Source organism: Thioalkalivibrio sp. ALE22 (assembly GCF_000381445.1).
Classification (GTDB): domain Bacteria; phylum Pseudomonadota; class Gammaproteobacteria; order Ectothiorhodospirales; family Ectothiorhodospiraceae; genus Thioalkalivibrio.
Map to the genome: position 1 here is coordinate 57,166 of NZ_KB906504.1, position 57,671 is coordinate 114,836.

Annotated in this window: 45 protein-coding genes and 1 pseudogene (1 of these 46 running past the window's edge); 10 read left to right on the forward strand and 36 right to left on the reverse strand. The window is 65.4% G+C overall.

What is annotated here, in order from left to right; translation table 11 throughout:
• The first annotated feature begins 207 nt into the window (after positions 1–207).
• Positions 208–2,421 carry a 1,4-alpha-glucan branching protein GlgB gene (gene glgB, locus F793_RS0107645; RefSeq protein WP_081618677.1) on the forward strand — a complete coding sequence of 738 codons (2,214 nt, stop codon included), beginning with the start codon at positions 208–210 and terminating at the stop codon, positions 2,419–2,421.
• Between the two features lie 112 nt (positions 2,422–2,533).
• Here the strand turns inward: glgB and F793_RS0107650 are convergent, their stop codons facing one another.
• From F793_RS0107650 to F793_RS0107665, 4 genes are all read right to left on the reverse strand, one after another.
• The gene (locus F793_RS0107650; RefSeq protein WP_017942141.1) at positions 2,534–3,661 is read right to left on the reverse strand and encodes a PQQ-dependent sugar dehydrogenase; all 1,128 of its coding nucleotides are present in this window, start codon (positions 3,659–3,661) and stop codon (positions 2,534–2,536) included.
• Positions 3,662–3,755: 94 nt separating this feature from the next.
• The gene (gene lysS, locus F793_RS0107655; RefSeq protein ID WP_018882203.1) at positions 3,756–5,246 is read right to left on the reverse strand and encodes a lysine--tRNA ligase; all 1,491 of its coding nucleotides are present in this window, start codon (positions 5,244–5,246) and stop codon (positions 3,756–3,758) included.
• A 24-nt stretch (positions 5,247–5,270) separates the two neighbouring features.
• A protein-coding gene (gene prfB, locus F793_RS0107660; RefSeq protein ID WP_155985258.1) for a peptide chain release factor 2 occupies positions 5,271–6,369 on the reverse strand; the annotation gives its coding sequence in 2 pieces (ribosomal slippage) (positions 5,271–6,296 and positions 6,298–6,369; 1,098 coding nt in all).
• 87 nt (positions 6,370–6,456) lie between these two features.
• Entirely contained in the window at positions 6,457–7,377 is a 921-nt protein-coding gene (locus F793_RS0107665) for a hypothetical protein (protein WP_018882204.1), read from the reverse strand.
• A 344-nt stretch (positions 7,378–7,721) separates the two neighbouring features.
• On the opposite strand from F793_RS0107665, the gene F793_RS0107670 reads away from it, so the two are divergent.
• A complete protein-coding gene (locus tag F793_RS0107670; protein WP_018882205.1) occupies positions 7,722–9,272 on the forward strand; it encodes a DUF255 domain-containing protein in 1,551 nt (516 codons plus the stop codon).
• Positions 9,273–9,284: 12 nt separating this feature from the next.
• Here the strand turns inward: F793_RS0107670 and F793_RS0107675 are convergent, their stop codons facing one another.
• Both F793_RS0107675 and F793_RS0107680 read right to left on the reverse strand, forming a co-directional pair.
• Positions 9,285–10,514, reverse strand: a complete 1,230-nt coding sequence (locus F793_RS0107675; protein WP_018882206.1) for a methyl-accepting chemotaxis protein — start codon at positions 10,512–10,514, stop codon at positions 9,285–9,287.
• Between the two features lie 460 nt (positions 10,515–10,974).
• On the reverse strand, positions 10,975–12,294 hold the full coding sequence (locus F793_RS0107680) for a DEAD/DEAH box helicase (RefSeq protein ID WP_018877537.1): 1,320 nt from the start codon (positions 12,292–12,294) through the stop codon (positions 10,975–10,977).
• A 312-nt stretch (positions 12,295–12,606) separates the two neighbouring features.
• On the opposite strand from F793_RS0107680, the gene F793_RS0107685 reads away from it, so the two are divergent.
• From F793_RS0107685 to F793_RS0107695, 3 genes are all read left to right on the forward strand, one after another.
• Entirely contained in the window at positions 12,607–14,190 is a 1,584-nt protein-coding gene (locus tag F793_RS0107685; protein WP_018882207.1) for a PAS domain-containing methyl-accepting chemotaxis protein, read from the forward strand.
• A 15-nt stretch (positions 14,191–14,205) separates the two neighbouring features.
• Positions 14,206–16,731 (forward strand): bifunctional diguanylate cyclase/phosphodiesterase, encoded by a 2,526-nt coding sequence (locus tag F793_RS0107690; protein WP_018882208.1) that lies wholly within the window; start codon positions 14,206–14,208, stop codon positions 16,729–16,731.
• A 130-nt stretch (positions 16,732–16,861) separates the two neighbouring features.
• Complete coding sequence (locus tag F793_RS0107695) at positions 16,862–19,270, forward strand: EAL domain-containing protein (RefSeq protein WP_026280853.1); 2,409 nt, start codon at positions 16,862–16,864, stop codon at positions 19,268–19,270.
• 233 nt (positions 19,271–19,503) lie between these two features.
• On the opposite strand, the gene F793_RS0107700 is transcribed toward F793_RS0107695, so the two are convergent.
• Positions 19,504–19,875, reverse strand: a complete 372-nt coding sequence (locus F793_RS0107700; protein WP_018875673.1) for a hypothetical protein — start codon at positions 19,873–19,875, stop codon at positions 19,504–19,506.
• Between the two features lie 196 nt (positions 19,876–20,071).
• On the opposite strand from F793_RS0107700, the gene F793_RS0107705 reads away from it, so the two are divergent.
• Complete coding sequence (locus F793_RS0107705; protein ID WP_018882210.1) at positions 20,072–20,719, forward strand: ERCC4 domain-containing protein; 648 nt, start codon at positions 20,072–20,074, stop codon at positions 20,717–20,719.
• A gap of 244 nt (positions 20,720–20,963) precedes the next feature.
• On the opposite strand, the gene F793_RS0107710 is transcribed toward F793_RS0107705, so the two are convergent.
• The 7 genes from F793_RS0107710 to F793_RS0107740 form a co-directional block, all read right to left on the reverse strand.
• A complete protein-coding gene (locus F793_RS0107710) occupies positions 20,964–21,353 on the reverse strand; it encodes a type II toxin-antitoxin system VapC family toxin (RefSeq protein WP_018877541.1) in 390 nt (129 codons plus the stop codon).
• Entirely contained in the window at positions 21,337–21,603 is a 267-nt protein-coding gene (locus F793_RS0107715; protein WP_018877542.1) for a type II toxin-antitoxin system Phd/YefM family antitoxin, read from the reverse strand. The genes F793_RS0107710 and F793_RS0107715 overlap by 17 nt, the downstream gene beginning before the upstream one ends.
• A 94-nt stretch (positions 21,604–21,697) precedes the next feature.
• Positions 21,698–23,806 (reverse strand): exodeoxyribonuclease V subunit alpha, encoded by a 2,109-nt coding sequence (recD, locus tag F793_RS0107720; protein ID WP_018882211.1) that lies wholly within the window; start codon positions 23,804–23,806, stop codon positions 21,698–21,700.
• Entirely contained in the window at positions 23,803–27,507 is a 3,705-nt protein-coding gene (gene recB / locus F793_RS0107725; protein WP_018882212.1) for an exodeoxyribonuclease V subunit beta, read from the reverse strand. The genes recD and recB overlap by 4 nt, the downstream gene beginning before the upstream one ends.
• Complete coding sequence (gene recC, locus F793_RS0107730; protein ID WP_018882213.1) at positions 27,504–30,992, reverse strand: exodeoxyribonuclease V subunit gamma; 3,489 nt, start codon at positions 30,990–30,992, stop codon at positions 27,504–27,506. Before recC ends, recB begins: the two co-directional genes overlap by 4 nt.
• A gap of 182 nt (positions 30,993–31,174) precedes the next feature.
• Positions 31,175–34,516 (reverse strand): bifunctional diguanylate cyclase/phosphodiesterase, encoded by a 3,342-nt coding sequence (locus tag F793_RS0107735; protein ID WP_018882214.1) that lies wholly within the window; start codon positions 34,514–34,516, stop codon positions 31,175–31,177.
• Between the two features lie 270 nt (positions 34,517–34,786).
• Entirely contained in the window at positions 34,787–35,284 is a 498-nt protein-coding gene (locus F793_RS0107740; RefSeq protein WP_026279263.1) for a DUF302 domain-containing protein, read from the reverse strand.
• 211 nt (positions 35,285–35,495) lie between these two features.
• On the opposite strand from F793_RS0107740, the gene F793_RS0107745 reads away from it, so the two are divergent.
• Entirely contained in the window at positions 35,496–35,720 is a 225-nt protein-coding gene (locus F793_RS0107745; protein WP_018867105.1) for a hypothetical protein, read from the forward strand.
• Positions 35,721–35,770: 50 nt separating this feature from the next.
• Positions 35,771–35,977 (forward strand): hypothetical protein, encoded by a 207-nt coding sequence (locus tag F793_RS0107750; protein ID WP_018867106.1) that lies wholly within the window; start codon positions 35,771–35,773, stop codon positions 35,975–35,977.
• Positions 35,978–36,825: 848 nt separating this feature from the next.
• Here the strand turns inward: F793_RS0107750 and F793_RS0107755 are convergent.
• A complete protein-coding gene (locus F793_RS0107755) occupies positions 36,826–37,251 on the reverse strand; it encodes a restriction endonuclease (RefSeq protein ID WP_026280855.1) in 426 nt (141 codons plus the stop codon).
• 307 nt (positions 37,252–37,558) lie between these two features.
• On the opposite strand from F793_RS0107755, the gene F793_RS0107760 reads away from it, so the two are divergent.
• Together F793_RS0107760 and nadS are read left to right on the forward strand one after the other, a co-directional pair.
• Positions 37,559–37,897 (forward strand): type II toxin-antitoxin system RelE/ParE family toxin, encoded by a 339-nt coding sequence (locus tag F793_RS0107760; protein ID WP_018875682.1) that lies wholly within the window; start codon positions 37,559–37,561, stop codon positions 37,895–37,897.
• The gene (gene nadS, locus F793_RS0107765; RefSeq protein WP_018867109.1) at positions 37,894–38,178 is read left to right on the forward strand and encodes a NadS family protein; all 285 of its coding nucleotides are present in this window, start codon (positions 37,894–37,896) and stop codon (positions 38,176–38,178) included. The genes F793_RS0107760 and nadS overlap by 4 nt, the downstream gene beginning before the upstream one ends.
• A gap of 175 nt (positions 38,179–38,353) precedes the next feature.
• Here nadS and F793_RS0107770 read toward each other — a convergent pair whose 3' ends face one another.
• From F793_RS0107770 to F793_RS0107875, 21 genes and pseudogenes are all read right to left on the reverse strand, one after another.
• Positions 38,354–38,761, reverse strand: a complete 408-nt coding sequence (locus tag F793_RS0107770; RefSeq protein ID WP_018882216.1) for a type II toxin-antitoxin system VapC family toxin — start codon at positions 38,759–38,761, stop codon at positions 38,354–38,356.
• A gap of 3 nt (positions 38,762–38,764) precedes the next feature.
• On the reverse strand, positions 38,765–39,001 hold the full coding sequence (locus F793_RS0107775) for an AbrB/MazE/SpoVT family DNA-binding domain-containing protein (protein WP_018867111.1): 237 nt from the start codon (positions 38,999–39,001) through the stop codon (positions 38,765–38,767).
• A 237-nt stretch (positions 39,002–39,238) separates the two neighbouring features.
• Positions 39,239–39,790, reverse strand: coding sequence for a sugar transferase (locus tag F793_RS0107780; protein ID WP_018882217.1), 552 nt, complete (start codon positions 39,788–39,790; stop codon positions 39,239–39,241).
• A gap of 128 nt (positions 39,791–39,918) precedes the next feature.
• Entirely contained in the window at positions 39,919–41,232 is a 1,314-nt protein-coding gene (locus tag F793_RS0107785) for a type II toxin-antitoxin system HipA family toxin (RefSeq protein ID WP_018882218.1), read from the reverse strand.
• A complete protein-coding gene (locus tag F793_RS0107790; protein WP_018877553.1) occupies positions 41,232–41,480 on the reverse strand; it encodes a helix-turn-helix domain-containing protein in 249 nt (82 codons plus the stop codon). The genes F793_RS0107785 and F793_RS0107790 overlap by 1 nt, the downstream gene beginning before the upstream one ends.
• 249 nt (positions 41,481–41,729) lie before the next feature.
• Complete coding sequence (locus F793_RS0107795; RefSeq protein ID WP_019592794.1) at positions 41,730–42,674, reverse strand: SDR family oxidoreductase; 945 nt, start codon at positions 42,672–42,674, stop codon at positions 41,730–41,732.
• A gap of 132 nt (positions 42,675–42,806) precedes the next feature.
• On the reverse strand, positions 42,807–43,949 hold the full coding sequence (locus F793_RS0107800) for a glycosyltransferase family 4 protein (RefSeq protein WP_018882220.1): 1,143 nt from the start codon (positions 43,947–43,949) through the stop codon (positions 42,807–42,809).
• A gap of 603 nt (positions 43,950–44,552) precedes the next feature.
• Positions 44,553–45,005 (reverse strand): hypothetical protein, encoded by a 453-nt coding sequence (locus tag F793_RS0107805; protein ID WP_018882221.1) that lies wholly within the window; start codon positions 45,003–45,005, stop codon positions 44,553–44,555.
• Positions 45,002–45,616 carry a type II toxin-antitoxin system MqsA family antitoxin gene (locus F793_RS0107810; protein WP_026280856.1) on the reverse strand — a complete coding sequence of 205 codons (615 nt, stop codon included), beginning with the start codon at positions 45,614–45,616 and terminating at the stop codon, positions 45,002–45,004. The genes F793_RS0107805 and F793_RS0107810 overlap by 4 nt, the downstream gene beginning before the upstream one ends.
• A gap of 1 nt (position 45,617) precedes the next feature.
• Positions 45,618–46,178, reverse strand: a complete 561-nt coding sequence (locus F793_RS14150; protein WP_231366524.1) for a hypothetical protein — start codon at positions 46,176–46,178, stop codon at positions 45,618–45,620.
• Positions 46,135–46,827 carry a transposase gene (locus tag F793_RS0107820; protein ID WP_026280857.1) on the reverse strand — a complete coding sequence of 231 codons (693 nt, stop codon included), beginning with the start codon at positions 46,825–46,827 and terminating at the stop codon, positions 46,135–46,137. Before F793_RS0107820 ends, F793_RS14150 begins: the two co-directional genes overlap by 44 nt.
• Positions 46,828–46,870: 43 nt before the next feature.
• Positions 46,871–47,149: a transposase gene (locus F793_RS0107825; RefSeq protein WP_051080772.1), complete on the reverse strand. Its 279-nt coding sequence runs from the start codon at positions 47,147–47,149 to the stop codon at positions 46,871–46,873.
• A gap of 368 nt (positions 47,150–47,517) precedes the next feature.
• Positions 47,518–48,684: an ATP-binding protein gene (locus F793_RS0107830; protein ID WP_026280858.1), complete on the reverse strand. Its 1,167-nt coding sequence runs from the start codon at positions 48,682–48,684 to the stop codon at positions 47,518–47,520.
• A 274-nt stretch (positions 48,685–48,958) separates the two neighbouring features.
• On the reverse strand, positions 48,959–49,237 hold the full coding sequence (locus F793_RS0107835; RefSeq protein ID WP_018882227.1) for a transposase: 279 nt from the start codon (positions 49,235–49,237) through the stop codon (positions 48,959–48,961).
• Positions 49,238–49,385: 148 nt separating this feature from the next.
• Entirely contained in the window at positions 49,386–50,567 is a 1,182-nt protein-coding gene (locus F793_RS0107840) for a glycosyltransferase family 4 protein (protein WP_026280859.1), read from the reverse strand.
• 65 nt (positions 50,568–50,632) lie between these two features.
• Positions 50,633–51,583: an EpsG family protein gene (locus F793_RS0107845; RefSeq protein WP_018882229.1), complete on the reverse strand. Its 951-nt coding sequence runs from the start codon at positions 51,581–51,583 to the stop codon at positions 50,633–50,635.
• Positions 51,584–51,735: 152 nt separating this feature from the next.
• Positions 51,736–52,868: pseudogene (locus F793_RS13995) on the reverse strand (IS3 family transposase).
• Positions 52,869–53,017: 149 nt separating this feature from the next.
• A complete protein-coding gene (locus F793_RS13695) occupies positions 53,018–54,112 on the reverse strand; it encodes a glycosyltransferase (RefSeq protein ID WP_081618681.1) in 1,095 nt (364 codons plus the stop codon).
• Between the two features lie 91 nt (positions 54,113–54,203).
• Positions 54,204–55,172, reverse strand: a complete 969-nt coding sequence (locus F793_RS13700; RefSeq protein ID WP_081618682.1) for a glycosyltransferase — start codon at positions 55,170–55,172, stop codon at positions 54,204–54,206.
• 548 nt (positions 55,173–55,720) lie between these two features.
• Positions 55,721–56,722, reverse strand: coding sequence for a polysaccharide pyruvyl transferase family protein (locus tag F793_RS13705; RefSeq protein ID WP_196800506.1), 1,002 nt, complete (start codon positions 56,720–56,722; stop codon positions 55,721–55,723).
• 286 nt (positions 56,723–57,008) lie between these two features.
• Positions 57,009–57,671, reverse strand: partial view of an ABC transporter ATP-binding protein gene (locus tag F793_RS0107875; protein ID WP_018882234.1) — the end only. It continues 1,086 nt past the right edge of the window; 663 of the gene's 1,749 nt are visible here — the last part of the coding sequence; its start codon lies off the right edge, out of view — the gene reads right to left on this strand; it ends in the stop codon at positions 57,009–57,011.

Here is a 57,671-nt window from a genome sequence, read left to right on the forward strand (position 1 = left end):
GGCACCCCAGGTTCCCCGATCCTGCGTTGCGCCGCTTGCGGGTAGAACCACTACCCGCTGCACGACGCGCCTTGCCTCGAAAAACCTGGGGTGCCAACGCGAGTGCGTACATTAATCAGTGTTTCCCTAGTATGTTGTACTCACGTGTTCTGCCGACCCGGCCTGAACCGCACTATTCCACGACCCAAACGCGAGCTTGATCCGAGTATGGCAACAGCCCCCGACAAATGCACCCGTTCCGTCGCCGATCCGTTAGCGCGCCTGGCCGAGGCCCGGCTCCATGATCCGCACAGCGTCCTGGGGCGCCATGCGCTGGATCAACAAACCACCTGTTATCGGGCCTGGCTACCGCATGCAACGGAGGCCTCCATCACACTTTGCGACGGGCGCCACATACCCATGGACGCCGCCTCGGGATTCCCCGGGCTGTTCCTGTGGCGTGGGCCGGTGGACGCCCTCCCCGCGCACCCGCAGCTGGACTGGATGCCCGAGGGTGGCACATCCACGTTGCAGGCAATTGACCCCTGGAGCTTTGCCCCGGACATCCCCGAATTCGATCGCCACCTGTTCGCCGAGGGCCGCCACTGGCATGCCCATCGCATGCTGGGCGCCCATCCGATGGCCCGCGACGGCATCCACGGCGTGCGCTTCGCCGTGTGGGCGCCCAACGCCGAACGCGTGTCGGTGGTGGGCGACTTCAACCGCTGGGACGGGCGCTGCCATCCAATGACCGTCCACGCGGGCAGCGGCATCTGGGAGCTGTTCATACCGGGGATGACCGCGGAAACGCTGTACAAGTTCGAGATCCGCAATCGCGAGCACGGCAGCCTGCACCTGAAGACCGACCCGTACGCCCGCGCCTACCAGGTTCGCCCCGAGACCGCCGCCCGCATCCAGGAGGCCAGCACCTATGCCTGGAATGACGAGCACTGGATGCGCAACCGCGATCCGGAGGCCTGGAAGCATCGGCCAATGAGCATCTACGAGGTGCATCTGGGCTCCTGGCAGCGCAGTCCCGAGGGCCACTGGCCCAGCTACCGCGAGCTGGCCGAGCGCCTGGTGCCCTACGCCCGCGACATGGGCTTTACCCATCTCGAATTGCTGCCGGTCACCGAGCACCCGTTCGACGGATCCTGGGGCTACCAGAGCACCGGCTTCTTCGCCCCCACCTCGCGCTTTGGTCAGCCGGACGACTTTCGCCATTTCGTCGACCAGGCCCACCAGGCCGGTCTTGGCGTGATCCTCGACTGGGTCCCCGGCCACTTCCCGCGCGACGAGTTCGCGCTGGCCCGGTTCGATGGCACCGCGCTGTACGAACACGCCGACCCGCGCATCGGCGAGCACCGCGGCTGGGGCACCCTGATCTTCAACTACTCGCGCCCCGAGGTCCGCAACTTCCTGCTCTCCAGCGCCCTGTGCTGGGTCGAGGACTTCCACCTCGACGGCCTGCGCGTGGATGCCGTCGCCTCCATGCTCTATCGCGACTACGACCGCGAAGGCGAGGACTGGCTGCCCAACATCCACGGCGGCAACGAAAACCTGGAGGCCATCGACTTCCTGCGCCACCTGAACGAGACGGTCCAGACCAGTCATCCGGGCGTCGCCATGATCGCCGAGGAATCCACCGCCTGGCCGGGGGTCAGCCGCCCGCCGTCCATGGGCGGGCTGGGCTTCACCATGAAGTGGAACATGGGGTGGATGCACGACACCCTGACCTACTTCGGGATGGACCCGATCTACCGCATGCACCACCACGGCCAGCTCACGTTCGGCCAGCTCTACGCCTATAGCGAGAACTTCGTCCTCCCGTTCTCGCACGACGAGGTGGTACACGGGAAGCGCAGCCTGCGCGGACGCATGCCGGGCAACGAGTGGGAACAGCACGCCAACCTGCGCCTGCTCTACAGCTGGCAGTGGCTCTACCCCGGCAAGAAACTCCTGTTCATGGGCCAGGAATTCGGCCAGGGCCCGGAATGGTCGGAGGATCGCGAACTCGACTGGTACGTGCTGCAGTACCCGCTGCACCAGGGCCTGCAGAACCTGGTGCGGGATCTGAACCGCGCCTACCGCGCCGACCCCGCCCTGCACGCCCGGGAATTCGAACCGGACGGCTTCGACTGGCTGGACTGCGACGATGCCGCGCACTCCACCCTGAGCTTCGTGCGCCGCGACCACCAGGGCCGCCAGGTCGTGGTGGTGCTGAACCTGACGCCGGTGGAGCGCCCGGCCTACCCCGTACCCGCGCCCCACGCCGGGCGCTGGCGGGTCACCCTGAACAGTGACGCCGAGGTCTACGGTGGGGGCTCGCGCGGCCCGGCGGAGGCCTATGCCGAGCCGGTGGGACGCCACGGGCACCCCGCGACACTCTACCTGCATCTGCCGCCACTGGCGGCCCTGTTACTGGAGCCAGCCGGCGACTGACGTCGGGGCGCCTCGGGCCGAAGCCGCTAAGACCGGCTCCTGTTTGCAGGCCCGTGCGGGCCCGGAACTCGCGGCCCCAATGCCGGCCATGGGCTCGGGATCGGGATCGGGCTCATTCCAGGCGATAAAGCCCGCCATCCGAATGGTCCGTCAGCACATAGATGTGCCCCTCCGGTCCCTCGCGGACATCACGAATGCGCCCGATCTTGCCGTGCAGCAGCTCTTCCATGTGCACGACTTCGTCGTCCTCGATCACGATGCGCAGGATCCGTTCGGCACGCAGGCCACCCGCCAGCAGATTGCCCTGCCAGGACTCGAAGCGATCCGCGGTCACCATCGCCAGCCCGGACGGCGCCAGCGTCGGCAGGAACTCGTAGACCGGGTCGATCATATCCGCGTCGTGACGCGCCTCGCCAAAGGGTTCCTCGGACCGATAGTCGCGCCCCCGCGACACCACCGGCCAGCCATAGTTGCCCCCGGCTTCCATACGGTTCAGTTCATCCCCACCCCGGGGCCCGTGGTCCGTCAGCCAGATCGTGCCGTCCGCCGGATCCACCACCAGACCCTGCGAATTGCGCAGGCCATAGGCAAAGATGTGTGGCTGGGCATCATCGCGGTCGACAAACGGGTTGTCCGCCGGGGCCTCGCCATCCTCGGTCAGGCGCAGCAGGGACCCGGTATGTGCAGAAAGGTCCTGGGACGGGTCTTCCTGCCGACGATCGCCGATCGTCATCAACAGGGTGCCATCGGCCTGCCAGGCCAGCCGCGAACCGAAGTGGCCCGGATTGCTGCCGCCCCGGTCCTGACGGAACAGCTCCTCCACCTCGTGCAGGGCCCCGTCCTCCAGACGCCCGCGCCCCAGCGCGGTGTAGGACTGGTCGGAATCCCCGGTGACATAGGTGAAATACACCCGGTGGTTCGCCGCGAAGTCCGGGTGCAGCACAACATCCAGCAAGCCGCCCTGGCCGCGCGCCACGACCTCCGGCACACCCTCGACCGAGCTCACCTCGCCATCGCGCACCTGTTTCAGCGCACCCGTCCGTTCGGTCACCAGATAGCCGCCGTCCGGCAGGAAGGCTACCGACCAGGGATGCTCCAGACCACCGGCTACCCGCACGAGATCGAATTGTTCGTACTCGCTCGAGATGCCTTCCTCGACCACTTCGCCGGCCAGGGCCGAGCCCACCAGCGCCAGCCCCGCGACCAGCGCACCGGTGCGGATGGCGTAGCCTCGTGTCATTGCCTCTCGCATGCCGTACCTCCCGTTATCTGCCATTGCAGAAATGGGACACGACGACCGGGGGATTGTTCACGCGACGGCGTGGTGTGCCGAATCAGGCCTCCGGGCGCAGGTGCGGGAACAGCAGCACGTCGCGGATCGAGGCGCTGTCGGTCAGCAGCATCACCAGGCGGTCGATGCCGATGCCCTCGCCGGCCGTGGGCGGCAGGCCATATTCCAGGGCGCGGATGTAGTCGGCGTCGTAGTGCATCGCCTCGTCGTCGCCGGCGTCCTTCTCCGCGACCTGGGCCTGGAAGCGTTCGGCCTGGTCCTCGGGGTCGTTGAGCTCGGAGAAGCCGTTGGCGATCTCGCGCCCGCCGACGAACAGCTCGAAGCGATCGGTCACGAACGGGTCGTCGTCGTTGCGCCGCGCCAGCGGCGAGACCTCGGTCGGATAGGCGGTGATGAAGGTCGGGTGGCGCAGCTTGTTCTCGGCGGTGTACTCGAAGATCTCGGTCCACAGCTTGCCGAGGCCGAAGCTCTGCTTGATCGGGATCTCCAGACGCTCGCAGTGGGCGCGCACCTTGTCGATGTCCGCCAGGTCGTCACTGCTGATCTCCGGGTTGTGCTCGAGGATCGCCTCGCGAACCGTCATGCGGGTGAACGGCTGGCCGAAATCGTAGGTCTCGCCCTGGTACTCGATGGTGGTCGTGCCCAGCACGTCCTCGCACAGCCCGCGCAGCAACGTCTCGGTGCGGTCCATCAGCGCATGGTAGTCCACGAACGCCTCGTAGAACTCCAGCATGGTGAACTCGGGGTTGTGCCGGGTGGACAGCCCCTCGTTGCGGAAATTGCGGTTGATCTCGAAGACCTTCTCGAAGCCGCCGACGACCAGACGCTTCAGGTACAGCTCCGGCGCGATGCGCAGGTACAGCGGCATGTCCAGCGCATTGTGGTGCGTGGCGAACGGCCGCGCGGTCGCGCCGCCCGGGATCACCTGCATCATCGGGGTCTCCACCTCGATGAAGTCCTCGCGCTCGAAGTATTCGCGGATGTAGCGCACGATCCGGGTGCGGGTGCGGAACAGCTCGCGGCTGTCCGGGCTGGTGATCAGGTCCACGTAGCGCTGGCGATAGCGCTGTTCCTGATCGGTCAGGCCATGGAACTTCTCCGGCAGCGGGCGCAGGCTCTTGGTCAGCAGACGCAGCTCGTCCAGCTGGACCGTCAGCTCGCCGGTCTTCGTCTTGAACAGCGTACCCTGCCCGCCGACGATATCGCCCAGGTCCCAGTGCTTGAAGGCCGCGTAGACGCCCTCCGGCAGGCTGTCGCGCTGGGCGAACAGCTGGATGTCCCCGGACTGGTCGCGCAGGCGGACAAAGCTCGCCTTGCCCATCACGCGCTTGCCGATCATGCGCCCGGCGACAGTCACGCGGATCCCCTGCCCCTCCAGCGCCTCGCCTTCGGTGTCGTCATGCGCGGCGTGCAGATCGGCCGCCAGGGCATCGCGGCGGAAGTCGTTGGGGAAGGCCGGGCCGGCCTCGCGCAGCTCGTTCAGCTTGGCGCGCCGCTGGGCGATCAGCTTGTTCTCGTCGGTAATCTCGGTCATCGGGAATCCCGGTAAAAGAAAGCGTTACAGCCCGCTCTTCAGGCTGGCTTCAATGAACTGGTCCAGGTCGCCGTCGAGCACGGCCTGGGTGTTGCCGACCTCCACGCCGGTGCGCAGATCCTTGATCCGCGACTGGTCGAGCACGTAGGAGCGGATCTGGCTGCCCCAGCCGATGTCGGACTTGGTGTCCTCCACCGCCTGCTTCTCGGCGTTGCGCTCCTGCAACTCGCGTTCGTACAGCTTGGCGCGCAACTGATTCATCGCCATCTCGCGGTTCTTGTGCTGCGAACGCCCCGCCTGACAGGCGGTGACCACCCCGGTCGGGACGTGCGTGATGCGGACCGCGGAATCGGTCGTGTTCACGTGCTGCCCGCCGGCGCCGGAGGACCGATAGGTATCCACCCGCAGATCGGCCGGGTTGATCTCGATCTCGAAGTTCTCGTCGATCTCCGGCGAGGCGAACACGGAGGCGAACGAGGTATGCCGGCGGTTGCCGGAATCGAACGGCGACTTGCGCACCAGACGGTGCACACCGGTCTCGGTGCGCAGCCAGCCGAAGGCGTACTCGCCCTGGATGTGCACGGTGGCACTCTTGATCCCGGCCGTCTCGCCTTCGGAGAGCTCGGTGACCTCGGCCTTGAAGCCCTTGTGCTCGGCCCAGCGCAGGTACATACGCAGCAGCATATTCGCCCAGTCCTGGGCCTCGGTGCCGCCGGAGCCGGCCTGGATGTCGAGGTAGGCGTTGGCCTCGTCCATGTCGCCCGAGAACATGCGGCGGAATTCGAGCCCCTCGACGCGCGCGGTCAGGGCGTCGACATCGGTCTCGACCGACGCCGCCGTCTCCTCGTCGTCATCCGCCTCGGCCATCTCCAGCAGGTCCCGGCTCTCGTCCAGCTGAGTGCCGATCTCGCGGATGTTGATGACCACACCCTCGAGCTGGGCCCGCTCCTTGTTCAGGGCCTGGGCCTGCTCCGGGTCGTTCCAGATATCGGGGTTTTGCTCCAGCTCCCGCTGGACTTCTTCCAGCCGGTCTTCCTTGGCCGGGTAGTCAAAGATACCCCCTAAGGGCGTCCAGGCGGCCCTTCAGGTCATCGATCCGGGAGTACAGCGCGTTCAGTTCCATGGCAGTTTCCGTCGGGTGTCGTGGCGCACACGGCACGTTCCATCAGGTGGCGAGAAAAGCCGCGCAGTATAACACCGGCACGCGGCTTCAGGGCCGCCTTGGGCGGCGCCAGAAGGCCAGCGCCTGGCGGCGGTCGAGCCGCAGTACGGGGTGGGTGGACTGCGGGTCCACGAACTCCAGCGCACGCAGTTCCCCGCGGAACACGCCGCGCACCCCGGGCGCGACCACGTCATCGGCGACCGATTCCAGAAGCTCCAGGCGTCGTTCGGGGGACGGCGGCCCCCCCAGCGCGTCGACCACGACCACCGTGTCGCCGGATTCCGTCGGCGTGCAGGCCGGATCCGGGCACCAGTCGATACCGGCGCCCCGTGCCAGCCAGCGGCCGATCGCCCCGCCGCCACAGACCCGGCCCACGTCGCTGGCTCCGCCGGCAAAGCCCGGCGTCCATAGCCACAGCCCATGCACCGCACCCCGTCCCTCACGCTCGCGTTCCAGGTTGACGGGGTGCTGGAACCACGCCATCTGCAAGCCGGTCGCCAGGACCTGGAGACGCCGCGCGACATCGCCCTGCAGCGAGTGGGCCACCATGGATCGACCGAGCCCGACAGACGGCGGCGGGCCGGAGGCCTCGCCCTCGGCGTCCATCTGCAGCTCCCACAGGCCGTCTTCGCCCAGGCCCAGGGTGGCGCCGGCCGCCTCCAGTTCCGGCTGCGCGGTCGCCCACAACGCCTCGCGCCCGGCGTCCGCCACGGGCTCCACCGCCGAGGCCACCAGGTCCTTCATCCCGGGCGTCAGCTGGACCGGCTGGGCCAGCCAGGTCCGTGCGCCCTCGCCCTGCGGGCGATAACCCAGCCGTTCGGCGAGCGCCGCCTCCCAGCCCGGCACCGCCCCGGAAACGCCGGTCGCCCGCGCGCGCCCCAGCCAGCGAGCCAGACGCCGCACCGGGCGTGATGGCTCACCCGCGGTGGCCCCCGGTGCCGCCCACAGGCCGGGGAGCAGGTACGTCACCCGCCGGTCGGTCCGGTCTCCCGTCATGAAGCCCCCCCGCAACACGCCGGGTCGAAGAAAAAGGTGGGCAGGAATGCAAGCCTGTACATGGATCGGTGTTTCCTGGGGGACTGTCGGATCTGGATAGTCGCCGCGAGCGTGGCGCAGATCGCGCGTCGGCTAACCAGAGCCGGCGTGAAAAATGGCACCATTCTACGACGCGCACAGCAGATCCGTCCCCAATCGGACCGACCCCGGGTCCTCGAGCAGTGATCAAGCGGGCATCCTGCCACACCGCCCCGTGCCGAACGCGCAATCCTTCAACTGGTCTATACCAATAGACACAAGCCCGGAAAGTGCCCGCGATGACCGGACCCTTCTACAACCCAGGCCCTTCCGTCGCCAGCGCCCTTCGTGGCGCCGCGCGCGGACTCCTTGCGGGCGCCGCCCTGCTGGCGCTCGCGCTGCCAGTGGCCGCCGAGGACTATCCGGCCGACTCCAGCATCGACTGGCAAAGCTGGGACAGCGGGCTGTTCGACGAGTCCGAGGCGCGCGAACGCCCGATCTTCTTCTATTTCCACGGCCAGTGGTGCACCTGGTGCCGCGACTTCCAGGACGAATCCCTGGAGAACCCGTCGGTGGTGGATGTCATCGACGAGCACTACATCCCCGTCCTCGTCGACCTGGACGAACGCGCCGACCTGTTCCGCCGTTATGGCGGGCGCGGCCTGCCCTTCGTGGTCATCGTGAATCACGAAGACGAGATGCTGACCCGCTTCACCGGCCACGTGAATGCCCGTGACCTCGAGAGCATCCTCCAGGCGCAGCGCGACATGTTCTCGGTCACCGGCCGCGAGATCACACCGGACGACGCGGCGATCGACGGCCTCGAGGCCTTCATGGAGATGCTCGACGAGGTCTATGACGAGCGCGCCGACCGCCTGAGCGGCAGCGCCACATTCGGAACGCTCAGCAAGCGCCCGCAACCCTGGACCTACCGCTACCTGCTGGCCAGTGACGACTGGGAGGAACGCATGCCCGGCCTGCTGGACCAGATCGCGGAGGATCTCTACGACGAGGTCGAGGGCGGCTTCTTCTTCTTCCACGATCCCGACCAGCGCGACCCGGTCCTGGCCCTGGAGACCTCCAAGCGCCTGGATCAGAACGCCGCGTTCCTGTGGCTGTTCTCCGAGGCCTACGAGCACATCGGCGACGAACACTACGCGGAGATCGCGCGCGGCATTCGCGACTATCTGCGCGACCACCTGTGGGACGCCCGTCAGCTGCGCTTCGGCAACAGCCAGTACGCCGACCGCGACTACTATCAGCTGGACCCGGAGACCCGCACGCAGACCGATCCACCCCGGGTCGACCGCAACACCTATGCCGACACCTCGGGCCAGGCCATCGCGGCGCTCGCCAACCTGGCGCGGGTACTGGAAGACCGCGACACCCTTGAGTGGGCCCGCGAGGCGCTGGAGGCGCTCGACCGCTATCTGCTCACCCGCAGCGGCTACCTGCACGGCATCACCGCCGGCGGACGGCCGGCGATGGAGGGCTACCTGCCCTCACAGATCTGGCCGGAGATCGCCCGCCAGGAACTGGCGCGCGCCGTGGAGGCACTGGATGGCGAACGTCCGGACCTGCCCGACCCGGTCGCCGCGCTGGATCGACTGGAGCCCTTCTTCGACGCGGAGCTGGGCACGCATGCCGAGCGGATCGGGACGGACCTGGAGCCCTGGTCGGAGACGCGCACCCAGGCCGCGCTCGCCTGGTGGCTGTATCGCCTGCCCGACGACGCGATCGAGGCGTCCCATATTGACCGCGACACCGTGCGTGACCGCCTGCGCATCGAGCCCGGCGCGGATCCCGACGACGTCGCCCTGGGCTTCGACGCCCTGCGCCGGGGCTTCTGACGCCAGGCCGGATCAGCCCTGCTGACGAAAGCCCGCAACCTCGTTCTGTAGCTGCTGCGCCAGCCCTTCCAGGGCCTCTACCGCCTGCTGCATCTCGTTGGCCCCGTCGGCGTTGCGCACCGCGATGTCATTGATGTGGTGGATGTTGCGGTTGATTTCCTCCGCCACCTGGCTTTGCTCCTCGGTCGCGCTGGCCACCTGGCGGGTCATGTCGTCGATGGTGGTCACCGAGTCGTGGATGTACTCCAGGGTCTCGCCCGCCTCGCCGGCCTTCTCCACCGAGGTCTCGGCGTGCTGCTGGCTCACCTCCATCGCCTGTACCGCGCGGGTCGCTCCGCCCTGCAGGCGCTGGATGATCTCGCGGATCTCCCCGGTCGAGTCGTTGGTTCGCTGAGCCAGATGACGCACCTCGTCGGCCACCACCGCGAAGCCGCGTCCCGCCTCGCCGGCGCGGGCGGCCTCGATCGCCGCATTGAGCGCCAGCAGGTTGGTCTTCTCGGCGATCTCCTCGATCACCTGCAGGATGGTGCCGATGTTGTCGCTGTCACCCTTCAGCTCACTGATCACGTGGCTCGCCTGGCGGATCTCGCCGGCCAGGGTGTTGATCGCGCCCTGCGTGGCCTGCACCACGGTGCGTCCGCCTTCCGCCGCCCGGGTCGCCTGACCGGCACTCTCGGCCGTGCTCTGGGTGTTGTTGGCCACCTCCTGCACGGTGGCGGACATCTGATTCATCGCGGTGACCACCTGCTCCACGTCGCCGCGCTGCTCGTGGGTCGCCCGGGTCAGTTCGTTGCTGCGACCCTCCAGTTGCCGCGCGGAGGCGGCGATACCGTCGGCCGCATCCGCGACCTGCCGGATCAGCCCGGAGAGCCGGCCCATCACCGTGTTGAAGGCTGCACCGGTGCGGCCGATCTCGTCGTCCGTAGTCACCTCCACGCGGTGCCCGAGATCCGCGCGCCCCTCGCCGATCGCCTCCAGCCCCTCGGCCAGGCGCTCCAGGGGCCGCGTCAGCACATTGGCATAGAACCAGCCAATCCCCAGCGCCACCACAAACGCGACCACCCACAGCGCCCACAGCAACCACCACAGCTGCGTCACCAGGGCCTCATCCACCCCCGCGGCAAGATCGCCCTTCATGGTGTGGAACGTCACCCCGCCCATGATCGACAGCGGCACCGTACTCACCACGATCACCAGAATAATCAGCTTCAGCCGCAGCCCACCCAGATTCCCAATCTTCATCGACACCCTCCTTTGGCTTCGTTAACGACCACCCGCGCCCGGCCTTGAGCCCGCCAGAGTATCGCCCGGCCCATCCCCCGCCGCCCTGATCCAGCTCAACTCCAACGCCTCGCCGCAACGCGAAAACCGTATTCACCACAAAGCACACGAAGGCACGAAGAAGGGCAAGGGCAAAAGCATTTCACAGGAAGACGCGAAATTTGGAAGTGTTTATGGGCCCTCGGCAATCACAACACGCTGTGATTAGCCTTGTACTGGGGCCAATCACCTGGCGCACAACACCAGTCCCTTCCTGTCTTCCAGCCTTCCTGTTATCGCTTTTCGCCCTTGACCTGGCCCTTCTTCGTGCCTTCGTGTGCTTCGTGGTGAATAAAGCCCTCCCCGCCAGGCCCGGAACGAAAAAACCCGCGGCCCCGGACATCGGGACCGCGGGTTCGCGGTACTGCGCTGGCGCGTCGGACTAGCGGCTGCGCGCCGCCCGGTTGCCGTTGGAGGACGGGCGGCCGTTGCCGCCGCGACCGCCGCCGGGCTTGCCACCGCGGGCGTTGCGCGGGGCGCCATTGCGTGCCCCGCCGCCCGGCTTGCCGCCACGACCGCCGCGGCGGTTGCCGTTGCCGTCATTGGCGGCCGGCTTCGGCGCGGCAAAACCTTCGGTCTCGATACGGTCGATCGGACGCTGAATCAGGCGCTCAATGCCCTTCAGCAGCTTGATCTCCTCGCCATCCACCAGCGACAGCGCAGCACCGGCGGAGCCGGCACGCCCGGTACGGCCGATGCGATGCACGTAATCCTCCGGCACATTCGGCAACTCGAAGTTGACCACCTGCGGCAGCTGATCGATGTCCAGGCCGCGCGCGGCGATATCGGTCGCCACCAGCACCGGCACCTGCCCGGACTTGAACTGCTTGAGCGCCTTGGTACGCGCCGCCTGGCTCTTGTTGCCGTGAATGGCCTCCGAGCGCACGCCATCCTTGGACAGCTTCTCGGCCAGGCGATTGGCGCCGTGCTTGGTGCGGGTAAACACCAGCACCTGTTCCCAGTTGTTGGTGCGGATCAGGTGGCTCAGCAGTTCGCGCTTCTGGCTGGTCTCCACCAGATGCACGCTCTGCTGCACGCTCTCGGCGGCCGTGTTGCGCGGGGCGATGTCGATCTCCGCCGGGCGAGTGAGCAGGCCGTTGGCCAGCGTGCGGATCTCGTCGGAGAAGGTCGCCGAGAACATCAGGTTCTGCCGGCTCTTGGGCATCAGCGCGATCAGCTTCTTGATGTCGCGGATAAAGCCCATGTCCAGCATGCGATCGGCCTCGTCGAGGACCAGGATCTCCACACCGGAGAGGTCAATGGTCTTCTGGTTGGCGTGATCGAGCAGACGCCCCGGGGTCGCTACCACGATGTCCATGCGGTCGCGCAGGGCCTTGATCTGCGGGTTCATGTTCACGCCACCGAAGATCGTCATCGAGCGCAGCTTCAGGTTGCGCCCGTAGGTCTTCACGGAATCGTGCACCTGGGCGGCCAGCTCGCGGGTCGGGGTCAGCACCAGGCAGCGCGGACGGCCATTGCCGGGCTTGGGCGCATCACTGGTGGAAAGGCGCTGCAGGATCGGCAGGGTAAAGCCGGCGGTCTTGCCGGTGCCGGTCTGGGCCGCGGCCAGCAGGTCGCCGCCCTTCAGGACTTCCGGGATGGCCCGGGCCTGGATCGGGGTCGGGTGCTGGTAGCCGGCGGAATCCAGCGCGCGCAAAAGGGTATCGGCCAACCCGAGGTCGGCAAAGGTCGTATCAGTCATGGAATGCTCCAACGCTACCCGCCACTCGTTCAACAAGAGCACCCATCGGGGGAAACGAAATCAGGGGGATCACTGCGAACCGGAATGGCTCTGGATCAGATGAACGGACGCTGACGGGCGGGGCGTTCGATGGGCGCACTATACGCCTTTCGTCAATGAAAAGACACTCCACCCATTACCGCCTGGATATATATTTGTTTTGTGAGGGAATATGGACTAGCTTCCATTCAACAAGAATAACCCGGCGCCCAGGCAGCACCGGTCCGGCCGACGCGACACCAATAACAACGATTCGGCCATCAGGGGAACAACATGAAACGCAACCTGCCCGTGACCGGGAACGAGGTGGATTACCCGGAGAGTGCCAACATCCTTTCCACCACCAACCTCAAGGGGGCCATCACCTACGTCAACCCGGATTTCATCGACATCAGCGGGTTCGAACCGGACGAATTGCTCGGCAAGAACCACAACGTGGTCCGCCATCCCGATATGCCGCCGGCGGCGTTCGAGGACCTGTGGAACACCATCCAGGGCGGCCGCTCCTGGATGGGCCTGGTCAAGAACCGCTGCAAGAATGGCGATCACTACTGGGTCAACGCCTATGTGACGCCCGTAACGGAAGACGGGCAAACCGTCGAGTATCAGTCCGTTCGCACCAAGCCGCGGCGCGAACAGGTAGCCAAGGCTGAATCCGTCTACGCGGAACTCCTCCAGGGTCGCAGGCCCCTGGCCCTGCGCCTGCCCCCCATCGGCATCAAGGTCAGGACCGTAGCGGCCCTCGCCGGCGGCGTCCTGGCGGGGCTGATCGCCAGCAGCGTATTGACCGGCCTGTCCTGGTCGAGCGCCCTGATCTTCGCGCTGACCGCGCTAGTGGTGGGCGGCGCCCTCGTATGGATCAGCCTGTCGCCCCTGTGCCGCGCGGTCGCCCACGCCCGTCGCATCGCCAACAACCCGGTCAGCCAGTACATCTATACCGGGCGCACCGACGAGGCCGGCGAGATCGCCTTCGCCCTGCAAATGCTCGAAGCGGAGGCGGGATCCGTCGTCGGGCGCATGGGCGATGCCGCCAACCGCCTGAGTGGCACGGCCGACGCGCTCGTGTCCGCAGTAGGCGACAGCCGCCAGGCCTGCAACCACCAGCAGAACGAGACCGAACAGGTCGCGGGCGCCACCCAGCAGATGGTGAACAGCGTGCAGGAGGTCGCACAAAGCGCACAGCACGCCGCCGACGCGGCGGACCGGACCGACCAGGAGGCCCGCTCGGGAAGTCAGGTAGTACGCGACAGTTCACGGGCAATCGAGGAGCTGGGACAGCGCATTCGCCAGGGCTCGGGCGTCATGACGGAACTGGACCAGCACAGCCAGGACATCAGCAGCGTACTGGATGTGATCCGCGGGATTGCCGAACAAACCAACCTGCTCGCCCTCAATGCGGCGATCGAGGCGGCCCGCGCCGGCGAACAGGGCCGCGGCTTCGCGGTCGTGGCCGACGAAGTGCGCACCCTGGCCAGCCGAACCCAGGACTCCACCGCCGAGATCCAGCAGATGATCGAGCGGCTTCAGGATCGCGCGCGCGCCGCGGTGGCCACGATGGAACAAAGCCGCGATCAGGCGGAAACCAGCGTGGAGCAGGCCCAGCAGGCCGCCGCGGCACTCGAGAACATCACCTCCGGCGTCAGCCAGATCCACGACATGAGCACCCGTATCGCGGCCGCCGTGGAACAACAAGGCGCGGCCGGGGAAGAGATCCGGCGCGGGGTCGACTCCATCCGTGGCGCGGCCGACACTACCGCCAACCGGGCCGACCAGAGCGATGCCGCCGCCCGCGAGGTCGCGCAACTCGCAACCGGCCTGCAGGGCCTCGCCCGGCAGTTCTGGGCGCGCCACCGCTGAACGCGACCGATCACCATGAACACCCGTGCGGAAAAGCTCATGCGCCAGCACACGGTCCTGGCCTCCGGCCTGCTGCTGGCCCTGCTGCTGGTGCCCGTGGTGATCTGGCTGCTCGGCATCGATCTCCCGCGGATTGTGCCGGGCCAGCATCTGACGGCGTTCCACACGGGGGCGGAGCTGTTCGCGGTCGTCGTCGCCGTGCTGGTGTTCGCGGTCGGGTATCACGTGATCGACCGGCGGCGGGTGGCGGCCTCGCTGCTGCTCGCCTGTGCCTTCCTGGCGGTCGCGCTGTTCGACTTCCTGCACCTGATGACCTACCCGGCGATGCCGGACTTCATCACCCCCAACTCGACGCAGCAGACGCTGTTCTTCTGGCTCGCCGCGCGGCTGGTCGGGGCCGCGGCCCTGCTGGCCTATGTGGCCCTGCCGATGGTCGCGCGCAGCGATGGCCCGCCGCGCGGGGTCTATCTGGCCGGAAGCCTGCTGCTGGTCGCGGTCCTCGCATGGGTCGGCCTGTGGCATGCCGATATCCTGCCGCCCCTGTTCGACCCGGTCAGCGGCCTCACGCCGTTCAAGCTGGGCCTGGAGGCCATCGTGATCGCCCTGCATCTGGCGACGCTGGCCATCCTGGCCCTGCGCCGCGATCTGCTGCAGCGCCCGGGCATGCCCCTGGTCGCCGCGGCGCTGGTCATCAGCATGGGCAGCGGCATGTTCTTCATGTTCTACGAGGATCTGACCGATACGCCGTTCGTGCTGGGGCATTTGTACAAGCTCGCGGCCTACCTGCTGATCTACCAGGGGCTGTTTCTGGAAAGCGTGCGCTCGCCCCTGGAGCGTCTGCACCAGGCCCACCGCGACATCGAGATGCGCGAGCGGCGCTACCAGCAACTGGTGGAGACGGCCCCCGACGGCGTCCTGGTTACCGATACGGAGGGCCGCATCGTGATGGCCAACCGAAACATCGAGCGCCTGTTCGGCTACCCCCGCCAGCAACTGATCGGCCAGCCGGTGGAGCGCCTGGTCCCCGATCGCCTGCGCGAGCGCCACCGGACCCATCGCCAGACCCAGGCCCGCACCATCAACCGCCGCACCATGGGGCAGGTACCCCATCTGCGCGGCCAGCGTATCGACGGCACCGAGTTCCCGGTGGACATCAGCCTCAACGCCTTCGACGACACCGAAGGCCGGCGGATTACCGCCTTCATCCGCGACATCACCGACCGCCAGCGGCGCGAGGCGCGCATCCAGCATCAGGCCACCCATGACAGTCTGACCGAACTCCCCAACCGCTGGCTGCTGCACGACCGCCTGACGCAGGGCATCGCCCAGGCCGAGCACAACGACCACCCGATCGCGGTGATGCTGCTGGATCTCGACAACTTCAAGATGATCAATGACACCTTCGGCCATGACGAGGGCGACCAGCTGCTGAAGGCCGTGGCCGCCCGACTCCAGGGCGCCCTGGACCAGGAAGCCACCATCGGCCGCTTCGGTGGCGACGAGTTCATGATCCTCCTGACCCACGTGGCGGACGAACAGGCGATCGCTCGGGTCGCCCAGCGCATCCTGGGTATCTTCGACACGCCCTTCCAGACCGAGCACGCCCGCAACCTCGTCTCCAGCGGCAGTCTCGGGATCGCCATGTTCCCGCGCGATGCCCAGGACGATCGCAGCCTGGTGCGTTATGCCGACATGGCCATGTACGAGGCCAAGCACTCCGGCCGCAACACCTGGGCCTTCTTCTCGCAGCACCTGGATGCGCAGGTGCACGAGGAACAGCGCCTGCAGCAGCACCTGCAGCAGGCGCTGGAGAATGCCGAGCTCGAGCTGCACTACCAGCCACTGCTGGAGGTCGCGTCGAACCGCGTGATCGGCGTCGAGGCCCTGGCGCGCTGGACCGATGCCGAGCTCGGGCCGGTGGCACCGGCCCGCTTTGTCGCCAGCGCGGAGGGCAACGGCCTGATCCTGCCCCTGGGCGACTGGGTGATCCGCGAGGCCTGTGAACAACTCGCCCAATGGTCACGATCCGGCGTCGGGCTCCGCGTCGCCATCAATATCTCCGCGATGCAGTTCCGCCAGCACGACCTGGTGGAACGCCTGCGTGCGGCCCTCGAGGCAACCGGCGCCCCGCCCGAGCGGCTCGAGATCGAGGTAACCGAGACCGTGGCCATGGCGGATGTGGCCCTGACCCACGATCAGCTCCGCGGCCTGAAGGCCCTGGGCATCCGGGTGGCCCTGGACGATTTCGGCACCGGCTATTCCTCGCTCGCCTACCTGAAGTCCCTACCCATCGACAAGCTCAAGATCGACCGCTCCTTCATCGCCGACATCGGCGAGGACCCGGAATCGGAGATGATCCTGCGCTCCATCGTGCACCTCGGCCACAGCCTCGGCCTGACGCTCGTCGCCGAAGGCGTGGAAACGGACGCACAGCGAACCTTCCTGCGGGAAATCGGCTGTGACCTGTACCAGGGCTGGCTGCATTCGCATGCGATGGCCGCAGGGGCTCTCAAGGAACGCCTGCAACACGAAACGGTGTGACGCACGCCCCGCCACCACTCCCTGCAATTGGCCAGGGGATTACATTCCATGCGGATTGCGTCTAGGTTCTGAAGGGATGCGCTCACAGAAGGCGGCACAAGACCGCCCGGGCGAAGACCAGGGGGACAGGATGGACAGTCGGGAAGCCAGCGATTCCACAGCCCCTGTGGGGTCCAGCCATGCGCACGATTATCGCTCGGCCGTGGCCATCGCCGCGGGATTCGCGGTCGTCCTGCTATTGATGATGGTGATGGTCATGATCGGGCTCGAGCGCATTGGCCAGGTGCACGACCGCCTGAACGTGATCGTCCACGAGCACAACGTCAAGACCGAGCTCCTCAACACCATGCGCACGGCCGCGCGCGAGCGCTCGGTCACCCTGCTACGCCTGTCGATCACCGACGACCCCTTCGATCTCGACGCGGGGATCATGGAGTTCCGCGCACACGCCTCGGACTTCATGGTCAACCGCAACCAGCTCGAGGCCATGCCCCTCACCGAACGCGAGCAGGCCCTGCTGACCAAAGGCCGTGAGTTGACCCTGCGTGCGGTCGAGGTCCAGGAGCGCGTACTCGACAAGATCCTGGATGACGAGCTGGAGGCGGCAACGGGCTGGTTGCTGGAACAGGCCATCCCGATGCAGAACGAGGTCCTGGCGAACCTCGGCGCCCTCCTGGAACTGCAGCAGGAGGCCTCCGAAGCCGCCGCGCGGGACACGGCGGAGCAATACCGAAACGCGGTGCAGTTCATGTCCCTTCTGGGGACCGCTGCCCTGCTGATCGGGATCGGCGTAGCGGTGGCCGTCCTGCGCCGCAGCCGTTATATCGAGGCCGAGCTGTTCCGCGAGAAGGAACGCGCCCAGGTCACCTTGCACGCCATCGGCGACGCGGTCATTACCGTCGACACCGACGGGCGCATCGACTACCTCAACCCGGTGGCCGAACACCTGACCGGCTGGAGCGATGCCGAGGCCCGCGACGAACAACTGGACCGGGTGTTCCGCACCATCCGCGAGGACGACGGCCAGCTACTCCCCCACCCCCTGGTGGACATGGTCCCCGACGGCACGACCTGCAGCCTGAACCAGGACACGATCCTGGTCTCCCGCGACGGCCACGAGTACGCCATCGAGGAGGTCTCCGCGCCCATCCGGGATCGCTCGGGGGCCGTTATCGGGGCGGCCCTGGTGTTCCGGGACGTCTCCCGGGCGCGCGAAATGGCGCGCGACCTGTCCTGGGCCGCCACCCACGACTGCCTGACATCGCTGGCCAATCGGCTGGAGTTCGAACGCCGCCTGCGTCAGCTCGTCACCAGTGCCCATCACGACGGGCGCGAACACGCCCTGCTGTACATGGACCTGGACCAGTTCAAGCTGGTCAACGATACCTGCGGGCACGGTGCCGGCGACGACCTGCTGTGCCAGCTGACCTCGCACATGCAGGCTCAACTGCGCGAAAGCGACACCCTCGCCCGCCTCGGCGGCGACGAGTTCGGCGTCCTGCTGGAAAGCTGCCCACTGGAACGCGCGGAAGATATCGCGGAGAAGCTGCGGCGGGCGATGGAACAGTTCCGCTTCGACTGGGACGGCCGCATGTTCCGGATCGGCATCAGCATCGGGGTCGTCCCGGTCCGCGGCGAGCACGGAGACGCGGCCCAGTTCATGAGCGAAGCCGACGCCGCCTGTTACCTGGCCAAGGAACGCGGGCGCAACCGTATCCATGTCTCGCGCCCCGACGACGCGGCCCTTTGCCGGCACCAGGGCGAGATGAACTGCCTGCAGCGCATCAGTCACGCCCTGGAAAACGACCAGTTCTGGCTGTACGGCCAGCATATCGAGCCGATCGCCAGTGGTGGTCCCCGGCACATCGAGGTGCTGCTGCGGATGATCAACGACGAGGGCGCGATCACGCCGCCGAGCACCTTCATCCCGGCCGCGGAACGCTACGGCCTGATGGCCGCCATCGACCGCTGGGTCATCGACCGGGTATTGCAGGTCGCCCGCCATACGCCACCCACGGACGGTCAGTTTGCGATCAACCTGTCGGGGCAGTCGCTGTGCGAGCGCGGCATGCTGGACTACATCGTCGAACGCATCCAGACCAGCGGCGTGGCACCAGACCGCCTGTGCTTCGAGATCACCGAAACCGCCGCGATCGCCAATCTCAACCAGGCCAGCCGCTTTGTGAACACCCTGCGCGCCATGGGCTGCTGCTTCTCGCTGGACGACTTCGGCACCGGGATGGCGTCCTTCGGCTACCTCAAGACCCTACGCGTGGATTACCTGAAGATCGACGGCAGCTTCGTGCGCGACATGAACGACGACCCGATCAGCCATGCCATGGTCGAGAGCATCCACCACATCGGCCAGGTCATGGGCATCAAGACGGTCGCCGAATGTGTCTCCCACGAAGACCTGCTGCCACCCCTGCGCGCGATCGGCATCGACTACGCCCAGGGCTTCGGGCTGCACCTGCCGGAACCCCTGGAACCCTGCCCGGTTCCGAGCCAAGCCTCCACCACCGACACTCGCTACGCCTGATCGGGTCGCCCCGGAGGCGCGTCTAACGGGTCCGCCAGCCCGCTCATGCGCGGGCGCACCCTCCCAGGGGCCCCGGGTTCGGTTCCGACCGCCCCTCGCAGCGGCTGAGTCGCCGACACGCGCGCCCACGTCCCAGCACTTTGTGAAACCAGAAAGAAGAAAGGCCGCCCGAAGGCGGCCTTTCAACCACGGGTCGATCACCTCGCCGCCCATCCCGACGGCGCGGGTGGCCATCAGTAGCCGGTGCTGCCGTGTACGTCCGGCGGCGCCTCGCGGGTCAGCATTGCCCAGGTCAGGTGGGCCATCACCTCCGGCGCCACCACCGTATGGCGGTTGCCGGTGTTCTGCATGCCCTCGCGCAGCTCCTGGCGCACCTGCGGCTGGCCGCTCAGGTCAAAGATCACGTCCACCTGGTCGCCACGCGCCACGATATCCGCGACCGACTCCAGCGGGATACCCTTCTCCTCGGCCAGCCGGCGGCCCTCCGTCTCGGCTTTCTCCGAGACCGCGCAAAGCGTCATCCCCGGCAGGCCGGACTCGAGCAACATCTCCAGGAAACGGCCGCCCACCCGGCCAAGCCCCACGACTGCAATGTGAATCGACATAAACACTCCATCCTTTTGGTTTTATTGTTGTCTCCATACACGCACCGCAGGCGCCACCCGCGAAACGTGTCCCCTGACTGTAGGCGATCCGCACCGCGCCTGCACGGCATCCCTCGCCCCGCCCCGCATCCGGCCATTTGGCGCGTATGGCCCCACGCCCTACAGTGCCCGCAACCCGTCAACGAATGGAGCCCCCATGGACAACGTGCACCTGCCAATCCGCGTCGACCGCCGCGAACAGGGCAAGATCATTCAGCGCATCGAACGCCTGGAAGGGGTGGAACTGGAATTCACCGACCTCGATGTCGGCGACTACCTGCTGCCCAACGGCGTCGTGGTCGAGCGCAAGTCCGCCACCGACATGGTGCTGAGCGTGGTCGACAAGACCCTGTGGGAGAACGCCGCCAAGCTGAAGGCCAACCACAGCCAGGTGGTCTATATCGTCGAGGGGGACCTGTACGAACCGCGCTTCCACCAGCAGGCGCTGGATATCCACCGTGCCCTCGCGCACCTGACCATCGCCCTCGGCATCAGCGTGCTGCCCAGCCCGGATGCCGACAACAGCGGCATGCTCATCTACCTGCTGGGCCTGAACGCCCGGATGGAGCCGGACCCGGCCGACCGCCCCACCAAGCCGGACACCCGGCGCAAGGCCGCCGAGTTCATCGTCAGCGGCCTCCCCGGCGTGGAGGCCGACACCGCACGCGACCTGCTGCGCGACCTCGGCAGCGTACGCGACATCATCAACGCCGACGCCGCCACCCTCGCCCAGACCGACGGCCTCGACGCCGAACGCGCCGAACGCATCGAATCCGTCGTCACCTACGGCAGCCGCACCACCTGAACGCCCCCAAGCCGCCAACCACACCACCCCCTGTGGGAGCCTGCTTGCAGGCGAAGCCCCTGCCCACGCCCGCCGCCGGCAAGGCCGCCACAGGAAGACACGAAGGCCGGAAGTAAGTGGATGAGTTCGCCCTCGTGCAGGTAACCCTACAGGCTCCGGACCGCCGAACTCACCTCGCCCGCCCACCGCTCCTTGTGCGCCCGCAAAAGCGGCTCGGGCGCGGGCACGCGCGTTCGTCGGTGTCTCACTGGACCAATTGAATGGGACCCGGGTAACGACCCACCTGGGCGTCGCTGGTCAGAAGCGTGTACCCCTCCGTTTCTGCCTGGGCGACCAGAATGCGGTCGAATGGATCCTTGTGAATATCGGGCAAATGGCTGACCGCCAGTGTGTGCTGACCCGTGATCGCCAGCTCCTCGTACCCGTGCTCCAGTAGCTCGCGACGAAGGACATGGGGCTCGACCACGAAATCGCTGCGCCCCAGCCCATTCTTGATCACGATTTCCCACAAGCTCGCCGCACTAAACGCGATTGCGTTATCCGGATTCTGGATGACCTCGCGAGCACTAGCGGGCAACTTTGGGGAACCGGCCGCCGCCCAGAGCAGCAGATGCGTATCAAGAAGCAGGTGCATTCGACTTGTCGCCCTGAAACAGGGCTGCGATCTCCGCCTCGCCCATCCGATCCAGATCGTCCGGAATTTCGAGCTGCCCCTTGAGGAAACCGACCCGGTCCGCAGCGGATTCTGACGAGGCCTCGATACGTGACATACGCGCAATGGGCTTGCCCGCCCGGGCGATCACTACCGGCTCGCCCCGGCTGACCTTCTCCAGCAGCCTGGAGAAGTGTGTCTTTGCCTCATGGATGTTGACCGTCTCGGTCATAATGCCTCCGTCAAGGTTAGTCCGAATGATCAGACTAACTAATCAGGGGCGCACTCGCCATTCCTTGACGGGCACGTCGAACACGAGGAAGTCTCTATGACGCATCATCCAGCCACCGGCGCAAGCCGCCGCTGCGGCGGATCTGGCGTTGACTGGCCGCGGCCAGGGTGCCCGCGCGTGGCTCGAGCAGGCTGAACCAGCGGCTGGCACGGGTGATCGCGGTGTAGACCAGCTCGCGGGTCAGGATGGGGCTGTCGGCCTCCGGCAGTACCAGCGCGACATGCTCGAACTCCGAGCCCTGCGCCTTGTGCACAGTCAGCGCAAAGGCGGTCTCGACGGCCTCCAGCCGGTTGGGCAACACCCAGCGCACGCGACCCCCCGCCGCGAGAAAGGCGACGCGCAGCACCGGCGCCGCCGCCTCCGGACCCCCATGATCCCCGGTCGCCTCGGGCTCGCCCCGCGCCAGCCAGGCCGGAACGGCCAGGGCAATGCCGATATCGCCATTGATCAGCCCCAGCGCATAGTCGTTGCGGGTCACGATCACCGGTCGCCCCTCGAACCATGGCGCATGCCCCTCTGACCCGCCGCCACGGCCGGCCTCCATCTCCAGCAACCCGCGCGCCTGCAACGCCCCGGCAATGCGCCGATTGAGCCTTTCGAGCCCCCACGGCCCGCGCCGCACCGCGCACAGCAGCTGAAAGCGCCCGTGGGCCGCCAGCACGTCCCGCGCCCAGTCCTCCCAGGCGGCGCGCGGCGCCCCGGGGGCCGGCCGGGCCACGCGCAGGCCTTCCAGGTAGTCCGCATACCCGACCGCCTCGCCCTCGGGTGTGTCCGCGCGCCCCGCCACTGCCAGATCCACCAGAGCCGCATCCTCGGGGTGGGCGAGCACCCGCTGCCACACAGCATCGTCGCCCTGCGGCGACCCCGTGACCTCCCCCGCGTTCACGCCGGCGGCCAGGCGTCCGATCCCGCTGTCGGCGCCAAAGCGGTGACTCTGGCGCAGCATCACGATGTGCTGGTCGAGGGCCTGCCCGTGCGCATCCTGCATCGCCGCGGGCACGGCCACGCCGGTCACTGCTTCCAGCCACTGCGCGGACTCCGGCGTGTAGTGCCCGCCCTCGGCGCGATGGCACAGCTCGCCCAGTACCGCGCCGGCCTCCACCGACGCCAACTGGTCACGATCCCCCAGCAGGATCAGGCGCGCCGTGCGCGGCACCGCCTCGACCAGACTGGCCATCAGTTCCAGGTCGATCATCGACGCCTCGTCCACCACCAGCACATCCACCGCCAGGGGATTGCGCGCACCGTGGCGGAAGTGCCGCGTATCCGGCCGCGCCCCCAGCAGGCGATGCACCGTGACCACCTCGGCCGGCAGGTTTCGCCGCAGCGCATCACCATCCGGCAGTGTCTCCAGCCCCAGGCGATCCAGCGCCCCGCTGACCGAGGCATTCAGACGCGCCGCGGCCTTGCCGGTGGGCGCGGCCAGGCGGATACGCAGTGGATCCTCCGGACCCTGCAAGCCCTGCAGCAGCGCGAGCAGCCGCAACACCGTGGTGGTCTTGCCGGTGCCCGGCCCGCCCGTGATCACGCTGAAACCGGAGCCGGCCGCCAGGGCACAGGCCAGGCGCTGCCAGTCCGGGGCGGCGCCGTCCGCGGGTGTGCCGAACAGCCAGTTCAGCCACTCGCACGCCGCAGCCGTATCCAGCGCGCCCTGCCAGGCCGCGCGATCGGCCACCCGCGCGCGGATCGCCTGCCCGATACGGCGCTCGGCCTCCCAATAGCGGCGCAGGTAGACCTGCGCGCCGGTATAGACCAGCGGCGTCGAGCCAACCGCATCCGGTCCGGCCAGTGCCGTCCCGTCCAGGGCCTGCGCGACCGCCGTCGCCGAAACGCCCTGCAGCACGGACGACGGCCGCGGCAGGGCCGGCGCGTTCGGTTCCCCCTCCGGCGGCAGGGCCAGCGTGGTATCCGGTTCCTGCAGCAGGGCGTCCAGTTCCAGGCACACATGGCCGCGCCCGACCTGGTGACTGGCCAGCGCGGCCAGCAGCAGCGCCAGTGGCGGTGCCCCGGGATCCTGCTCGTGCAGAAAGCGCACCAGCGCCCGGTCCACGCCGCGCAGCCACCCGGCCGCCTCCCATTCGCCCAGCAGCACCATCAGGGCCTGCACGGACCCCAGCGCCCCGCTATGCGACACCGCGTTCAAGCCGCCCCCTCCCGATCGACCCCGTGCGTCATCCAGCGATCCAGCTGCTCGATCAGCGCACGCGGCGGGCAGTGGTGGAACACCCCGTGGCCCGGCGCATCCACGCCGCGCAGGAACAGGTAGACCCCGCCGCCCATGTGCTGGTCAAAGTCGTAGCCCGGCAGGCGAGCGCCCAGCTGGCGATGCAGTGCCAGCGTGTAGAGCACCAGCTGCAGGTCGTAGCGATGCTCCAGCACCGCCGCGCGCAGGCGCTCGGCGGTGTAGGCCCGAGCCGAGGGCCCCAGCCAGTTGGACTTGTAGTCCGCCACGTAATAGCGCCCGGCGTGCTCGAACACCAGGTCGACGAAGCCCTTCAGCATCCCGTTCAGCGTCACGTCCCCTACCGGCGGGCGCCGCTCGCCCGGCAGGATCTGCGCCCGCACCGCCTGATCCAGATCCCCGGCCCTGAGGCGGCGCGCCGGGTACAGAAACTCCAGCTCCGGCTGATACGTGGCCAAGCCCCCCAGCGAGAACGTCCCGCCCTCCTCCAGCGGGAAGCCGGCCGTCAGCAACTGCTGCATCCAGTCCGTGACCACCGTGGACCACTCGCCCCATCCCCGGCGCTCGCAGCGCGTTTCGATCTCCCGCGCCAGGCGTTCGGGCTGCGCCACCTGCGCGGCGAGGCCCTGCTCCGCCGCCCACTCCAGCAGCCCGTGCAGGAAGGTGCCCGGTCCCGGCCCGCGCGGGAAGGCGTGCAGCCCGCTGGCCGCGCGTGGCCCGGCCTCGGGCTCGAGTTCGGGGAACTCCACGGCCTCGCGACCCGCATCCGCGACGCCCTCGCGCAGCACATCCTCGCGCGCCGAGTCGGGCGCGACCGGTGCCACACCGTCGTCGTGCGCAGCAATCGCGCTGTAGCTGGCCACCCACCAGCGCTCGAAGCGCCGCGCCGGCGCTTGCCGGGCCGGCCCGGTGGTCGGGGCATTGGCGCCGGTCTGCACCGCAGCGTCGCGCACTTCCGGCAGCGGGCCCACCCGGATCGCCGGCTCGTCGCCCGCGGCGGTACGCAGTGCCGCCTCCAGCCCGCCGTCCGCCACGCCCTCGGGGCCGGCCAGCAGATACCCGGCTGCGGTCTGGTCGAAATGGTTGGTCTTGCTCCTTCCCGAGACAATCGGTGCAATCCCCAGCCAGCAGGCATGGCGCGCCCGGGTCATGCCCACGTACAACAGGCGCAGGTCCTCGGCCAGGCGTTCGCGCTCGGCCCGCCGGTACACCGCGTCATCCATGTGGAACACCCAGCGCGCCCCGCCCTGCGGCGGATGGTCGCGCCAGGGCACGTCCTTCTTCGCGTCCGTGGGCCGGAAATTGCAGGCAAACGGCAGGAACACCAGCGGATACTCCAGCCCCTTGGACTTGTGCAGCGTCACCACCTTGACCAGGTCCTCGTCGCTCTCCAGGCGCAGGATCTGCTCCTCGCCGGTTTCGCCGTCGCCGTTCCGGTGCTCCATCAGGTGCCGGATCAGGGCCTGCTCGCCATCCAGCTCCGCGGCCGCCTGCTGCAGCAACTCGCTCAGATGCAGCAGGTTGGTCAGCGCGCGCTCACCCTCCGCCGTGGCGCGCAACCGCCGGGGGACCTCGAAGTCGTGCAGCAGCCGGCGCAGCATCGGCAACACCCCGCGCGTCTGCCACAGGCGCCGGTAGTCGCGGAACTGCTCGACCCGCGCCTCCCAGGCCAGCTCGTCCACCGTCAGCCGGTGCAGCTCGGCCAGCGACTGCCCCAGCGTCGCGGTGGCCAGCGCCGCGCGCAGCAACCGCTCGCTGGTGGGCTCGGCACAGGCGCGCAGCCAGCGCAGCAGGTCCCCCGCCTCGTCGCTGGCATATACCGACTCGCGATCCGACAGGTATACGCTGCGCACGCCGCGTCGACGCAGCTCGGCGCGGATCGCGTCGGCCTCCGCGCGTCCGCGCACCAGCACCGCCATATCACGCGGTCGCACCCCGGTCAGGTCCGCGCCCTTGCGAAAACCGCAGGTCCCGGCGACACCTCCGTTGAGCAGCTCCACCATATGGCTGGCGCACGCCTGCGCCATGCGCTCGCGGTAGGCGCCCTTGGGCACCGGCTCGCCGGGGTCATGGCACCACAGCGTGACCGCCGGGGCCGCCTCCCCGTGCTGCTCGAAGACCTCCGCGCGGCCATTGGCCGTAACCGGCACGAACGGCAGCGGGTTCTCCGCGCCAGTACGGAACAGAAACGCCCCGTCCGCCCAGCCCTCGGCATGTCCGAACAACCGGTTCACGCCATCCACCAGGGCCTCGGTGGAGCGGAAGTTGCGCTCCAGTGTGTAGTGACGACCGGCGGTGGCCGTACGCGCCGCCAGGTAGGTATGGATATCCGCCCCGCGAAAGCCGTAGATCGACTGCTTGGGATCGCCGATCAGCAGCACGCCGAGGTCGCGCGGGTTCTCGTCGATGCGATAGACGCGCTGGAAGATCCGGTACTGCACCGGATCGGTGTCCTGGAACTCGTCGACCAGAGCCACCGGGAACTGCGTACGCAGGGTCGCGGCCAGGTGCTCGCCCCCCGGGCCGTCCAGGGCATCGCGCAACCGGGTCAGCAAGTCGTGGAAGCCCATCTGCGCGCGCTGGCGCTGAACCTGACGAAAGCGCGCATCCACCTGGCGCGCCGCCGCCTTCAGCAACCGTTCGCGGTCATCCACGCAGACCTCGGCGTGATCGTCCAGCCCCATGAACGCCGGGTGCAGATCCTCCGGCAGCGTCTGACCGCCTTTCAGCCGGTCCTGCATGCCGGCCGCACTGAAACGCAGCAGCGGGGAGTCGCCGGAGACGCCACCGGGCCGCAGCGCGCCCGGATCCTCGGCCCATTCGCGCATCGCACCCAGCAGCTTGTCCGGGTTGCTGTACTTGCCCGGCTGCAGAACCGGGCCGCGCAGCGCGTCAAACTGCTCCTTGATCGCCTCGAAGTCCTCGCGCCAGGGCCGCTTCATCGCCTCCAGCCGCGCCAGCTTGCGTCTCAGCGCGGCCTCCAGACCCTCCGGGGTCTCCAGCTCCGCGTCCGCCGCATCCGCGGGCAGATGTCCGACCAGCGGCCGGATCTTCTGCAACAGGGTCTCGGGATCGGGCCCGAAGGCATTGCGCAGCAGGGCCAGCGGCGCCGGCGGCTGCGGATAGACGAAGCGGCGCCAGTAATCACGCGCCGCCTCGGCCAGCAGCTCCTGCTGGTCACTCGCCAGGTCCTGGGTGAACAGGCTCCCGCTGTCGAAGGCGTGCTCGCGCAGCATGCGGTAGCACCAGCCGTGGATGGTCGACACCGCGGCCTCGTCCATCCACTCCGCCGCCAGTTCCAGCCGGCGTGCCGCGCCCGGCCGCTCCGCCTCGCTGTATTCGCCGCGCAGCTCCCTGTGGATGCCCTGCACGCCCGGCACCGCATCCGGATCCTCCGCGCGGAACACCCGCGCCGCGATTGCCAGGGTGTCGCGGATGCGGCTGCGCAGTTCCTGGGTCGCGGCATCGGTAAAGGTCATCACCAGGATCTGCGGCGGCGTCAGGGCGCTGGTGCCCTCGGGCAGCTCGCCGTGGCCCAGCACCAGGCGCAGATACAGCGCGGCGATGGTGTAGGTCTTGCCGGTGCCGGCGCTGGCCTCGATCAGGCGGCTGCCGTGCAGCGGCAACGTCAGCAGGTCCAGCTTGTGCGCGGTGGCCGTCATTCCGCGACCTCCGACTGGTTCACGACCACAAACACCGGTCGGTACACGCGGTCCCGCCAGAAGCCGAAATCGGGATCGGCCAGCAGGGTCTCGGGATCCGGCCAGGCCCGTGCCAGCGCGGGACTGCGCGACCACTCGCCAGGGCTGTAGTCGTTCCCGCGCAGGGTCTTCAGCGCCTCGTCATACGGGGCCTTTGGCCCGTCCTCCGCCTCCAGCCAGGCAAAAGCGGCGGCGCAGGCCAGCGGCAGCGGGCGCTCCTGTCCGGCCGCCCAGGCCTCCAGCAGCGTGCCCAGCAGTTCCTCCGCCAGACCCGACTCCAGCCCAGGGAGGGTCAGGCGTGTGTCCAGCGCGACCAGTTCGGAACCCACATCCCCCGCGCCGGCGTTGGCGAGCAGATGCATCACCCACGGCGCCATCAGCTTGTCGTAGCGCCACTTCTTGCCGTTGGCAATACGGCTCGCCGTGTAATCCAGGCAGACCCGAACCCGACCCTCGCCATCGCCGCGTAGCGCGGGCGGCACCGCCTCCAGGCCCCAGTGCGCGTGTTCCAGGCGCAGCGGACGCCCCGCCTCCAGCCGTTCGGGATACAGCGCAAGGCGCTCGCCGATCCGCTCCAGCAGCCGCGCGGCCTCGTCCACCATCGCACCACGTTCCAGCTCGCCGGCCGCCCCCAGCGGCAGCCAGCCGGCGCGCTGCAGGCGTGCGGATTCGACCTGCAGGATCTCCGGCCAGGCGGCCGCATCAGCGGCGGATTCAAGCGCGGTCGCAACCAGATTCTGGCGCACCTGCCACTGCTCCAGCCCGCCCAGCCCGAACGGCTCCAGGTCGTCACCGGGGGCCTCTTCTTCGTCGAAGAACACCCCCAGGCGATAACGAAAGAACGCCTCCACGGGGAAGCGCAGAAAGCGCGCAAGGGCCTCCGGCGCCACCGCGCGCGGCTCGCGCTCGGCCTCCAGCAGCGGGATCGGCTCGCAGGCGCCCTCGGCCGGGGCCACATCCGCGTCGTGCACGGCCTCCCATTCCCGGGCATAGGTGAAGTGCCGCTCGTCATCGTCCGCCGGGAAGTTCAGCGGCGAGAAGGGCTGGAGCGGGTGCCAGGTGGTCAGGTGTTCCACCAGGGCCGGTCCCGCCTCGGGCCCGTCAACCCCGGCCAGTCCCCAGCCGGCGGCCAGGTGATCGCGCAACTGCCCGACCAGCACCGAGGGCGGGCGCGGCTCGTTGTCGCGCACATGCCGCCCCACCCAGCTCACATGCAACTGGCGCCGGGCGGAGAGCAGCGCCTCCAGGAACAGATAGCGGTCGTCCTCGCGCCGCGAGCGATCGCCCGGGCGGTAGTCCTGTGCCATCAGATCGAAGTCCACCGGCGTCGGGCTGCGCGGGTAGTCGCCGTCGTTCATGCCCAGCAGACAGACGACCTGGAACGGGATCGCCCGCATCGGCATCAGGGTGCAGAAGTTCACCGAACCCGCCAGAAAGCGCTGCCCCACGCCCGAATCGTCCTGACTGGCCAGCCACTGTTCGCGCACCACGGCCAGCGGCAGCGCCTCCTCCAGCCCAGCGGCCGCACAGTCCTCGCGCCACTGCTCCAGGGCCTCGCCCAGACGCTCCAGGGTGAACAGTTCGGCGTCCGTCTCCGGCGCGAAGAACTGTTCCAGCAAGGCGGCAAGCCGCGCCGCCCAGTCCCCCGGGGCATGCGCCCGGCGCAGCCAGTCCCAGGCCTCTTCCAGCGCGGAGATCAGGGCCTCCAGCGGGCCCAGCAAGGCGGCGCTCAGCCCACCGATCTCGTCGTAGGGTTCCACCCCCTGCCACGGTCCCTGGTCGCCCAGGGCGTAGCCCAGCAGCATCCGCCGCAGGCCAAAGCGCCAGGTGTTCTGCTCCAGTCCCTCGGGCAGGCCCAGACCGGCGCGCTGCGCGGCATCCAGGCCCCAGCGCACCCCCGCGCCCGCGGCCCAGGCATGCAGCTGCGCCAGGTCCTCCTCGGCAATGCCGAAGCGCCGCCGGACCGCCGGCACATCCAGCAGGTCCAGCAGTTCGCTGACGCCCATCCGGCTCTCCGGCAGGGACAACAATTGCTCCAGCGCGATCAGCACCGGGTCGCGCCCGCGCGGCCCCTGGTCGGACAGCGTGTACGGGATGAAGCGCGGGTCGTCGGACTCGGGCTGGCCGAACACCGCCTCGATGTGGGGGGCGTACTGGTCGATATCCGGCACCATCACGATCACGTCGCGCGGGCGCAGCGCGGGATCGTGCGCGAAGTGGTCCAGCAGCCGGTCGTGCAGCAGCTCGACCTCGCGCAGCGGGCTGTGCGCCACATGGAACTGGATGGAGCGGTCCGCCACCGCAACCGCGGGCCAGGTCTCCCGCGTCTCGGCCAGCGGCCGCAGCGCGCGGATGTCCTCCTGCAACTGGTGCAGCAGGCAGTCCTCCGGCCCGCGCATGCCGTGCGGCTCGAAGACATCCACCCGCTCCCAGTCCAGTGTGCGCAGCACCCGGCCGTAGTGTTCGGGGTCATCGTGCTCGTCCAGCAGCCCGATGTAGTCGCGCCCCTGCTTGCCCCAGGCGGCCAGCAGCGGATGCGCGTGGTTGTGCAACTGGGCCTCGTCCAGGGCCTCCGGCATCCCGGCCTTGCGCGCCTGGCGCCGCCGGGTGGCGCGCAGCAGGTCCTTGTCGGCCACGATGTCGGCCCAGTAGTACTCGCAGGGGTTGTGCACGCAGACCAGCACCTGGCAGAAGCGCGCCAGCCCCTCCAGCGCCTCCAGGATCTGCCCCGGCAGCGAGGAGATCCCGAATACGATGACCCGCCGCGGCAGACCCTCGGGGCGGCGCTCCAGCGTACGCACCGTATCCAGGTAGCGCGCGTGCACCGCGGAGCGGCTCACACCCTCCTGCGCGACGCCGATATCCGCCTGCAGCAGCCGCCACAGCTCCGCCTGCCAGCGCTGCCCCGGCGCCAGGTCGCGCGCCTGCCCGCGGGCGTCGCGCAGCACGTCGCGCCCGGCCGCCCAGTCGGTCAGCCAGTCCGCGCGATACACCTGGTACTGATCGAACAGGTCCGCCAGGCGCTCGGCGAGCTGGAAACGCTTGCGCAGGTCCCCGCCCTGGCCCGGGTCGTCGTCCTGCAGGAACTGTCCGAGCGGGGCGAAGGCCTCCTGCCCCAGGCACGTCGGCAGCAGGCGCATCAGCCGCCAGGTCAGCGGGCGCTTGGCATAGGGAGACTCCAGCGGCACGGCATCGGCCCCAAGCACCGCGCGGTAGGCCGACCACACAAAGCGCGACGGCAGCTGCATGTCCAGCGCGGCCGCGATCCCGCAGCCCGGCGGATCGGCATCCGGCGGCGCCGCCAGGGCGTGCCGCAGCCACTGCGCCATGCCATTGCTCTGCACCAGAATGGTCTCGTTCTCCAGCGGCGCCAGCGGCGCCCGCCGCATCCACTCCACCGCCAGCGTACGCAGCGACTCCAGGTGGTTGCCGTGCAGTACCACCATCCCTGGCTGTAACTCGCGCGACTCCCCCAACAGCGGCTCCTTGATCGGTTCCCGAACTCCCCGCGAGGCCTGTTAGCCGGGGGGCAATCCAGATGCGCCTACCCTACCACTCCCGGGCGACCCTCTCCGTCGCGCCAATCACCCCAATGTGCATCAACGGAGGCCGGGCGGTTGGGCCCGCTTTACGCGCGCGGCGCCGCCAGCAAGCTCTCGAACTCGGCCGCCGGCGCGGGGCGGCTGGCGTAGTAGCCCTGGTAGTGGTCGCAGCCCAGTTCGCGCAGAACGGCCAGTTGCTCGGCGGTCTCCACGCCCTCCGCCAGCACGCTCAGTCCAAGGCCATGCCCCAGCCCGACGATGGACCGGGCGATCGAGCGGTCGTCGGCATTGCCCGCGCCCTCTTCTTCGGCCAGGCCATCGACGAAGCTCTTGTCGATCTTCAGCGTATCCACCGGGAAGCGCTTGAGCTGCGCCATGGAGGAATAGCCGGTGCCGAAGTCGTCGATCGCGAAGTGGACCCCGCGCTCGCGCAGGCGCTGCAGGATGCGGCGGGCACGGCTCGGATCCGCCATCAGCGCCGACTCGGTAATTTCCAGCTCCAGCTGATCCGCCGGAAAGTCGAAGTCCTCCAGCAACTGCCCCACCTGCTGGTCGATGGGCACGCGCTGGAACTGCAGCGCCGAGACATTCACCGCCAGCCGCAGAGGCGGGTGCCCGGCGGCGCGCCACTGGTGTCCCTGCTCGATCACCCGGCGCAGTACCCAGCCGCCCAGTTCGACGATCAGCCCGGTCTGCTCCGCCAGCGGGATGAAGCGCCCCGGCGAGATCGGGCCCAGCTCGGGGTCGGTCCAGCGCAGCAGCGCCTCCGCCCCCAGCAGGCGGCCATCCGCGACGTGGTACTGCGGCTGGTAGTGCACCTCCAGCGCATCCTGCTCGATCGCCCGGCGCAGCCGCGCGGACAGGTCGATGCGCTCGCGCGCCGCGCGGGTGAACTCGTCCGAGTAGTAGCGATAGCTGCCGCGCCCGTCCATCTTGGCCTGCGACAGCGCGGTACTGGCCTGCTGCAGGAGGGTATCGGCATCCGCCGCATGCTCCGGGAACACCGCGATGCCCACCGTGGCGGTGACCTCCATCTCCATCCCGTTCCCGAGATCACAGGGGTAGCTCACCTCGCGGATGATGTTCTCCGCGACCAGCGCAGCGTCATCCACGTGGCCCAGGTTCTCCACCAGCACCGCGAACTCGTCGCTGGCCAGGCGCGCCACGGTGTCGGTCCCGCGGCGCCCCACCTGCAGCCGCTCGGCCACCAGGCGCAGCAGGCGATCCCCGGCCGCATGGCCCTGACTGTCGTTGATGTCCTTGAAGCGGTCGATGTCCACGAACAACAGCGCCAGGTGCCCCTGACGCCGCCGCATCAGCGAGATGCCGTGCGTCAGGCGGGCGCGCAGCAGGCGGCGGTTGGGGAGCTCGGTCAGCGGGTCATGGTGGGCGAGGAAGTCGAGCTCCGCCTCGGAGGCCTTGATCCGCGAGATATCCGCGAACACCGACACGTAGTGCGTCAGCCGACCCTGGCTGTCATGCACCGCGGTGATGCTCTGCAGTTCGGGGAAGATCTCGCCGTTCTTGCGCCGGTTCCAGATCTCCCCCTGCCAGTGGCCGTTCACCTGCAGCTCGCGGAACAGGTTCGCGTAGAACGCCTGATCGTGGCGGCCGGACTGGAACATCTTCGGCGTGCGGCCGACCACTTCGTCCTGGGTATATCCCATCAACTGCGTGAAGGCGCGGTTCACCGACAGGATGTGCGCGGTGGCATCGGTGATCACCACCCCCTCGCGGGTGTTTTCGAACACCACCGACGCCAGGCGCTGACGCTCCTCCTGTTCGCGCCGTTCGGTGATGTCCTCGACCGTCGCGACGACGCGGTCCAGCGCACCCTCGGGCGTGCGGCTGCACTTGACGTCGATATCCGCGACCATCACCCGGCCATCGCGCCGCAGCAGGCGTTTCACGACACTGTAGCCGCTGCGTTCGCCGCGCCGCATCTCGGCGTCCAGTTCCGCCTCGCAGTCTCGATCCTCGGGGGTCGCCAGCCGGTTCCAGTCCATCGCCGTCAGTTCGTCCGGGGCATAGCCCAGCATGTCCGCCAGACAGGCGTTCACGCGCTCCCAGCCCTCGCCACCCGGACCCGAGATCGCCATACCAACGAACGGCATGTCGAAGAAGATCCCCAGCATCCGGTCCTGGTCGGCATGCGCCCGCACCAGCGCCAGGTTGCGCCGCAGCCATTGCTGGCGCCACAGCAGCCCCCCGGCCGCCAGCACGACCAGCCAGACCAGCAGCGTGGCCCCGGCCGCCCAGACCGCCTGCTGGCGGGGGGCCACCTGCACGCCATCGAGATCCCGCTTCAGCACCAGGTCCCAGCCGGCCGGCGCCAGGCCCTGCACACCCGCGAAGAAGCGGCTGTCCGCGTTGTCGAAACGCTCGATCACCACCGCGTCGCGCGGATGGTCCAGGATCCGCTCGCGCAGCCGCGGGAACGCCGCCGGAGCCGGGATGATCACCCCGCCGGCTGCGCTGATTCGGGCAATCGTGGCCCGCTGGTCTCCGCCCCGCACCACGATATGCGCCTGCGCATCCAGCCCGTTGCGGCTCTCCGTCAGCGTCAACAGCGGATGCAGGCTCTCGACCGTGGACGACAGCAGCACCAGCCCCACCACCGGATCATGCGGCCGCGCGCGATCCCGCACCGGCACCGCCCAGCTGATCCGCGGGCGTCCGTCCGGGTCGGCATGCAGGATGGGTTCGCTCGTCTCCGCGCTGCGCCGCACTTCGCGCAGTACGGCATCCATCTGCGATTCATCCAGCGCGCTGCGCCCCAGTTCGATCACCGGCTGGCGATTAGCATCCAGCAGGGCGACGCCATCGTAGTCATAGGCCCGGCGCATCAGCTCCAGGCGATCGCGCACCTGCTCCAGGGCCAGCACCGAGCGCCGTTCCAGCGCCGTCACCGCGAACAGATTGAATCCGCGCGCCTCGGCCAGCACCACGGCGTCCCCGGTACGCTCCGCCAGCCAGCGATCAATCACGCCCCCCTTCAGGAACGCGGCGCGTTGCAGGTCCTCGCGGGCCTGCGTCTCGGCGGCCGCCACCTGCCACTGCCAGGCGCCCAGCCCCACCGCCGCGGTCGACCCGATCACCGCGGCCGCCAGGGCCAACCAGGGCCAGTAGCCGAAGCGCCCGAGTGCCTGACGGGACCCCGCCACCGGTGCCTCCGGGTTCGAGGCCGGCAGCCAGCGCATCGCCGCGTACAGCAATACGCCAGAGACCAGCACAAACCCGATGCCCTTGCCCAGGTTCGCGCGGGTCAATGCGTCGGGCACGTCCGCGCCGGCCCACCACGCCAGCGCCACATCGGACAGGGCAATCCACAACACCCCCACCACGACATAGCCCCCGGCGATCCAGCCGGCGGCGAAACGACGGGTCCTGCGGCGCGCGTCCGTCATCGAGCGCCCCCGCACGCCCATACGGCAAACGCAAAAAGGCGCCGTACCCCGTTTCCGGTCCGCACGGCGCCCCAAAGGCCTGGTTCAATGGTTGTCACGTCGTCAGTCGACACTGCCAAAGGCATTCGCACCCGCAAAGAGGTCTCTGTCCAAATCCGTTGTCACCGGCATACCGATGTACTGCCCGGCCCGAACAGCATGGGACCCGCCGAAGCGGGCCCCGCTGCATCCGTCGTCCGATCCTCACCGGCCTTTCTACCGGGGTTCAATACCGGACTGTACCGGATTACATTACTCGGCGACGGTCCGCTCGATGATCACCTCGATCTCTTCGGAGGACTTCTCCATCACCTCGGCCACACCTTCCGGCATCATCGGCAGAAAGCCCGGCACGTTCATCCGCGAGATGAACACATCGCCCTGGCTGTCCTGATAGATACTCACGCGGCAGGGCATGAACGCGGACACCGGACGGAAGGCATCCTCCGCCAGGATCTGCGCGCTGTAGCGCCCGCTGCACACATCCAGGATCACCACCGGATCAATCGTGAAACCGCGCTCCGACAGCGTACCGGCCATGTTGTTGCGGCCCAGGATGCTCCACCCCGCCTCGGACGCCTCCTGTTCAAACGCGGCAAGCGTGGCCGGGAAGGAATGCGGGCTCGGCGTCACCTTCACCATGTCCGGCTGCTCGCCCCCATGACTGCCGGCCTGCACCGCACCGGCAAAGGCCAGCGCAACCAGCATCGCCAGAAGCGCGAGGAACCGCGCACCATGGCGGGTGGTCATCATAGTAGATTGCATCCTGATTTCTCCTTTCCCTACAAGCGGGAATCGTCGTGATGGTCCGCCTCTTCGTTACGTTGGAGACGTCACCTGCACAAACAGACTAGCGACAACGGCCTGCACCCGTATTGATGCAGGTCAACCAGACACGAATCAGACCCGTTCCAGACGGGCCCCACCGGCGCAGCGTCGCCGCAAACGCAAGGAGATCGACATGGAAGCCACACTGAAAAACGGAACGGTCACCCTGAAGATCGACAAGAAGGCCGCCAAGGATATCGCAGAGAACATCACCGAACTCGACGGCGAGATCAGCAACGGCGCGCGGGCCCTCGGCTCTGTACTGCAGGAAGGCGTCTACGAACTGGAAAACGAATTCCGCCAGCCCCCGCACGCCTTCGACGAGCACGCCCCCAAGCAGCCCTCCATCGAGGACTGACGCGCCCGCCGCGGCCGCAACAAGCCAAACAAGAATACAAGGAGCACGACATGCACCTGGAAAAAGCCGAAAACGGCGAACTCGTCATCACCATGCCCGAGGCCGAAGCCGCCGACGCCCTGGCCACGCTGAAAAAGCGCGCCGACGAACTCGACGAATGCGAGGACCTCACCGAGGCCCTGGAAAACGCCGGCGTCCAGCTCCCCGAACAACCGGACCACATCCGCCACGAATACATGCCCCCGGCGGACCACTAACCCCGCCCCCGCCCCACACTCCTGGGGCGGGCACGCCGTCACACCCCGGGGCGATGATTCGGGCCTATCCAGCACCCCATCGCCGAGAGGCTCGGCCCCTGCAGGCCCGAAAACCCCGGACAGCGTAGGAGCCCAGCCCCTTGGGCGATCCGACCTGTCCAACACCCCGATCGCCGAGAGGCTCGGCTCCTACGCATCCCGACACCACGGCCCCCGTAGGAGCGTGCTTGCACGCGAAGCCCCCGCCAAAGCCAGTCACGGAACACCTTCCGCAGCCCCCACCGGCTCACAAGCAAGAAGCCCAAATAAACCCATGCCCCATAAAGAGAAAGAGCCACCCCAGCATCCGTGCCCGGGCGGCTCTTTCAGGGGCATCCCTGTCCCCGCGACAAAAACTAGCACACAAAGTAGAGGATTCCACCCCATCCACGAAAAAAACGCCCAACGGTCGTTTTCGCCCCCTCAGTGGTAGCCCCACTCCCCACCATCGGACCAAATTCGAGCATTACCCGACACCGTCGCATATCCAGCATCCCGGCACCATGCTACAGCCCGCTACTCCCGGCTCCCCCAGATCCCGAATAACCGCAACGCCGTTTCCGCGACAACGCCCCCGACAAGCCCCCTGTAGGAGCGGCCTCGGCCGCGAAGCCCCCGCCAAAGCCCGAAAACCACCCGGTCAGGGCAAACACCAAACCACAACCCTTGCGCCTCTCCAGCCCGGCCCAGCGAAGATGCCGTAAGAACCCAGATCTCTCACGCCGGACCGCACCCAACGCCGGAGCCATTCCGGCGAAACCCCGGATAACCACAACGCGGTTCCCGAGATAACCATCGATGCACACAAATCAGCCCAGCAATGCCTGTGTCTCCGCGTCCAGCGCACTCCAGTGCTGGCGCAACCGCTCGGCCAGGTCCTCCGCCTCCAGCAGCATCACCGGCATCGGCAAGTCCGCTGCACGCTCCCGCGCCGCGGCCGAGAACCCGCCCAGGTTCACGTACATTCCCCGGTCACCGGCGCCGCGTCCGGTGGCAAAGCGCTCCAGCTCGACCAGCCCCGTCTCCACCGTCGAATCGTTCGCCACACCCACCACCAACCGCGGCACATCGTCGCCCCCGCCACCGGCCGGAACCGTCACCCGCTCCAGCCACGGCCGGTCTTCGTCCTCCAACGCCTCGACCACCACATACCCCATTCCGCGCAACAGCCCCTGCACCAGCCGCATCCGCTCCGATGCCGCCAGTTGCTCCATCCGCTCAGCCCAGTCATCCATCACCATCTCCCGCATCCACCCCTCGACGCTAAGGGAAAAGCCGCACAGAAACCAGAACCCGCCGCATCACGCGCCAAACACTGAACCATTCCCCTGTAGGAGCGGGCTCGGCCGCGAAGCCCCCGCCAACGTTCGATAACCACCAACCCCACCTCTTCTATGCCCCGAAGCCCCATCACCCGGCACAGCACCCGCCTCCTGCGCCGATCGGCAGAACCTCGACCGTATCCCGGCAAGACTCGCCCCAGAACACGGAATGGTGTACACTGTACGCTTGGGTGGTACAGACATAAGGACATGTCTCCACGTGCTCCATGCCATTGAATTCATTGAAACCCCAACGTTCACTCGGCAATTCCAGGCGATCGCTACAGATGATGACCTGAAAGAACTCCAGAACACGCTGATCGCCCAACCCGACAAAGGCGACCTGATCCAGGGAACAGGCGGCCTACGGAAAGTCCGCATCGGGTTGGGCCACCAGGGAAAGCGTGGTGGCGGACGCGTCATCTACTTTCTGGCGAGTGCGCAGATCATCTATCTGATTCTGGCCTATCCGAAGAACGTGAAAGACAACCTCACCGCCACCGAAAAAGTGGCCCTGAAAGCACTGACTTCACGGCTAAAAGAGGAAACTCCCCAATGAGCATCTACGACGAACTCCAGAGCTCACTACAGGAAGCCGTCGCCATCAAGCAGGGCAAGAAAGCACCCAGCCGCGTCACACGCCACGAAGTGGCGGACGTGAAGGCCATTCGCGCCCACTTGCACGTTTCGCAAGCCGAATTTGCCAAGGCCATGGGAACGAGCGTCGACACCATCAAGAGCTGGGAAGCCAAACGCCGCAACCCCACCGGACTTGCCGCAAAGGTCCTCGCCACCATCCAGGACAATCCCAGCTTTTACAGCGAAATCGCCGCGCACTGACCCGAGCGAAACGCAAAGAATCTTCGTATCCCCCGTAGGAGGCCAGCCCTCTGGCCGATGGGGCGTCGGGCTGGCGTGGGTGATCGGCCAGAGGGCTGGCCTCCTACATCGAATACCGCCCCCGGTGGGGGCGAGTCGCCCACGAAGCCCCCAACGCGCTACTACACACACCTGATCAATGCGCCGCCACCCAGTTCTCTACCTGCAGCCCGGATACGCGCTCGAATTCACGGCCATTATTCGTGACCAGCACGGCCCCAATGGCCCGAGCATGCGCTGCGATCAAAAGGCCGTTTGCACCAATCGGAGTCCCTACGCCCTCTAGCTCGGCACGGATGTCACCGTAATGTTCAGCTGCTTCTTCCGGCCAGTCGCACACCCTCGCGAAAGCCAGAAAGCGCTCCAGTGCGGCCTCGCTGCGTTCCCTCTGATTCGACCGGCGAACCCCGTACCGCAATTCCGCCAGAACGACAGCAGAAAGGCCCACCTCCCCAACTGGGACACCCCGCAGCCGCGCATGCACCTCGGGTGGTCGGCGTTTCATGATGTAGATGCAGATGTTCGTATCCAGCATGTAGCGCATGGCTCACAACGCCTCGCGGTCCTGCGCCACGCGATCCTCGATCGAATCGGGAAAGTCATCCGGAAGGGTCTCTCCAGACCCCTGGAAGTAATCATCCCAGGACCTCGGCTTGGCCCGCAGGATCAGCGCATCGCCACGCTTCTCGATAACCACTTCATCCGCATCGAACGCAAAACCCTTGGGCAGCCGAACGGCCTGGCTGCGTCCATTCCGGAACAAACTCGCCGTGCGCCGCTTCATCGCCAACCCCACATCCTTTGCATATGCCTAAAGCATATCCTCCACCCGCTCCCATTCCAAGGCCCCGCTGCCACCCCTGTAGGAGGCCAGCCCCCTGGCCGATTGGATGTTGGACACGCCCCATCGGCCAGGAGGCTGGCCTCCTACAACCAATGCTACCCCCCTGTGGGAGCGACCTCGGCCGCGAAGCCCCCGCCAAAGCCCGAAAACCACCAAAGCACCAAAGCACCACGGAACCTAACCCCGAACGCGATCCCCGGAACCCTTCCCCGTCACCGTCAAAACCAAATACCGGAAATAGCCCGCCAGCGTCAGCGACCCAATCATCTTCGCATCCACCTCGGCCAGCCTCTCGGGGTCCGACATATCAATTCCGTTCACCTGCGCCAGCCCGGTAATGCCCGGGCGCACCGCAAACACCCCTCGAGCCTCGCGCGCCGCGATCAACTCCACCTGACTCACCAGGCAGGGCCGCGGCCCCACCAGGCTCATCTCCCCCTTCAGAACATTCCAAAGCTGCGGCAGCTCATCCAGCTTCGTTTTGCGCAGAAAGTGGCCCAAGCGAGTAATCGACGAGGCCTGCGCCAGATGCGTCGCCACCGACGCCGTATCCGGGCGCATCGTTCGAAACTTCACCAGCGTAAACGGCCGCTGATACCGCCCCACCCGCTCCTGCCGGAACAGCGGCGAACGCGACTCCATCCAGCCCAGCACCCACAACACCGCCATCACCGGCGCCGCCACCACCAGCCCCACCAACGCCAGCACCACATCCAGAATCCGAATCAAAACGCCTCCTAAATCCCAACCAACAACGCCCCGTAGGAGGCCAGCCCCCTGGCCGATTGGACGTTGGACAGGCCCCATCGGCCAGAGGCTGGCCTCCTACACCGAGTGCCGCCCCTGCGGGCCTGGCCTCAAAGAACCCGCTCCAGCGACTGAATACCCGCTTCCACCGAACGCCGAACGGCGTCATGGATGCCAGCCGGGAACCCCGCCGGCAATTCATGTTCCACTCGATCCAGTGCGGATGCGGCCTGCAGAACCACGGATGCCAGAACCTCGTGCACCATCGCCGCAGGCAGACGGGCTGAAGCGCCCGTCTCCAGGAAGTGCCGGCCCTGGATGCTATCCACCCGATAGTGGTTGCGCCGCCCCACAGCGAGCGCCAGCCGAACCTGCTTGCGCTCGACCTGTCGGCTGGCCACGCTGGGTAAAATCGTCAACACGTCATACAGCGGCGTGAGCCGGAACCCGCCGCCCGGTTGCAGGAACACGCTGAAATTCTTGGCGTGCCCATCCGTGGCGCCGATCAGCCAGAACAGGACCTGCGCCTTCAGCACTGTCGCCTGGTCCGCCCCCGGCGTATCACTGCCCCGCAACAGCCCCAGCACATCCACCAGCCCGGGGCCACCTTCGCTCTGATACTTGCGGCTCGGCGGCACGCCCAGTGCCTGGCAGCAGTCCTCCTGCGGCAAGCGCAGCAACCGCCCATCGCGCGCCCAGTGTCGATCAAACCGCTCCACTACCAGCGCCCGGGCGCCCCCAAAGCGCCCGATCTCCGCACGCGCCACCGGCAAACCAAACGCCGCCAGCAATCGCAGGCAGTAAAACTCGTTCTCCACACTATCCGACAGATCCAGCCCGTTGGGTAACTGCCCAATAGCGGGCTTCAGGATATGCGTCGTCGGCGTCGAGCCATGCGGCTTGAGCCAGCGACCCTCATGCCACAGCAGTGCCGTCTTCTCCTGGGCACCGGCAATCGAAATGCGGAAAGCCTCGTCGCTACCCAGACCCAGCGGCGCCTGGGCCAAACCGCCAAGCAGCTCTTCGATGCCCCTTTCATCGACCGGCTCCCCCTGAATCCCTCCAGCGGGCCCGGACTCCTGCGCATCCGACAGCGAAAACTGCAAAGCCCCCACACAATCATGCCCGATCGCCGCCAGCAGGCTGTAGGCATCCGTCCCAGCGGCGCCCACACGTTGCGCCACACGCCGCCGCAGGACGTCCGCATCCGGCAACAAGTTCTCGAACACCGCGGCCACGGCCTCGCCGTGGTAGGCATCTTCCCGCAACGGAAGCGATAGCGAGACCGGCAGCGCATGCTCCCAGCCCAGCCAGCTGGCGTCATACCGAAACCGGATCGCCCCGGCCGCCGACTTCTCCAAAAACCCCACCAGGCGACCATTCAGCAAGACGCGCAGCGGCGGATGGCGGCGCGTGCGCGGCATCAGAAGATTTCTTCAATGGACGCAGTCGACCGCGCACGGGGAGCAATCTGAAACTCCAGATCCAGCGCCGCCAGAACCGCAAGCAACGTCTCCAACCGGGTGGCCGGGTTCCCGTTCTCGATCAGGGAGATCGTCTCCTGACGCAATCCCGACTTCTCACCAAGCGCGGCCTGCGTAAGGCCCTGCTTTCGCCGGACCCGGCGCACAATCGTCCCAATCTGCTTAGGTGTTCGCGCAAGCAATGTCATAACGCCCGATTATGCGCCCGACCCGATAACCAATCAATATCGGAATCAACCCATAAATCAAGCACCCCGCCGCCCTCTGGCCGATCACCCACGCAAAACAACAACCCCCCGTAGGAGGCCAGCCCCCTGGCCGATTGGATGTTGGACAGGCCCCATCGGCCAGAGGGCTGGCCTCCTACACCAAATCTCACCCCCTGTGGGAGCGGGCTCGCCCGCGAAGCCCCCGCCAAAGCCCGAAAACCACCAACCCTACCCAACCAACGACACCACCGCCCGCCTTAACCCCTCATCCACACTCACCGGAGGCTCCCACCCAAGCGTATCCCGCGTGTGCGAGATATCCACCTGCAACGAATCCAGCAACCGCCGCGCCATCTCCCCGCGCCCCACCGCACGCGCCCCAGCCCGCAACACCACCGGCGGCACCGGCACCAACCGCGCCCGCCGCCCCATCGCCACCGCCACCCGGCGCAACAGATCCGTGGTGGAAAGATCCTCCCCATCCCCCGCCAGGAACACCCGATTCGCCGCCGCCGGATGCTCCAGACACGTCACCAGCAGATCCACCAGGTTGTCCAGCCCCACCAGCGAGCGCCGGTTCCGCGTCACCGCGCCCAGCGGCAGCGGCACGCCCCGCGCCACCCATTCCATCAACTTGCCAAAATTGCCCGGCGCGCCTGGGCCGTACACCAACGGTGGCCGAACCACGACCACCTCCATCCCCGTCTCGGACGCCAATACACGAAGACCATCCTCCGCTTCGCGCTTGGAAACCGCGTAAGGCCCCTGCGGCGAGGGTGCATCGCTTTCGGTGAAGGGCCGCGCGGTCTCATTCCCATTCACACCGATGGAGCTGACGAAAACAAAGCGGCGCACACCGGCCTCCGCCGCTTGCCGGGCCAGCCGGCATGTGCCCTTCACATTCACACGCCGGAACGCCTCCAGCGGATCAACATCCTCGTCTTTCAGCACATGAGCTCGCGCGGCCAAGTGCACCACTGTATCCACGCCGACGAGTGCCGAGCCCCATTCCGTTGCACCATCGATCGCGGACACCACCACCGGATCGAACGCCCTCGGGTCCGGCACCTTGCGCCGTACTGCACCACGCACCACCGCACCATCGCTGTGAAGGCGCGCCGCCAATGCCCCACCAACGAAGCCAGTCGCTCCAGTGATCAGTACGCTGCCCATGCTCTCGACCTCAGAGTGTTTGTTGCCGGCTTACAGGGGGCACGGGTGCAAAAAATGCCGTTCCTGGCATCGCCATTCCAGTATCGGGACCATGATTGACCCCCAGGAGTCGTGCAGCGCCATTCCGTCACATCAAAGAGCCGTCCGCCTCTCCTTTACCCGGAGAAGGTCATCATAGATGTCCAAGTGGGCGTCAACGATCTTGCCGATTTCAAACTCGCGCTCCGCCAGGTCACGCCCAGCCCGCCCCATCGCCTGCCGCTCATCTGCATTTTCGATCAGGCGGTGCAAGGCATCCGCCAGCCTCTCGGGATTCCGGGCCGGCACCAGTAACCCGGTCCTATCGGGCTCAATGGCATCCCGACACCCCGGCACATCGGTCGTCACAACGGCACGCCCGGCGGCGGCGCCCTCCACCAGCACCTTCGGCAGACCCTCGCGGTACGAGGGAAGGCACACAATATGCGCCCGACCGAACAACTCGGGGATATCAGTACGGTAGCCCAGTAGTTCCACGATGCCTTCTTCCTGCCAGGCACCCAGCTCCGCTTCGGTTACCGTTGCCCGGTTCCCCGGGTCCGTATCGCCGATGATCCAGAAGCGGGCGTCGACACCGCGTGCCTTCAGAATACGCGCCGCATCGACGAACTCGACGACGCCCTTGTCGCGCAGCAACCGCGCGGCGAAAGCCACGATAGGCGCCCCCGGAGGCTCCGACTGAACCCGGTACTGCTTCAGGTCCGCGCCGGACCCTCGAATCAGTACCGCTTTCTCAGCCGCCATCACCCCCCACTGTTCCAGCACGGACCGATCATCAGCATTCTGGAAGATCACCCGCTGGCGGCCATGCCCGAACGCTAACCGAAACATCGGATAAAGCAGCGCCCTCAATGAACGCGCCTTGGCATCATGGCGGATGAAGACGGTACCCAATCCTGCAACCGCCGACACCACTGCTGGAACCCCCGCCAAGCGAGCCGCAATGCCGCCGTACAAATACGGTTTGATAGTGACCAAATGGGCAATATCCGGGCGCACCGTCCTGAACAACCGCACCAAGGAGCCCAGAGCGCCAAATTCTGCCAAGGGGTTCATACCCTTTCGGCAGAAATTCACGGAATGAAATGTCATCCCCGCATCGAGGATCTCTTGAGGTGCCGTCCCCGGTCCGGCCACATGGACATCGAAGCCACGCTCTTGCGCGGCCAAGCCAATCGCAAATCGATGCGAGACGAACCAGTTCGGCTCATTCAACACAAACAGCAAACGGGCCATATCAGTGCCACAGCGCGCCGCGTCTTGCGGCTCCGAATGACCTATCCCGGCCCAGCACCGGCACCGCGTGGCCACATTCACGCAGGCAGGCCAGCAACGGCCCACGAAAATTGATCAGCGAGCGCGACACACCACCTACCCCCAGCACTCTTTCGCCCATTGCCCGTACTCCGCTCTGAATTCCTTCCTGGATGCCGCCGGGATACCCCCCAACTGGCCACCCGAACCCTAACCTATAATGCCCCGCAACAGCACATCACGACTGGAGAGTTCCATGGAACGGAACATCGTCTTCTGCTGCCACGGCACCGACAACCGGAGGGGCAGGATCAGCGTGGTCGCCCCGTTGCGCCTCACGGTTCCAGTCGTCGCGAAGGGCCCAGCGACGAAGCGATACACCACTGGCACCAGCAGCTACCCGCCTACGAACCCGACGGGGCACGTTCTCTCCGCTCGCATTCGGCCGCGAGAAGGTAATCGGCACCACCCCGGGCAAGCTGTTCGGCCACGGCCTCAGCGCCGGCATCGACAACGGCTACCGCTTCCTGGTGCAGTACTATCGCCCCGGCGACCGCATGTGTCTGGTCGCCGGAGAAGTATGAGTCAGCCGGAAGATTGTCCGGATGGTTTCTGATTCCGGAGCTCCAGCGCGCCGACGAAGCTCGGCGTGGGCAGCGTGAGGGGCCCGGCCAGGCTGCGGGAGGTAATGTTGGTCACCATTTCGCGGATCGCACCGTAGACCAGGGCCGCCCCGTACTCGCAGGCGAGGGTTTCGTGCTTCTCGGCGGGGTATTCATCCGATACCGAAACGATGCCCACCGCCTGAACATCCAGCACATACGGGCAGCGCGCTTCGCCATCCATTGGTTGAGTCCCGAACCCCACGGCTACCCACCAGCTGCCATCTTCGTCGTTTTGCCCATGGTCCAGCCCCCAGCTCAGGGTTGTACCGTCGAAGTCAAATTGATCCGCACGCCGGATTTCCGATTCCAGGTCGGCCTCCACATGGACCCGGACGAACTCGATACCGTGCAGGGTAAGCGGGCTCGGCTTCATGCCGCGGACTTCCGCCAGCGTTGGATATCCACCACCGAGGCATGGCCGCGGACCGGATCGCGGGGCTCTTTTGCGGCCTGGCCGGATGCAATCTGCCGTTGCAGGGCGCTCTTGATGGCCGAGATGCGCTCCCCGGTCAGGCTCCCGCCATGGGGGCGAACGGACGTATTCGCCGGCAGAGGCACCCCCTTGTGAGAGGCAAGCCACGACAGGGTTTCCGGCTGGGCGAGGCAGACTTTCACCAGACTGTCCATCGCCTCGCTTTGCGCAATGTCATCATTCTCGTATCGCGAGAACGCCACCTTGCCGCCCCCGAACAACTGCGCCGCCTGGCTCTGCGTGAGATGCAGGGCACGCCGCGCCTCGCGCATTTCCCGCCCCGTCAGCAGACCTTCCGCATGCTTGCGGAACGCAATCATCGCCCGCTTGTTGGCGCGCGCCTCATCCGCCTCGGCAACCTCCGACCCGCACACATCGCACACGGCGTAATGCAGCGGAATCGTCCCTTCCACACCGGCATGCTCCACCTGTTGAGTGGCCTCCCGCGCTTCCAGCCGGCCCTCGCCACAGGCCGGACAAACGCGCTCCGTGCTTGCAGTCGTTTGGCTCATGTCAGGTTCCCTCCGGGTGATTGGAGACCAAGAGCAACAGGCATCCGGTCTTCGCGATACAGAACTTCAGATAATAGGTCACGGGCATGTTCCGGCGCGCAGTTTCCAGCCATTCTTCGACGGTGACGGTATAGGCATCACACGCGGCCCAAGGCCCATTCGGCTTCTGGATACACCACTCGGAGCCCCGGTACCGTCCTTGCCGCACTGCGCACTCAATCAGACGTGCCACATCCGCAACGTCAAGGCTCCACTTTGCGGCATCCCGGATGGCCCCCGCGCTCCACAACGTCACCTGGCCTTCGCCTGCCAGCGCCGCAAGGTCGTCCGGGGCGTACAACCGGCCGCCAGCAATCCTGCGGTCACCACCTTCCTCCGGCGGGCTACCTTTGTAGGCGCTGACGTTGCGTAATTTACTTATCACGATGATATGCCATCCATGGTGAAGCCTCAATCGGCCGACCGCTTCCTTGTCGAAGACCCGGCCCCGGAACCAAGACGGGACCCAATTGGTTTTCTCACGCCCGGCGTGATGACGGGCGGCCGGGCCGGCGGCGCTCAATGCGGCAGCCGATGATCTGCTCCACCTCGTCCACGAAGCTCTGGTTGCCCGTGAGCTGCCCGCGCTGTAGCGCCTCGCGCATCAGCGACAGCTCCTGCTCCGGAACGCCCCGTTCCACGAACCGGGCGTATCGCGCGCGCCGGTCAGTTTCGCGGTGCGCCAGGTCCAGGTACGCCGGATCCAGATCGATCCATTGCTCCTCCTCGCCCATACGCTGGCGGAAACTGGACCAGGAGTAGTCACCGGCCGCTGGCACCATCCTCGCCCGGACCGGGTTGAGTTCGATGTAACGCGTGCAGGCCAGCAAGTACGTCTCCGTCTGCACCGGGCTGGACTTGTAGCGTCCTTCCCACAGCGTACCGGAGCGGCCCTCCAACCGATTGCGATACCGGGTGGCTCGCGCGGCCAGCGCCTTCATCAAACGCCCCATCGCCGCGATCTCCTCGCCCGGCCCCAGCAACAGGTGCACATGGTTGGTCATCAGGCAGTACGCATACACTCGAATATCCAGCGCACTGCTCAACTCGCGAAGATCCTCCAGGTACCGCTCGTAATCATCGGGCCCGGCAAACACCACCTGCCGGTTATGTCCCCGCTGCACCACATGGTGCGGTATATGAGGCAACACCACTCGCGCCATCCTTGGCATTCCGTCCCTCCCAAATCATCCCGCCCGCTCCCTGCGGAGAAAATCAATCTGTCCCAGTTTTTCGCTCATACCGCGTCGCACGCGCCGCCAGGGCCTTCATCAGCTGCCCCATCGCCGCCACCTCCTCGCCCGGCCCCAGCAACAGGTGCACATGGTTGGTCATCAGGCAGTAGACATACACCCGAATCTCCAGCGCACTGCTCAGCTCGCGCAGGTCCTCCAGGTACCGCTCGTAATCATCGGGCCCGGCAAACACCACCTGCCGGTTATGTCCCCGCTGCACCACATGGTGCGGTATATGGGGCAACACCACTCGCGCCATCCTTGGCATTCCGTCCCTCCCAAATCATCCCGCCCGCTCCCTGCGGAGAAAATCAATCTGTCCCAGTTTTTCGCTATCAATCACCTACCTGCCGGCTCCCTGAAGCGAAAATAAATCTGTCCCCGTTTCATGCTCGTCCGCACCCGCACCCTGAACTACAATCGTCCCGGACGGCACATCCCGGAGGGACCCATGCCCCGGAACACCGACTTCTGCCGCGTCGCTCTGTGGAAGCGGGCTCGCCCGCGAAAGCGGCAACGGCCTGGGTTCATCTCGTTATTCGCGGGCAAGCCCGCTCCCACAGAATTCCCGCGCCCTGTAGGAACGGCCTTGGCCGCGAACAGCGTACAAAAAGGGCACAGCCCCATTTATCCCGACACAACCTCCCCAACCCTGTCCCAGCCCAGCACCCGCACAGCCTTCCGCTGGTGCTCGCCCTCGCCCCCGTAAATAAGCGTCGGCGAACGAGCCATATCGCCGGCCAGCGCGGTCCAGCGCTCGAGCCCGGTGAAAAAATCCCGATTCAACGTCTGGCCGGACTTGATCTCCACCGGCATCAGGCCACCCGCCCACTCGATCAGCAGGTCGACTTCATTGCCATTACTGTCGCGCCAGAAGTGGAAGAGCGGCGGCTCGCCGCGATTGAGAAAGGCCTTGCGCAGCTCCGAAATCACGTACGTCTCGAACACCTGTCCGCGTAGCGGATGCACCACCAGCTGTTCCGGCGTCTGCACCCCCAGCAGCCAGCACAACAGCCCGGTGTCGTGGAAATACAGCTTCGGCGACTTGATCAGCCGCTTGTTGAAATTCGCATGGTGCGGCCGCAGGAGAAACAGCACATAGCTGGCCTCCAGCACCGAGATCCACGCTTTGGCCGTGTTGTGGGTAATACCGCAATCGGCCGCAAGCGATGACAGATTCAACACCTGACCACTGCGCCCAGCACACAGCCGAACAAAGCGCTGAAAGGCGTCCAGATCCTGCACCTGGAGCAATTGCCGCACATCCCGCTCCACGTACGCCGTCACATACGCCGGAAACCAGTGCCGTGGAGCCAGCGGCCGGTCATACAATGCCGGATAACCACCGGTAAACATCATCGCATCCAGAGCCGTTGGTGCCTGCCTGGCCTCCACCAACTCGGCATGGCTCAACGGCAGCAACTCCACAAACGCCGAACGCCCGGCCAGCGACTGCGAAATCCCGGACATCAACCCGAACTGCTGCGACCCCGTAAGCAGAAACCGCCCCATGCGTCCATCGCCGTCCACATGCGTCTGCAGATAGGAGAACAACTCCGGTGCCCGCTGAACCTCGTCCAGCACCGCCCCATCGGGGCACTGCGACAGAAACCCGCGCGGATCATCCAGCGCCAGCGCACGCACATCCGGATCTTCCAGGGAACGATAAGGACGGTCCGCCATCACCGTGCGTGCCAGCGTTGTCTTTCCGGACTGGCGCGGCCCCGTGATCGTGACGATGGGAAAGCCGCTCAACAGCTCCCGGACCAGTGTTTCGGCAGTGCGCGGTATCATGCGCACACCCTACCGCGACTTATGCCGATTGGCAATGGCCTTTACAATTTCCATACACCCGTCATTCGCGGGCGAGCCCGCTCACACAGGGGGCAGGATTTGGCGTGGGAGGCCAGCCCTCTGGCCGATGGGGTTGGCTGGCGTGGGTTATCGGCCAGGGGGCTGGCCTCCCACGGGGGGGGGGGGGGTTGTGCGGTGGTGGTCCGGGCCCGGGGTTCTGTGGGAGCGGGCTCGCCCGCGAAGCCCCCGCCAGTGAAGTGGATCCCGAAAGTGATCATCCCTGGAGCGAGGTTTGACGCGCAGGACCAAGGCACAACGTACCGGAGCGCCCCTCAAGCCGATTGCGATACCGCGTAACCCGCTCCGCCAGGGCCTTCATCAACCACCCCATCGCCGAGCCCTCCTCTCCCGGCTCCAGCAGCAGGTGCACATGGTTGGCCATCAGGCAGTAGGCATACACGCGAATCTCCAGCGCACTGCTCAGCTCGCGCAGGTCCTCCAGGTACCGTTCGTAATCCTCGTCCCCGGCAAGCCCTACCTGCCGATCAATCACCTACCTGCCGGCTCCCTGAAGCGAAAATAAATCTGTCCCCGTTTTCGCAGAGCACCGGTGGCTGCGGTTTGCGCGAAACGGGCTCTTCCGCGATTCTCCGCCACAGAAAAAGCAATGTTGGCCGCGAATTGCCTAAATCGAGTACCGGTCATTTCAATCGGCCGACGGCTCTAGCGATCAACCGCCCATATTCCGAGCCCCAATGCTGCGTCCCAAAGTGCACCCGCGCATACGCGGAAGCGCGTTGTCCAACTTCGTCCAGCTCCTTCCGGTTCTCCAGACACCACCGAATCCGTTCCGCCCAGTCTCCCGGTCGATCCTCGTCCAGAAGCCACCCGGTATCCCCGTCTGTTACTACTTCCGGATTGCCTCCAACCCCGCTTACCAACACGGGGACACCAATGGCCATAGCCTCCTGAACTGTGTTCGGCACACCTTCATCTCGAGAGGGCATAACCAGAAGGTCCGCATCCATCATAAGTTCGTGGATATCGGCCCGCCAACCTAAAAACTCGATTTCGCTGTCAAGGCCCTCCGCTCCGACCTTACGCTTCAACGAGTCGGCATACTCCTCATCAAACGCCCCCCCAGCAAACATTACTCGAATGGCATCATTCAGACGTACGCGCCGTAATTGTACAAGTGCATCAATCAAGAGCCTCTGGTTTTTCCGGTCGCAGATGGATCCAGCCTGAAGAATGACAAACGGCTCCCCCTCACGCTGCTCCTTCGCCAATCTTCTCGCCCGGAAAACCTCCACCGCCGCTAGGTCGATACCCGGAACCATCGCATGGAACTTGTGCCGATAGCGGGCGGCGAGTTCAGCACCAAAAATCGCGTCCGGTGCCGCCGAGTACTGAAAGACGACATCTACGGCTGCCCAAAGGCCCAAACGATGCAACCAGCGCACCAGACCTCGAGACGGGAGCTCGTAATCTACGTCCCACACAAGGGGACGCCGACTTAGCCACGCCCCTAGGCCACCAAAAGCAATACCCTTGCTTTCACGAATCCACACAACGTCCGCGCCTTGGCTCCGAATACTCTTGGCTACCCGAATGTTCTGAACCAACAAACAGGCAAGCGCTTTCAGGCGAAACACCACACCCCCCGCAAACAACGCGCCGTGCCGCGTACCAAGCACTCCCACCGGATCCAATTCCACGGTGGGTAACCCCATATCCTTCGCCGCCCTGAACAGCTCACTGTCACTAGGCGTCGCGATACACATTTCGATACCTTCCTCACGCAGGACAGAAGCCAGCGTCAGCAAGCGCCGGGGCGCACCCGTAAGCCCGCCCGGAGTCGCCATGTATGCAAAAACCTTCAAGCTATCATCCTCCGTCCATCGACTCCCGATTCTCCATTCATGCCACGCCAGTCGTTTCATCACATTCACTCTGTAAGGCCATAGCCCAGATAGGGCTCACCGATGTTTCTCAGAATGAACTCGGTGGTCAGGCCACCATAAATCGAGATAAATCCTAGTCTTCTGTAGAGCGACAGGGAAAGTCCTGCTATCAGGACAAACCAAATTCCCGCATCCAAGAACCGCCGCGAATAGGGAAATACCCAGTAGGCCCCCAAATAAAGAGCCAAAAACCCTATGGCCAAGGCGTGTCGACGCACGAACGCTCTACCTTCAGACAAAAGAATCAGCAAGATAACGCCCATCACGGCGAACAGGCCGCCACCCACGTCCACCTCCCCCTGATACCTCTCGACTTGCCGCGCAACTCCGCCGTCCAAGTGCCCCAAGGCCGCAATCATTAACAACGCCCCCCCCGCAATCCCTCCCACGAGCAGAATGCGACGCTCACGGAAGCGATTCACCATGCGAACAAAAATGTAAATTCCTACGAATAGGAAGAAACCAACATGGATAAACGGCGCCACCATCAAAAATGCCAACCGGCGCCCAGATCCAGCCGTGTGCAGCGCGACCAAAAACACACTGAGCGCCAAACCAAACCGTAAATGATGGACATGGTTCGTCAAAAAAATGGGATAAATCGACAAGAATAGAAATACAACCGCATAGCGTGGATTTGCTCGAAACGCAAGGAAGTAGACGACAAAGGATGGGAAAAATATCAGCGTACGAACTATGGCCTCAGGCGGCAAGAACGTGCTCAAAAACCAGTTTCCGTAGAGCCACAGTGGTTCGTTAAGAAGCAACGTAAGCAACGAATCCGACAAATACCGTTCGATCAGCTCCGGACTCCGCCAATCCGCGTACGCAAGATAGTTCGCTCGATCCGGAAACTGGTCGATCGGCAGCGATGCCAAAACAGCCGCAGACACAAACGCTAGAATGGCTGCCACGCCGTCCGTCTTGGTTTCCATCCGGAAATCACGCCCTCCCATCGAACCCCATCCCCTCCACGCCCAGCACCGTGCTGCCCCGGATTAGACACACTTTAGGACTCCACATCGTTCACAGGCTCCAGGCGATCCACAACAACCTCCTAGACTCCACCGCCACCAAGATGTAGTGGTCAAGTGATTTCGGACACCTCGATCGGTGTTTCGGCTGTCCATTTTCGCTCGTAGGCGTTGGGCGACAGATAGCCCAGGGTCGAGTGCCTTCGGCGCTCGTTGTAGAAGCCGACGATGTAGTCGGTGACGTCTCGGGTTGCCTCACCGTGGTTGGCGTAGTCCCGTCGCCAGACGCGCTCCATCTTCAGGTTGAGGAAGAAGCGCTCGGCCACCGCATTGTCGCAGCAGTTGCCCCGACGGCTCCTGCTGGCCCGGCCGCCGTGCGTCGCTTGTGTACTGACAGCTCTAGTCGGAGGGGACCAGCAGCCCCGGCTCGGGTTGCCGGCTCTGTAGCGCCATGCGCAGGGCACTGGAGGCCAACTCGGCGTCCATCGGACGCGCCATGGACCAGCCCACTACCTTGCAGTGGAACAGGTCCAGCACCGCCGCCAGATACGTCCAGCCGGTACGGGTCCAGATGTAGGTGATGCTTCTCACCCAGGCCTCGTTCGGACACGAGGGTTGGAACTGCCGGTCCAGGTGGTTCGCCACCTTCGGCGCAGCCTCATCCCGCTGCTTCGTGACCACGAACGCCCGCTTCCAGACCGGGCGCAGCCCCTATTCCGCCATCAGGCGGCGGACCCGGTAACGGCCGACCTCAACGCCATCGGAGCGAAGCACCGCCAGAACACGGCAACTATCGTAGGTCCACCCTGACTGTTCGAACGCCTCCTTAACACAAGGCCGGCGCGGGCGCCGGCCGCGCGTCTGCGCCGCATAGTAGCCCGACCGGCTCGCCTCCAGCAGATCGCAGACCCGCTGCACCGAAGCCTTCTTCGTCAGGGCCGTGATGCAGCGATTCATCACTTCAGTGCCCGGCCGAAGAAGACCGAGGCCTTTTTAGGATGGCCTTATCCTCCCGCAGCCGGCGATTCTCTTCCTCCAGCTCGCGGATCCCCCGTTGCTCCGGTGTGAGGGGCCGACAATCGCCGGCCGTCCAGGACCGATCCGCCCTGAGTTGCTCAACCCAGCGCCGAACGGCGGTCTCGCCGACCCCGCTGTCCCGCACCACTTGCGGCACACCCTGGCCCTCGTCCACCACCATATGGGCCACCCAAAGCTTGTACTCCGCATCAAAACGCCTGCGTCCCATATGCCCTCCTCGACCAGATCCCAATCATTCCTACGATCGAGGTGTCCACCAAAATTAGACGAGAACAACGGCTAAAACTCCGACTTTAACACTCCCACCGGAATTACTGATCTCAGCGAACCCGTCGCACCCCAACCACTTATGCGCACTCACGTGCCGTCAACGCCCTTAACCGAACACTCAATCACAGCTCGTATCTGACCCCGAATTTGATCATCTGAGAATCTCTTCAAACTCTCCAGCAGATCCTTCGGCGGAATCTCCCGCCGCAACACATCGAGGATCTTTACTGCTACATCCTCCGGGTCTCCAACGTTTGCTAGCGCACCCGTCTTCCCGTCCGCGATTACATCTGCTGGACCAGTTGGACAATCCGTCGACACCACCGGAACACCGTGCGCGATAGACTCCAGAAGAACGTTCGGAAATCCCTCATATCTTGATGTGAGGACGAGCACATCCGCGCCATAGAACAAAGATGCCGTATCATCGACATGCCCAAGAAAGTCTACCCGCTCTACAAGCCCAAGCGTCTTCGCCAAATCCTGCAGGCGCGCTAACTCTGGCCCCGCACCCGCAATCCGTAGGCGGCTAGCGCGGGTCTCAAGCACTCGATGAAACGCACGGAGCAGTGTGGCAACGTCTTTCTGCGCCGTTAAGCGCCCCACATACAGCAGGACGGGCTCGGCGGAACGCGTGCGCGGCGTTTTATATTTTCTATCTAGCGCTACGCCATTGGGCACGACTGACACCCTGTCATCCGGTACTTTCCAATAACCCCGAAACTCTCTGGCCATATCCTCGGTTAGGGCAATGACTGCGTTTACTTTTGAATACGAATACCGTAACATCAGCCGCCTGATTATGGCTTTGCGCCATGGGTATGAATTCAACAATCCGCTCGGTGAATTCGTTTCACGCAGGATAACTCGCCAGCTGTCCCTAGCAAGAGTCTTACAAAGCAGGACCGTCAAAAGGTTACTGGCCCCGATGGCAATAACCGCTTGCGGCTTTTCCTTTTGAAGTAGCCTGTAAAGTGGCGCCACAGCATCCCAATTCGTCGTAGCAGAAAGGCTGACTCGAATATAGTCGCACGACGCGCTCTTATGCACCGACCTGGTCGGATCTCTCCCATACGCCAGGGTGACACGATACCCTAGGTTCGCCGCCTCCTCCGCATACTTGATCGCGTTCTTCCCAGCGCCACCTCCCAAACTCAACGTATAAATTATGAGTCCCGACACATCTTCTCCATTACGGAACGACCGAAGTTTGTTTCTCGCCAGGCCAGCTTCCGTTCGTCAACACACCCAATTCTAGAGCGAACTTCCATAACTAACCGCCGTTACGAGTTTTTGACCTGCGGCCACATAACATATCGCGCAGCTTGTTCTTGACATCCGGCGGCAACAGGAAAACTCGGACCAACGCATACACGTTCTGCCAAGTGAGGCGGCGCTCCCGAACGAGTTCCCGAAAAATTCTCACGATGCCCTTGAGGCACCTATCAACTGCGGCCCGCCGCGCTACGATTTGCAGCAGAGCAGTCACTCTCGCCTCTGGCTCTATAAGACACTTATTACGAACATACCATCTCCAAGCTGCTTCATAATCGCCGCTTCGACTGAGTCTCGCACCTTCACTATACCCCCTCTCAACGATTACGGCCGGCACCACGAGCATCTGTAAGCTACGCCCTATATTCAGAAGCCATTCGGTGTCCTCAAGCAAATTCTCAGTCTCATTGAAACGTACTTCCTTGCAGACCTGGGCAGGGACGAGCAACGTCGATGTGCTGACGTCTCCCCGTCCAGAGAGGATTGCCCGACTGACACTTGCCACTTCAGCCGTCTGGGTGCGAGGGCGCAAACGACTAGAACCATCCCACAGACACGTACGTTCCACACCCGCTAGTACTAGCTGGGTACAACCTGACCCACGTAATGCGCGGAACTGCCTTTCGAGCTTTTCTTCCAACCACCAGTCATCATCATCAAGTAACGCTACCCAAGTCCCTTTGGCATGTGCAATTCCGAAGTTACGGGTCGCTCCGGCCGACCCATGCCACTGCGCCTCGAGGTATCGCAACCGTTCATCGTTGATATCGCGGAGCAACCGCCTCTTTTTAGGATCAGGGCCGTCATTGACAACAATGACCTCGACTGGGGCCAACGTCTGGCCTAAAGCGCTTTGCGCAGCACGCAAGACCTCCGTGTGGCGCCTATACGAAGGAATGATGACTGAGACCGCCGGAAAAGCTTCCCCGGAATCTTCTTGAAACTGGTTGGGCTTGTCTTCCGTCATATTGAATCGTCATGAGATCGAGGTTACGAAAACAACAAGAACACGAGTGTTCCATTTTATTAATTGCCGGCGACGACGCTACGGTGCTCTACCTAACGTTCGTTAACTAGGAACTCACTGGCTCCCCCACGGCCGCACGTTTCGCCCCACACACCCGAGACTCTACACCCCATGCCCCCAAACTCAGTATGACATTCAATAGAATCCCAACGGCCAAAAGGATTAGCGTCCTCCAGTAGCGGAGGCGCCTGCGTCGCGGCCTCTTCACAAACGAAAAACTACACCGACAACCCCCAGCCCGACGCTCTCCCAACGCACATACACCATCCCAACGATGAGGCCAAAGCGATTGGTGACGCAACGACGAAGGCTCGATCCGGACTCCCCCCTTTACCTGAAAGCCGAGGAGCTTCAAATCACGTTAAATCCAATATACCCAGCCGCTCCAAAGACCTTCCCGAGGACAAACCACGCGCCGCGAGCCTTAAAAGCATCTCGAACCCCGCCTTCGCGGCAAACGCAGTCCAAGCTGCCAGCCAACCTACCCCCTAGCCTTCACGCTGGAGGACGTACTTGTCGAGGAAGTACTTTGAATCGCGAACATGTCTCTCCATCAACTGGCGGACCGATGCCCAGTCCACGCCCTTTAGGCGACTCACGGGATCGCGTTCACAATCCGCCGGGTAGATCAAAGCGCCCTTGAGCCCGAACCGGTTACACGCATCCTCCAACCTCGGAACGGCCTTCTCATCTCCTGGCACGACAAGTACGGGCACGCCGGACCTCAGGGAAAACATGGTTCCATGAAACGATTTTGTAACGACAAACCTTGCTTGCTGGATTGCCGAAATCCACTCTTTTGGGCCCACAGAAGAGAGGTTCACCTCCGCGCTAGATTCACGATGATTATCCTCCATGGCTATCGAGACAACTGGAAGGCCATACTCTTCGGACAGAGATCTCGAAACCCTATCACCATTCTCGGAAAATCCATAGTACAAGATGTAATCTTCGGGAACGCCTAGATCACTCTTGCTTATACCGAAGGAAAGCTCATTCAAGAGGGATGGATCGACGACAACCTCAACAGCAGTGTCCGATACCCCCGCTACTTTATCTCTTGTGAACCCGTCTCGAACACTGATACCGGAAAACCGGGAAAGACCGTCCTCATAACGTTCAAACTCCGCCGATCCCCGTCCGACCCCATACGAACAAGCAGCGTACGCAACCTTATTGATCGAGTCAGGAACGGACATGAGCAGGTAGGTCTCCATCGCCTTTTTTCCGAACCGTGGGGCCCAGACCTGATCACTACCTACCACGATTGACGTTAAGTCGGATGCTGAATTCAAATATCGGTTTAGGTTGTAGATTCTTCTCGTCAAATGCAGATGTTCTTTACGAAACGAATCAAACAAACGCTGTTTTTCGCCGGCCTTAAGCAACCCAGCTTGATTCAATATATGGAGCGCCTTTCTGGAGATACGCCCCCCTATGAGCAATCTCAGTCGGATATCTCGTAAAAGGGCGAATATCCAGAACCGCAACCCGCCCCCCTTTTTCTTTTAAATACTCTTGCAGAGCGTAAGTCTGCATCACCGCTCCATAATTGTAAACGTGATGAAATGTTAATATACCAATCATAGAAGTGCTCTTTTAAGATCAAAAAATAGTCAGAAATTGATACCACAGCACCAAGCACTGGCTATACCCCCCGGCAAGGATCTAGAATGAACCAAGCCAAGGCTCTGCTCGAAGATAACTAGCCAAGAAGATTGGGCACAAAGTGAAAAGGACATCTTAAGACACTTCTCTTTCCGATAAGAAACTGCTTCAATTAACAGAACTCATCCCAGACTTTAGTGTAAGTATGCGGCTGCACTTGTCGAGCGTAGTGAGGCGATGCGCGATAATGACCACGGTCTTTTTCAAAGCCAGAAGGTGGATGCCTTGCATTACTTCATTTTCAGTTACATTATCTAATGCGCTTGTTGCCTCATCCAAAACGAGGACCGGAGGGTCGTGATACAGGGCTCTAGCAATCCCGAGCCGCTGGCGCTGCCCCCCAGACAGCCGGACACCACGCTCGCCGACCACAGTGCTGTAGCCCTGCGGCATCTCGCTGACGATGAAGTCGTGCGCCTGCGCCATGCGGGCACAGCGCTCCACCTGTTGATGGTCGATCTCGTCGGTCGGTACACCCAGTGCGATATTCTCGGCCACCGTGGAGTCGGTCAGGAAGATGTCCTGTGGAACGTAACCCAGCGCCTGCTGCCAGGCGCGCAGGTTGGCATCGGTGATGGGCTGGCCGTCTACAAAAATGTCACCTTCGGTGGGGCGCAGCAAGCCCAGCAGCAGGTCCACCAGGGTGGTCTTGCCGGCGCCGGAGGCTCCAATGATGCCCACGGAGCTGCCCACGGGGATTTCGAGGTTGATTCCCTGCAGCGCCGGGCGCTCCGCATTCGGGTATGTGTAGTGGATGTTCTTCAACGTGAT

Excerpts from the sequence above, each read along its gene's own strand:
- F793_RS0107700 (WP_018875673.1), bottom strand. The coding sequence starts at position 19,875 with ATGTCGATTCACATTGCAGTCGTGGGGCTTGGCCGGGTGGGCGGCCGT.
- F793_RS0107695 (WP_026280853.1), top strand. The coding sequence starts at position 16,862 with ATGGACAGTCGGGAAGCCAGCGATTCCACAGCCCCTGTGGGGTCCAGC.
- F793_RS0107775 (WP_018867111.1), bottom strand. The coding sequence starts at position 39,001 with ATGAAGCGGCGCACGGCGAGTTTGTTCCGGAATGGACGCAGCCAGGCC.
- F793_RS0107680 (WP_018877537.1), bottom strand. The coding sequence starts at position 12,294 with ATGACTGATACGACCTTTGCCGACCTCGGGTTGGCCGATACCCTTTTG.
- recC (WP_018882213.1), bottom strand. The coding sequence starts at position 30,992 with ATGGTGGTACTGCACGGCAACCACCTGGAGTCGCTGCGTACGCTGGCG.
- F793_RS0107755 (WP_026280855.1), bottom strand. The coding sequence starts at position 37,251 with ATGGATGACTGGGCTGAGCGGATGGAGCAACTGGCGGCATCGGAGCGG.
- recB (WP_018882212.1), bottom strand. The coding sequence starts at position 27,507 with ATGACGGCCACCGCGCACAAGCTGGACCTGCTGACGTTGCCGCTGCAC.
- F793_RS0107715 (WP_018877542.1), bottom strand. The coding sequence starts at position 21,603 with ATGACCGAGACGGTCAACATCCATGAGGCAAAGACACACTTCTCCAGG.
- F793_RS0107650 (WP_017942141.1), bottom strand. The coding sequence starts at position 3,661 with ATGACACGAGGCTACGCCATCCGCACCGGTGCGCTGGTCGCGGGGCTG.
- F793_RS0107735 (WP_018882214.1), bottom strand. The coding sequence starts at position 34,516 with ATGGGCGTGCGGGGGCGCTCGATGACGGACGCGCGCCGCAGGACCCGT.
- F793_RS0107675 (WP_018882206.1), bottom strand. The coding sequence starts at position 10,514 with ATGAAGATTGGGAATCTGGGTGGGCTGCGGCTGAAGCTGATTATTCTG.
- F793_RS0107805 (WP_018882221.1), bottom strand. The coding sequence starts at position 45,005 with ATGAAGCCGAGCCCGCTTACCCTGCACGGTATCGAGTTCGTCCGGGTC.
- F793_RS0107830 (WP_026280858.1), bottom strand. The coding sequence starts at position 48,684 with ATGATACCGCGCACTGCCGAAACACTGGTCCGGGAGCTGTTGAGCGGC.
- F793_RS0107740 (WP_026279263.1), bottom strand. The coding sequence starts at position 35,284 with ATGACCACCCGCCATGGTGCGCGGTTCCTCGCGCTTCTGGCGATGCTG.
- lysS (WP_018882203.1), bottom strand. The coding sequence starts at position 5,246 with ATGACCGAGATTACCGACGAGAACAAGCTGATCGCCCAGCGGCGCGCC.
- F793_RS0107790 (WP_018877553.1), bottom strand. The coding sequence starts at position 41,480 with ATGACATTGCTTGCGCGAACACCTAAGCAGATTGGGACGATTGTGCGC.
- F793_RS0107670 (WP_018882205.1), top strand. The coding sequence starts at position 7,722 with ATGACCGGACCCTTCTACAACCCAGGCCCTTCCGTCGCCAGCGCCCTT.
- F793_RS0107705 (WP_018882210.1), top strand. The coding sequence starts at position 20,072 with ATGGACAACGTGCACCTGCCAATCCGCGTCGACCGCCGCGAACAGGGC.
- F793_RS0107800 (WP_018882220.1), bottom strand. The coding sequence starts at position 43,949 with ATGGCCCGTTTGCTGTTTGTGTTGAATGAGCCGAACTGGTTCGTCTCG.
- nadS (WP_018867109.1), top strand. The coding sequence starts at position 37,894 with ATGAGCATCTACGACGAACTCCAGAGCTCACTACAGGAAGCCGTCGCC.
- F793_RS0107795 (WP_019592794.1), bottom strand. The coding sequence starts at position 42,674 with ATGGGCAGCGTACTGATCACTGGAGCGACTGGCTTCGTTGGTGGGGCA.
- F793_RS0107685 (WP_018882207.1), top strand. The coding sequence starts at position 12,607 with ATGAAACGCAACCTGCCCGTGACCGGGAACGAGGTGGATTACCCGGAG.
- F793_RS0107845 (WP_018882229.1), bottom strand. The coding sequence starts at position 51,583 with ATGGAAACCAAGACGGACGGCGTGGCAGCCATTCTAGCGTTTGTGTCT.
- F793_RS0107690 (WP_018882208.1), top strand. The coding sequence starts at position 14,206 with ATGAACACCCGTGCGGAAAAGCTCATGCGCCAGCACACGGTCCTGGCC.
- F793_RS0107810 (WP_026280856.1), bottom strand. The coding sequence starts at position 45,616 with ATGAGCCAAACGACTGCAAGCACGGAGCGCGTTTGTCCGGCCTGTGGC.
- F793_RS0107825 (WP_051080772.1), bottom strand. The coding sequence starts at position 47,149 with ATGGCGCGAGTGGTGTTGCCCCATATACCGCACCATGTGGTGCAGCGG.
- F793_RS0107820 (WP_026280857.1), bottom strand. The coding sequence starts at position 46,827 with ATGCCAAGGATGGCGCGAGTGGTGTTGCCTCATATACCGCACCATGTG.
- F793_RS0107745 (WP_018867105.1), top strand. The coding sequence starts at position 35,496 with ATGGAAGCCACACTGAAAAACGGAACGGTCACCCTGAAGATCGACAAG.
- F793_RS0107750 (WP_018867106.1), top strand. The coding sequence starts at position 35,771 with ATGCACCTGGAAAAAGCCGAAAACGGCGAACTCGTCATCACCATGCCC.
- F793_RS0107770 (WP_018882216.1), bottom strand. The coding sequence starts at position 38,761 with ATGCGCTACATGCTGGATACGAACATCTGCATCTACATCATGAAACGC.
- F793_RS13700 (WP_081618682.1), bottom strand. The coding sequence starts at position 55,172 with ATGACGGAAGACAAGCCCAACCAGTTTCAAGAAGATTCCGGGGAAGCT.
- F793_RS0107785 (WP_018882218.1), bottom strand. The coding sequence starts at position 41,232 with ATGCCGCGCACGCGCCGCCATCCGCCGCTGCGCGTCTTGCTGAATGGT.
- F793_RS0107710 (WP_018877541.1), bottom strand. The coding sequence starts at position 21,353 with ATGCACCTGCTTCTTGATACGCATCTGCTGCTCTGGGCGGCGGCCGGT.
- glgB (WP_081618677.1), top strand. The coding sequence starts at position 208 with ATGGCAACAGCCCCCGACAAATGCACCCGTTCCGTCGCCGATCCGTTA.